A 56,097-nucleotide genomic window follows, 5' to 3' on the forward strand; every position below is an offset into this window, starting at 1 on the left:
CCGAGATCGACTGGGTCATCAAGTACAAGCTGATCGAGCGGTACCGGGCCAAGCACAACATGACCATGTCTCATCCGCGGGTCGCGCAGATAGACCTCGCCTACCACGACATCCACCGCCGTCGTGGCCTGTACTACCTGCTCGAGAAGAAGGGTCAGGCGGCCCGTGTCTGCAATGACCTGAAGATCTTCGAGGGCAAGTCCGTTCCGCCGCAGACCACTCGGGCCCGGCTGCGCGGCGACTTCATCCGCAGGGCCCAGGAACAGCGCCGGGACTTCACCGTCGACTGGGTCCACCTCAAGCTCAACGACCAGGCGCAGCGCACGGTGCTGTGCAAGGACCCGTTCCGTTCCGTGGACGACCGGGTGGAGAAACTGATCGCCGGAATGTGAGCAGTGCGTCGCGGACGAAGACCGCGACGCCACACGGGCGCCGTACGTTTTCCGTGCGGCGCCCTTGTCACGCCGTAGAGTTGCGCGCACGCCATCAACAAGATCGACCGATACGAGGCCTTCATCGTGCGCCGACGCTCCCTACTGATCGCCGTACCCGCAGGACTGGTCACGCTCGCCGGGTGCGGCGACGACTCGTCCAACTCGAGCAAGGCCGGCGCGTCGCCCTCCGCCTCGGCCGCCTCCGCCGCGCCGCCGCCGAAGATCGTCGACGGTCCGCTGCCGGCGATCACGGCGGGCACGAAGTTCGGCACCAAGCCGACCGTCGCGAAGGGCAGCGGCGACCCGTCGAAGAACCTCGCGGTCCGCGCGGTCATCACCGGCAGCGGCCAGACGGTGGCGGAGAACGACTTCATCCAGGCGGACTACCTCGGTCAGATCTGGGACACGGCGAAGGTCTTCGACAACTCCTACGACCGGGGCACCCCGCTGCTGCTGCAGCTCGCCCAGGGCAGCATCATCGACGGCTGGCGCTACGGCCTGGCCGGCAAGAAGGTCGGCAGCCGGGTCCTCATGGCCGTCCCGCCGACCTGGGGCTACGGCACGCAGGGCAACGCGCAGGCGGGCATCAAGGGCACCGACACGCTGGTCTTCGTCGTCGACCTGCTGGCCACCTTCAACGCCAAGAGCTCCGCCAAGGGCAAGCCGGTCGCGCAGAACGACGCGGCCCTGCCCAAGGTCGGCACCAACACCGACGGCAAGGCCCCCGCCATCGACGTCCCCAAGACGGCCGCGCCGAAGAAGCTGGTGTCCGCCTATGTCCTGGAGGGCGACGGCGAGGCGGTCAAGGAGAGCGAGGCCGTCCTGTGCCAGTTCCGGGGGATGGTCTGGGAGACCGGCAAGGAGTTCGAGTCGACGTACGCGCAGGGGCGGCTCAGCCAGTTCTCGATCCAGCAGATGCAGCAGGTCGTCAAGGGGCTCGCGCAGGGTGTGACGGGCAAGAAGGTGGGCAGCCGGGTCCTCGTCGTCGTGCCTCCTTCGCTGGGGTACGGGGACAAGCCGCCGAGCGGCGGAGCCATCAAGAAGGGCTCCACGCTGGTCTTCTCCGTCGACATCCTGGCGAAGATGTGACCCTCCGGGGATGTAAGACTGTGCGTGTTGCCTTTCCGCAGACCAGCAGGAGCTAAGACGTGAGCATCGAGAAGCCCGAGATCGACTTCCCGGGCGGCGAGCCCCCGGCGGACCTCGAGATCAAGGACATCTGGGAGGGCGACGGCGCGGTCGCGCAGGCGGGCCAGACCGTCACCGTCCACTACGTGGGCGTGGCGTTCAGCACCGGTGAGGAGTTCGACGCCAGCTGGAACCGCGGTACCCCGTTCCGCTTCCCGCTGGGCGGCGGCCGCGTCATCAAGGGCTGGGACCTGGGCGTGCAGGGCATGAAGGTCGGCGGCCGGCGCCAGCTGACCATCCCGGCCCACCTGGCCTACGGCAACCAGAGCCCGACCCCGGCGATCAAGCCCGGTGAGACGCTGATCTTCGTGGTGGACCTGATCGCGGTCTGACCGGCGCCGGACCGGACACGACGGGCCGAGGGTCCCTGCCCGCGCGGGCGGGGACCCTCGGCTTTTGCCACGCCACTTCGGGGCGGTACGGTCGTCGTCGTCAAGCACCATAGGGAGGCGAAGGGCGTCGATGGCCATTGCCAAGGCCGAGCGGCTGATGAACCTGGCGCTGTGTCTGCTCGGGACGCGGCGGCCGCTCAGCAAGCGCGAGCTGCGTGAGTCCATCGAGGCCTATCTGGAAGCCGGTTCGGAGGACGCCTTCAGCCGGATGTTCGAGCGGGACAAGGACGACCTGCGCGAACTCGGACTCGTCATCGAGACGGTGGAGAACCTCGACGGCGAGACCGGCTACGTCGCGCGCCGTGACAGCAACCGCCTGCCCCCCATCACCCTCGACGCCGAGGAGGCCGCGGCCCTGGGGCTCGCCGCGAAGGTGTGGCAGCAGGCCCGGCTCGCCGGCGCGGCCAGCGGCGCGCTGCAGAAGCTGCGCGCGGCGGGACTGCCCGAGGAGGTGGACCCGTACGAGGCACACGGGGCGCTGGAGCCGCGCATCCCGGTGCACGAAGCCGCGTTCGAGCCGCTGATGCTGGCCTGCCGCGACCGTCGCCCGGTCGTCTTCGACTACCGCAAGGCCACCGCCGCCCGCCCCGAGCCGCGGCAGGTGGAGCCGTGGGCGCTGGAGTGCTGGCGCGGTCACTGGTACCTGGCGGGCTGGGACCGGGACCGGGGCGCCGAGCGGGTCTTCCGGCTGTCCCGGATCACCGGGAAGGTGCGCAGCCGCAGCGGCCGGTTCACCGCGCCGGTGCCCGATGTCGTCACCGTCCGGGAGACCGTCGCGAGCTGGGCGGGGGAGACCGCCGACCGCAGCGCGCGGATCCGGCTGCGCTCGGGCGCGGGGTACCCCCTTCGGGCGAAAGCCACGTCCGTCCGGGAACTCGGCGACGGGTGGGACGAGTTGGAGATTCCGTACGGGCACGGGCTGGATGCCTGGCTGGTGGAGTTCGGTCCGGACGTGGTGGTTGTGGAGCCCGCCGAGCTGCGGGCGGACGTGGTGGACCGGCTGCGTGCCGTGGCCAAGGGCTGAGGGGGAGCGGACGAGGACAGTGGCAGGCAAACCGGTCAGGCCCGTCAACGCCATCGACCAGACCAGGCGGATGCTGTCCCTGGTGACGTATCTCAAGGAGCGTCCCGGGGCCCGGATCGAGGACGTCGCGCGCGCCTTCGGCATCACCGAGGACGAGCTGGTCTCGGACCTGGACGTGCTGCCCATGTGCGGCACCAGCTTCCGCGGCGGCGATCTGCTCGACATCGACACCGACGGCGAGCGCATCTGGTGGCACAACCCGGCCGCCCTGGCGGCGGAGGCGGCCGAGCCGCTGCGGCTGGCCGCCGACGAGGCCACCGCCCTGCTGGTGGCGGCGCGGGCCGTGGCCACGCTGCCCGGCCTGCGGGAGAGCGACCGGCAGGCGCTGCTGCGGGCGACGGCGAAGGTGGAGGCCGCGGCCGGTGAGGCGGCCGGCGCCAGCTCCCGGCTGTCGGTGACGTTCGAGTCGGAGGGCGGCGTCTTCGCGGACGTCGACCGGGCGATCTCCGAGCGCCGCCGGCTGTGGATCCGCTACTACTCGCCGGCCCGTGACGAGGTCACCGAGCGCGAGATCGACCCGATCCGCCTGGTCAGCGTGGGGCACACGTACGTGGAGGCCTGGTGCCGGCGCTCCGAGGCGCGCCGTACCTTCCGGCTCGACCGGGTCGCCGAGATCACGATCCTGGACGAGCCGTCCGCGCCGCCGGAGGTGGAGCTGCGGGACCTGTCGGAGGGGCTCGTGCAGCCGGCCGCCGAGGATCCGGAGGTCGTCGTCGAGGTCGGCCCGGGCGGCCGGTGGGTCGCCGAGTACTACCCGCACGACAGTGCGGATGAGCTTCCGGGCGGCGGGCTGCGTATCACCCTGCGGACCCCTGATCCCGCGTCGCTGCGGCGTCTGGCGCTGCGGCTCGGGCGGGACGGCCGGATCGTGTCGCCGCGCGACCTCGCCGACAGCGCCCGGCGGGCGGCGCGCGAGGCGCTGGCGGCGTACGACGGGGCGGAGGACCGGGTTCCGGCCGGCCGGGCGGCTCCCTGGCCGGGCGGCGCCGGGGACCTGGCGGGTCGCGTGGTTCACGACGGTCGGTACGACAGGCAGGAGCAGGGGCTGTGAGCGAGTCGTCGACGTCCGAGGTGCGCAGCGTGTCGGTGGCGTCCGCCTTCGCCGGGATGCGCAGCGTGTCCCCGGTGGTGTTCAGAGCCTGCTGCCCGGACTGCCGGGGCAGCTTCGAACTCACCGCGGGAGCCCTGCGCCTGGCCATCGGCGCCACCAGCCGCACCACCTTCTACTCCTTCACCTGCCCGGACTGCGGCGCAGCGGTCCGCAAGCCGGCCGGGGAGCGGATCGTCGAGCTGCTGACCGGCGGCGGCGTGAAGACCCTGCGCCTCCACTCCGCCCTGTAGAGCTTTGGGATCGACGTCATGTTCTGGCCGATGTTCGCGGTAGCCGTGGGTTTTGCGGGTCTCGCCGTGCTGGGTGTACTCGCCGTGCGGGTGTTCATGGAGGCGCAGCGGCTGGGGCGGCAGGTGGCGGACTCCGCGCACCGCATCAACCGGGCCGCCGAGGATCTGGAGCGTGCCTCGCTGAGTGCGGCGCGGGCCGCGGACTCGCTGTGAGTGCCACCGTAAGAACTCTGTGAGTCCTGCGCCGGAAGGCGATTTGGGCCGCTTCAGCCTGTCATCGCGGCGGCCGTGCCGGGTACGCTGCTGACCGCGGCCCGGAGAACGAGGCCCGGACCGCGGACGGGAGTACGCACGGGGATTGCCTCACGTTCACCCCCGAGCGTTACGATCGCTGGCAACACGACTGCTCGGACACCTGTCCGACCGGTCGGACAGCACCCCACCCCCAGCCGCCTCGGTGAGAAGGTAAAGACTTATGTTCGGAAGGCTCGGCGCCCCCGAGATCATTCTCATCCTCGTCGTCATCATCCTGCTGTTCGGCGCGAAGAAGCTTCCCGACATGGCGCGCTCGCTCGGCAAGTCCGCCCGCATCCTCAAGAGCGAGGCGAAGGCGATGAAGGAAGAGGGCAGCTCCACGGCCACCCCGGCCGGCCCGCCGAACACCGGCGAGCAGCCCCCCGCGCAGCGCACCATCCAGGCCGCCCCCGGCGACGTGACCAGCGCCCGCCCGGTCACCGAGCCGACGGACTCCACCAAGGCCTGATGATGCAGGGCCGGAGACCCCCGGCCCGCCGCACGAGATGAGGACGTGGGTTGCTCAAGTCTGCCCGCAAGAAGGAGAAGGACCCCGAGGGGCGGATGCCCCTCGCGGATCACCTGCGTGAGCTCCGCAACCGGCTCGCGAAGGCCATGCTGGCCATCGTCGTCGTCACCGCCGTGGCCGCCTTCTTCTACAACGACATAGTCAACGTCATCACCAAGCCGGTGCTGGACTCGGTCGGCTGCGGCAAGACCTTCGAGCAGCTGGCCAACTCCTCGGACAAGTCCCAGCAGTGCGCGCAGATCACCATCAACGGTCTGCTCACGCCGTTCACGCTGGCGCTGAAGGTGTCCCTGATGGCCGGCGTGGTGCTGGCCTCCCCGGTGTGGCTGTACCAGCTGTGGGCCTTCGTCGCCCCCGGCCTGCACCGGCACGAGCGCAAGTACGCCTACGCGTTCGTCGGCACGGGCGTGCCGCTCTTCCTCGGCGGCGCCTACTTCGCCTACAAGGTGCTGCCGACCACGGCGAAGGTCCTGATCGGCTTCACGCCCAACGGCGTCAACAACCTGCTGCCGCTCGACGACCTGCTCGACCTCGTCACGCGCATGGTGCTCGTGTTCGGCCTCTCCTTCGAGCTGCCGCTGCTGCTGATCATGCTCAACCTCACCGGGGTGCTGACGGGCAGGCGCATGCTCGGCTGGTGGCGCGGCATGATCATGGGCATCACCGTGTTCGCCGCGATCGCGACGCCGAGCACGGACCCGCTCACGATGCTGGCCCTGGCCGGGCCGATCTGGGTGCTGTACTTCGGCGCGGTCGTCTTCTCGCTGCTGAACGACGGACGCAGGCGCCGGCGCGAGGCCGAGGGCCCCGCCGACGACGAGGCGTCGGAGCTGGACCTCACCCCGGAGGACATCGGCGAGATCGAACCCGTCTCCGCCGGCCGCACCCTGCCCGAGCAGGCGAGCACCGAGCGCGTGAACGGTTATGACGACGTGACCTGACGAACCCCGGGACACCTCGTAGGGTCAGTCCGTGACCAGCGAGATCACCCTCTTCGTCAACCCCACCGCGGGCCGCGGCCGGGGCGCCCGCGCGGCGCAGCCGGCCGCTTCCGCGTTGCGGGCGGCCGGCTTCTCGGTGCGTACCGTCGTCGGTGAGAGCGCCGCGGACGCCCTCACGCGCGCACGTGCCGCCGTCGCGGACGGCACCGGCGCGCTCGTCGCCGTCGGCGGTGACGGCATGGCGAACCTGGCCCTCCAGGCCGTCGCCGGCACCCGCACCCCGCTCGGCCTCGTCGCCGTCGGCACCGGCAACGACCTGGCCCGCGCCCTCGGCCTGCCGGTCCGGGACCCGGCCGCCGCGGGCCGTCTGATCGCCGGCGCCCTCAAGGGCGCCGAGCTGCGCGACATCGACCTCGGGCAGGTGGGCGGCCACTGGTTCGGCACCGTCCTCGCCTCCGGCTTCGACTCCCGCGTCAACGACCGCGGAAACCGCATGAACTGGCCGGCCGGCCGCCTCAAGTACGACCTCGCCATGCTCGCCGAGCTGGCCGCCTTCCGCCCCTTCCCGTACCGGATCACCCTGGACGACGGCGCGGTCCGGGAGGTCGAGGCGACGCTGGTGGCGGTCGGCAACGGATCGTCGTACGGCGGCGGCATGAGGATCTGCCCCGGCGCCGACCTCACCGACGGCCTGTTCGACGTCACGGTGGTCGGGGACTGCGGCCGGGCGACCCTGCTGAAGGTGTTCCCGACGGTGTACCGGGGCACCCACGTCGACCATCCCAAGGTCACCGTGCACCGCGCGGCGAAGATCGAGCTGGCCGCGGAGGGGATCACCGGGTACGCGGACGGGGAACCCCTCGGGCCGCTGCCGCTGACCGCCCGCTGCGTGCCCGGCGCCGTGCGGGTCGCAGCGCCGTGAGCTGCGCGGATCACAGGTTTACCGGCGCTCGATCCGGATATTGATCGTCCTGTTGTCGGTGGGGCCCGGTACGCTCGAAAGCACGATGACAGAGGACCTCTCCCCGGCCGAGCGGTACGCGGCTGCCCGCAGGCGCGCTGCCGAACAGGCCACCGCGCTCGCCTCCTTCCGCGAGATGTACGACTTCGGCCTCGACCCCTTCCAGATCGAGGCCTGCCAGGCACTCGAGGCGGGCAAGGGCGTGCTGGTGGCCGCGCCCACCGGCTCCGGCAAGACCATCGTGGGCGAGTTCGCCGTCCACCTCGCCCTGGGGCAGGGCAAGAAGTGCTTCTACACCACGCCCATCAAGGCACTGTCGAACCAGAAGTACGCCGACCTGTGCCGCCGCTACGGCGCGGACAAGGTCGGCCTGCTCACCGGCGACAACAGCGTCAACTCCGACGCCCCGGTGGTCGTGATGACCACCGAGGTGCTCAGGAACATGCTGTACGCCGGCTCCCATACCCTCCTCGGCCTGGGTTACGTGGTCATGGACGAGGTGCACTACCTGTCCGACCGCTTCCGCGGCGCGGTGTGGGAAGAGGTGATCATCCATCTCCCCGAGTCGGTGACGCTGGTGTCGCTGTCGGCGACCGTGTCGAACGCCGAGGAGTTCGGCGACTGGCTCGACACCGTCCGCGGCGACACGGAGGTGATCGTCTCCGAGCACCGGCCCGTGCCGCTGTTCCAGCACGTGCTCGCCGGCCGCCGGATGTACGACCTGTTCGAGGAGGGCGAGGGCCACAAGAAGGCCGTCAACCCCGACCTGACGCGGCTGGCGCGCATGGAGGCGACCCGGCCGTCGTACCAGGACCGCCGGCGCGGCCGGGCGATGCGGGAGGCCGACCGGGAGCGGGAGCGCCGGCAGCGCTCGCGCGTGTGGACGCCGGGCCGGCCGGAGGTCATCGAGCGGCTCGACGCCGAGGGCCTGCTGCCTGCGATCACCTTCATCTTCAGCCGCGCCGCCTGCGAGGCCGCCGTGCAGCAGTGCCTGTACGCGGGCCTCAGGCTGAACGACGAGGAGGCGCGCGAGCAGGTGCGCGCCCTGGTCGAGGAGCGCACCGCGTCGATCCCGGCGGAGGACCTGCACGTCCTCGGCTACTACGAGTGGCTGGAGGGTCTGGAGCGCGGTATCGCGGCCCACCACGCGGGCATGCTGCCGACGTTCAAGGAGGTCGTCGAGGAGTTGTTCGTCCGCGGTCTGGTGAAGGCCGTGTTCGCGACGGAGACGCTCGCGCTCGGCATCAACATGCCCGCCCGCTCGGTGGTGCTGGAGAAGCTCGTCAAGTGGAACGGCGAGCAGCACGCCGACATCACCCCGGGCGAGTACACCCAGCTGACCGGGCGCGCGGGCCGCCGCGGCATCGATGTCGAGGGCCATGCCGTGGTGCTGTGGCAGCGCGGGATGAGCCCGGAGCACCTGGCCGGGCTCGCCGGCACGCGCACGTACCCGCTGCGCTCCAGCTTCAAGCCGTCGTACAACATGGCGGTCAACCTGGTCGAGCAGTTCGGCCGGCACCGCTCGCGCGAGCTGCTGGAGACGTCGTTCGCGCAGTTCCAGGCCGACAAGTCGGTCGTCGGGATCTCCCGGCAGGTGCAGCGCAACGAGGAGGGCCTGGAGGGCTACAAGGCCTCCATGACCTGCCACCTCGGCGACTTCGAGGAGTACGCGCGGCTGCGGCGCGAGCTGAAGGACCGCGAGACCGAACTCGTCCGGCAGGGCGCGGCGCAGCGGCGCGCGGAGGCCGCCGTCGCGCTGGAGAAGCTCAAGCCGGGCGACGTCATCCACGTGCCGACGGGCAAGTACGCGGGGCTCGCGCTGGTGCTGGATCCGGGGCTGCCCGCCGGCCGGTCCAACGGCCATCGTGGCTTCGACCATCACGACGGCCCGCGCCCGCTGGTGCTGACCGCCGAACGGCAGGTCAAGCGGCTGGCGTCGATCGACTTCCCGGTGCCGGTCGAGGCGCTGGAGCGGATGCGCATCCCGAAGTCCTTCAACCCGCGCTCGCCGCAGTCCCGCCGCGACCTCGCCTCCGCGCTGCGCACCAAGGCCGGGCACATCCCGCCGGAGCGGGCGCGCAAGAAGCGGTCCCAGGCCGCCGACGACCGCGAGATCGCCCGGCTGCGCACGGCGATCCGGGCGCATCCGTGCCACGGCTGCAACGACCGTGAGGACCATGCGCGCTGGGCCGAGCGGTACCACCGGCTGCTGCGGGACACCTCGCAGCTGGAGCGCCGCATACAGGGGCGCACGAACACGATCGCGCGGACCTTCGACCGGATCGTGGCGCTGCTGACCGAGCTGGACTACCTGCGCGCCGACGAGGTCACCGAGCACGGCAAGCGGCTCGCCCGCCTCTACGGCGAGCTGGACCTGCTGGCGAGCGAGTGCCTGCGTGAGGGCGTCTGGGAGGGGCTCGCGCCCGCCGAACTGGCCGCTTGCGTCTCGGCGCTGGTGTACGAGTCCCGGGTGGGCGACGACGCCATGGCGCCCAAGATGCCGTCGGGCAAGGCGAAGGCCGCGCTCGGCGAGATGGTCCGGATCTGGGGCCGGCTCGACGCCCTGGAGGAGGAGTTCCGGATCACGCAGACCGAGGGCGTCGGACAGCGTGAGCCGGATCTCGGGTTCGCCTGGGCCGCCTACATGTGGGCTTCGGGCAAGGGCCTGGACGAGGTGCTGCGCGAGGCGGAGATGCCGGCGGGCGACTTCGTGCGGTGGTGCAAGCAGGTGATCGACGTGCTGGGGCAGATCTCCGCGGCGGCGCCCGCGAGGGAGGGCTCGACCGTGGCGAAGGCCGCGCGCAAGGCGGTGGATCAGCTGCTGCGGGGTGTGGTGGCCTACTCGTCGGTGGGGTAGCCGCAGCCGCAGCCGCAGCCGCCGGCGGGACGGGGTGGGCGCGGGTCGTGCGGGTCGGCGTTCTCCGGCCGGCGTACGCGCGCACTCCTCGCCGCCGACGCCGTCCCGGCCGGGCTGTTGCCGGGCTGTTGCCGGGCTGTTGCCGGGTGGTTGGCGGGTGGTTGGCGGGGGAGCTGCGCCGGGCGGGCGTCCGCGGTGCGCGCCTGACTCAACGGTGCCTGCTCGGGGTTGCTCGCCGTGACGGCTGCGGGTGGCGTGGTCGCCGGGGGGCCGACCACGCTGCCCCTGCCGTGCTGCCCCGGTCGACCGGGCCCCGGTCGTCCGGCGCGGGGCCTGTGGTGGCTCCTGTGCCGACGGCGCGGTCACCCGCCGGCCCACTCGCTCGGGCGGGACCAGGCGGTGAGCGTCCGCGCGCTGCGGAAGCGGTGTTCCGCCCCCGTGACCGGATCGGTGAACTCCAGCGTCCGGGCCAGCAGTTGCAGCGGTCGCCGGAAGTCACCGGCCGGCACCGGGCCGGTCACCTCGGGATACAGCGGATCGCCGAGGAGGGGCACGCCGAGCGCGTTCATGTGGACGCGCAGCTGGTGGGTCTGCCCGGTGGCCGGCACCAGGCGGTAGCGGGCGAGCCCGTCGGCCGCGCGGTGCTCGATCAGCTCGACGCGGCTGACGGCGTTCGGCTCGCCCGGCACCTCGCGGGCGGCGAGCACCCCCCGCTCCTTCACGATCCGGCTGCGCACGGTCCTGGGCAGGGCCAGGCCGGGATCGTACGGGGCTACCGCCTCGTACTCCTTGCCCACCCGGCGGTCGCGGAACAGCGACTGGTACGCGCCGCGTTCCGCGGGCCGTACCGTGAACAGCACCAGCCCGGCGGTGAGCCGGTCCAGGCGGTGCGCGGCGCCCAGCGTGGGCAGCCCCAGCTCCCGGCGCAGCCGCGCGAGCGCCGTCTCGGTGACGTGGCTGCCGCGCGGGGTGGTGGCGAGGAAGTGCGGTTTGTCGACGACGACGATGTGCTCGTCGCGGTGCACGACCTCCAGCGGGAACGGCACCGGCACCTCGGCGGGCAGCTCCCGGTGGAACCACACGAACATCCCCGGCACGTACGCAGCGTCCGGCGGCACCGCCCGCCCGTCCGCCCCGACGACCAGCCCCGCGTCGAACATCCCGTCCACGACCCCGGCGTCCGCCGCGAGCCGTTCCGCCAGGTGCTCGCGCACCGTGGCCCACGGGCCCCCGGCGGGCAGCCGCACCCGCACGGCGTCCACGCCCTCGCGCTGCGGGAGGGGGGAGGGCGGGGGCGGCGTACGACGTCTCATCGCGGCCAAGCGTACGGCGGGGGAAAACCGGTTGGAGTCGCGCGTCCCGGTTGGCACGATGCGGGCCATGCCCTTCCTGACCAGCCCCGTCCTCCCGGCCGGAAGCCTCTCCGGAGCCCCGCAACCCGTCCTCGCCACCGGCGACGGTCTGCTGCTGCGCCCCTGGAGGGCCGCCGACGCGCCCGCCGTCCACACGGTCATCCAGGCTCCCCTGATGCACCGGTGGCATGTCCGGGCCGCCGACTCCGAGGAGGAGACGGGCGGTTGGATCGAGGAGTGGCTGACGGGCTGGCGCGAGGAGCGGGACGCCCAGTGGGCCGTCGTCGACGCGGACACCGACCGGCTGCTCGGGCGGGTGGCGCTGCGCGAGCTGCGGCTGGCGGACGGAACCGCCGAGGTGGCGTACTGGACGGCGGCCCCGGCCCGGGGACGGGGCGTCGCCGCGCGGGCCACCACGGCCCTCGCCCGCTGGGCGCTCGACGAGATCGGCTTCCACCGCCTGGAACTGCTGCACGCGGTCCGCAACGAGGCGTCCTGCCGGGTGGCCACGAAGGCCGGCTTCGCCGCGGAGGGCACCAAGCGCAGTGCCGCCCTGCACGCGGACGGCTGGCACGACATGCACCTGCACGCCCGCGTGCGGGGCGACTGAACCGGGCGGCGACTACCCCGGGGGCGGCACCGACAGCCCGCCCCCCGGTATCGGCGGCTCTCGACGCCGGCGAGGTCGCCGACAGCCTGGCGGCGCGCGGGCGGGCGCGGACAGCCGGGCGCGGGCAGCCGGGCCGGGCGACTGGCGTGATGTGCGGAGGCGCCCCACACCCCGGCTGGTCGCCGGCGGCGGGGACTGGCGTGAGGGGCGGGCAGAGCCCCGCCGCCCGGCTGGTCGCCGGCGGCGGGGAGCGCGGCCGGTCGCCGGTCGGGGCGCCGGGCAGGAGGAGCGGCCGCGGTGGCCGACGCCGACCGCGCGCCGCTGGCCCGGCGAACGGCACCGCTGGCCCGGCGAACGGCACCGCGGGCCCGGTGCCGTTCGCGCGGGGCGCTCCCGGCGTCGACCCGCACGTGGAACGAAGCGGCGCCGGCGGCGGGGGGCCGCACGTGGCCCGTAGCGTGCTGCGCCGACAGGGCCCGCAAGCGGCACGAAGTGGGCCGCCCCGGCGGCAGGGGCCACACCCGGCATGCAGTGGCCCCGTCGGCGGCGGGGCCCGCATACGGCACATAGCGTCCCACGTCGGCAGGGCCCGCACGTGGCATGGAGCGTGCCGCGTCGGCAGCGGTGGCCGCATGCGGCCCGTAGCGTCCCGCGAGGTGGGGCCCGCACGCGCTGCACGAAGTTGCCTGCGTCGGCGGCGGGGCCCGTATGCGGCACGGGGCGTCCCGCGCCGGGGGCACGGGCCGCTCCGGGGGCACGGGCCGCTCCGGGTACGGATCACGCGGCGGGCGCGCCCTCCTGCTCCGCCTCGATGCGCGCGTTCCAGTCCCGCTTGGAGGCCTGCCAGCCGTCCTCGTTGTGGCCGAGGCGCCAGTAGCCGGAGATCGACAGGTCCTCCCGGGCGATCTCCCGCTCGACGCGCAGCAGACGCCGCAGCTCCTTCACGAAGTGCGCCTCGCCGTGCACGAAGGCGTGCACCCGGCCCTCCGGGAACCGGAGCGCCCGTACGGCCTCCACCAGCGCCTCGCCGACCGGCCGGTCCCCGCGGTGCAGCCAGACGACGTCCACGCCGGAGTCGATCTTCTGCTCCTCCTCGGGGCCGGAGACCTCGATGAAGGCGTGCGCCGTCGCGCCGGCGGGCAGCGCCTCCAGCGACCGGGCGATCGCGGGCAGCGCGCTCTCGTCCCCGGCGAACAGATGCCAGTCGGCGTCCGGGTCGGGGGTGTAGGCGCCGCCGGGGCCGAGGAAGCGCACGGTCTCGCCCGGGCGCACGTTCGCCGCCCACGGGCCGGCCAGGCCCTCGTCGCCGTGGATCACGAAGTCCAGCGTCAGCTCGCGGTGGACCGGGTCCCAGGCCCGCACGGTGTAGGTGCGGGTGACCGGCCACTGCTCCCGCGGGAACTCCGCCCGGATCCGCTCCACGTCGAAGGGCTCCGGATAGCTCACGCCCTCCGGCGCGAACAGCAGTTTCACGTAGTGGTCGGTGCAGGTGTCGGCCGAGAAACCGTCCAGACCCTCGCCGCCGAGCACCACCCGCTGCATGTGCGGGGTCAGCCGCTGGGTGCGGACGACCTGAGCGGTGCGGGGCTTCCGCGGCCTGCGGTCCGGTCGATCTGCCATGGAGGCCTCCCTGTTCCGAGCTTAGGTTTGCCTAAGTTAGCACTTTCGTCCAGTGAACACCCCTTCCGTGAGAACCCGATGAACGGCCGCCGCCACCGCCCGCGTCACGTCCCGAGCGTCGTCAGCAGCCGCCGCAGCGATCCGCCCAGTCCCCAGCGCGCGTCCAGCGCCTCCAGCGCGGCCGGGTCCCGCGGTGCGCGCGGCAGCGCCGTGTCGACGTCGGGCAGCGGTACGTCGGCGGCGACCCGGACGACCTTCGGCGCCACCGCGAGGTACGGCCGGGCCTCGTCGAGCCGCCCCCGCTGCGACGGCGTGAGCTTCGCCTCCGGGTCGTCCACCGCGGCCATGATCCCGGCCAGGTCGCCGAACTGGGCGAGCAGCTTCGCGGCCGTCTTCTCGCCGATGCCGGGCACGCCCGGCAGGCCGTCGCTCGGGTCGCCGCGCAGCAGCGCCAGGTCCGCGTACCCGCTGCCGCTCACCCCGTACTTCTCGCGCAGCAGCGCCTCGTCGGTCAGCTGCAGCGAGCCGACGCCCTTGAGCGGATACAGCACCCGCACCCCGCGTGCGTCGTCGACCAGCTGGTAGAGGTCGCGGTCGCCGGTGACGATGTCGACCGGGCCCTCGGCCCGGGCGGTGAACGTGCCGATCACGTCGTCCGCCTCGTACCCGGCGACCCCCACGCGCGCGACGCCCAGCGCGTCCAGGACCGCCTCGATGACCGGCACCTGCGGCGAGAGCGTGTCCGGCACCTCCTCCTCGTCCGGCCCCGTCTCGTGCTCCTCGGCGACGCGGTGCGCCTTGTAGGAGGGGATGAGGTCGACCCGCCACCGCGGGCGCCAGTCGGCGTCCATGCACGCCACCAGGTGCTCGGGGCGGTGGTCCTGCACCAGGCGGTCGATGAATTCGAGCAGCCCGCGCACGGCGTTCACCGGCGTGCCGTCCGGGGCCTTCACCGACTCCGGGACGCCGAAGAAGGCACGGAAATAGAGGGAGGCGGTGTCGAGAAGCATCAGTCGTCCGGTCACGCCTCGCATCATGCCGTACGGCACCGACAGTCACCCGACGGCGAAGGGCCACCGCCTTTGGCCACCGTCCGCGGCCACCGTCCGCGGCTACGACCCGCGGCCACCGACTGCGGGCGCCGTCACAAGGGAGGACCCTGTAAGAAGGAGTCGTGATGAGATGAGTCGTATCCCGGTGCCCCGGCCACCGTCCGCGCGTACGGATGAGATCCGGCCAACCACGGAGCGCCACGCGGCCGCCCCGGTCCGGAGAACCGCGCGGAGGGCGGACGACCGCACGTGGCGCGGCCCGCGGGCCGTCCGGCCCCGCTGGTCAGCCTCTTCGGCCCCGGTGGGTCCGGCGGTGGAGCGGTCCGCCAGGAGCGTGCGCGGAACTCACCCGCCGGGGAGCGGTGGCGCGTTGCACGCCCGCCGTCCTCACCGGTGTGTGACGAGCACGTGAAACAGTTTGCCGAACCTGCGTAAGGTGCAGAGAACTCATCAGGACCATGGCCGTCACGGACCGACGAGGCGAAGGAGGGAGCTGCGATGGGCGACCACAAGGACGACCACAAGGACCAGCCCCTGCGAGTGGGCGCGGCCGTGCGGCGCCGGCGCCGGGCGCTCGAGCTCACCCTCGCCGTCGTGGCCGAGCGCAGCGGCCTGTCCGTGCCGTTCCTGAGCCAGATCGAGAACGACCGGGCGCGGCCGAGTCCGACCTCCCTGGAGAAGGTCGCCGACGCCCTGCGCACCACCGCCGTCGAGCTCCTCGCCGCCGCGGACCCCGCCTGCAGCGTCGACGTCGTGCGCGCCGAGGGCGCCGAGACCGGGCCCGAACCGCGCATGCGCTCCCTGGTGCGCGGCCACCACCAGATGCACGCGCAGGAGTTCACCGGGGACCATGACGCGGGCCGCGAGTTCCAGTACCGCAACGACCAGTTGATGTACGTCGCCGACGGCGCCGTGGAGATCGAGGCGGAGGGCCGCGCCTACCGGCTCGGCAGGGGCGACACGCTCTACCTGACGGGCGGGGTGCGCCACCGGTGGCGGGCCACGGTGGCGGACACCCGCCTGATCGTCGTCGCGGTGGCCGAGCACATCGAGGCGGTCCGGGGCCGGTCGCGTCGGTGATCCGGGTCGTCTCCCTCGTCCCGTCGCTCACGGAGGCCGTGGCGGTCTCGGCGCCGGTGGCCCTGGCCGGCGTCACGGACTGGTGCACGCACCCGCCGGACCTGGCCGTCGCCCGCGTCGGCGGCACCAAGAACCCCGACGTCGAGCGGATCGTCGCCCTCGCCCCCGACCTGGTGATCGCCAACGAGGAGGAGAACCGCGCGTCCGACCTGGCCGAGCTGCGCGCGGCGGGCGTCGAGGTCCTGGTCACCGAGGTGCGCGACGTCCCGCAGGCCTTCGCAGAGCTGGCCCGGGTGCTGGCGGCGTGCGGTGTCCGGGCCCGGCCGCGCTGGCTGGACGAGGCCGAGCGGACGTGGGCGGCGCTGCCGCCGCCGGAGCGCCGCACGACCGCGGTCGTCCCCGTCTGGCGCCGGCCCTGGATGGTGCTGGGCCGCGACACCTTCGCCGGTGACGTCCTCTCCCGCCTCGGCGCGGACCACCTGTACGCGGCCCACCCCGACCGCTACCCCCGCGTCCCCGTCGAGGAACTGCGGGCGGCCGCCCCGGACGTCGTCGTCCTGCCGGACGAGCCGTACCGCTTCACGGCCGACGACGGACCCGAGGCCTTCCCGGGGCTTGCCTGCGCCCTGGTCAGCGGACGGCACCTGACGTGGTACGGGCCGTCGCTGGCCGAGGCGCCGACGGTGCTGGGCGGGGCCCTGCGAGCAGCTCACCGCTGACCACGCCGCGCGCCGTGAGCACGGCGGCGGTGGTCCAGGCGGCGACGAGGAGGCCGTACAGGGCCACCGCGAGCCCGTCGTACACGGCCAGTCCGGTGTGCCGGCCCAGCGCCTCGGCCCCGGTGACGCAGGTGCCGACGGGGAAGGTGAACGACCACCACGTCATCGTGAACCCCATCCCGAGCCGCCGCGCCCGCATCACGTGGGCGGCGGCGAACGCGCACCACAGCAGCGCGAAGCCCATCACGGGCACCCCGTACAGGACGGCGAGGACGGTGAACCCCGCGCGGTACGGGTCCGCGACGGTGCCGGGCGCCACGTCCGCGAACGCGCCGACGGCGGTGGTCGACTGCCCGAGCGGTCCGAGCACCAGGAACAGAGTGGGCGTGAGGGCGAGGGGCAGCGGCCCGCCGGTGATCAGTCGGGCGAAGAGTGCGGGCAGCACGGCCAGGGTGGCCAGCAGGCTCAGCCCGAACATCGCGAAGCAGGCCAGGAGCAGGGTCTCGCGGGGCTGGCCGGCGGGCAGGTACGGCACGAGGCGCGGCCCGAGTGCGGCGGACACCATGGGCGCGACGAGGGGCAGCAGCCACACGGGCGAGGCCTGTCCCGGCCCGGTCTCGTGGCGTACGGCCATCAGATAGGGGACGGCGACGGCGGCCGTGAGCCCCACGGCCGTCCCGGCGGTGAACAGCGCCGCGTCCAGGGCGACCGCGTTCCGCTCGCCGATCCAGTCCCGGCCGACGGCGACCGCGCCGCCGCCGACCGCCAGCAGGGCCATGGCCAGGCATCCGTAGAAGGGCACCGTCGCCGGGTCGAGGAGGTGGGCGCGGGCCTGGTCACGGTGGTGGGCCCAGTGCAGGGCGCGGGCGGCGAGCAGCGTCACCAGGAGCACGAGGGACAGCGCCCAGACGGCGGCGCAGGCGGTGCGCAGGCCGGGGACGCGGCCGGGCAGCCCGGCTCCCGCCGTGGCGACCACGGCGGTGCCCATGACGGCGGCGTACCAGTTGGGCCCGAGGTGGCGGACGGCACGGGCGCGCGGGGGGAGCGGAACTGCGGTGACCATGCCCTCATCGTCCCGTGGCCGGACGCCCGCCACCAGGGACCACCTCTCTATCGGGACATAAGCTGGGGTTATGAGCGATATGGCGGAGCCGTCCGGCACCCGTTCCGTGCCGGGCGGGTCACTCGCGCACCGGGTGCCGGACCTGGGGGCGCTGGAACTGCTGCTGGCGGTGGCACGGCTCGGCAGCCTCGGCGGGGCGGCCCGCGAGGTCGGCATCACCCAGCCGGCGGCCAGCAGCCGGATCCGGTCGATGGAGCGCCAGTTGGGCGTGGCCCTCGTCGACCGCTCGCCGCGCGGCTCCCGGCTCACGGACGCCGGGGCGCTGGTGACGGACTGGGCGCGGCGGATCGTCGAGGCGGCCGCGGCCTTCGACGCGGGGGCGCAGGCGCTGCGCGACCGGCGCGACTCGCGCCTGACGGTGGCGGCCAGCATGACGATCGCCGAGTACCTGCTGCCGGGCTGGCTGCTCGCGCTGCGGGCCCAGTGGCCGGACACGGCGGTGTCCCTGCTCGCGGGCAACTCGGCGACGGTCGCCGAGCGGCTGCTGTCCGGCGAGGCGGACCTGGGGTTCGTGGAGGGCGTGAGCGTGCCGTCCGGCCTGGACTCCGTGGTCATCGCCCGCGACCGGCTCATCGTGGTGACGGCGCCCGGCCACCCGTGGGCCCGCCGCCGACGGCCGCTGGAGGCCCCGGAGCTGGCGGCCACCGCCCTGATCATGCGGGAGAAGGGCTCGGGGACGCGGCAGGTGCTGGACGCCGCGCTGGGCGGACCGGCCCGGCCGCTGATCGAGCTGTCGTCCACGACGGCGGTGAAGGCGGCCGTGGTGAGCGGCGCCGGACCGGCGGTCCTCAGCGAACTCGCCGTGGGCGAGGAACTGGCGATGCGGCGACTGGTGCGCGTCCCGGTCCAGGGCGTCGCCCTGGCCCGGGACCTGCGCGCGGTATGGCCGACGGGCCACCGCCCGACGGGCCCGGCGAGAGAACTGCTGTCCCTGACACGTGGCTGAACGGCCGCTCCGGGGCCGACGGCGGGTTCACAGGGACGGCGGCGAGTGCGGGAGTCGGCGGCAGGTGCCGGCGGCCTCGGCAGGTGCGCCAGGAGCGACCCGGCCCACGGGCCCAACCGCTGGCAACGGCTGGGTCCGGCCTGCGGCCTGGCGGCCTGCGGCCTGGCGGCCTGCGGCCTGGCGGCCTTGCGGCCTGGCGGCCTGCGGCCTGCGGCCTGGCGGCCGGTGGGCTGGTGTGGCCACGGCTGGCCGTCGGTGGGCATGGGTGGGCGGGAGCACGGTCCGTCGGTACGACCCGGGCCGTGGGTTCGGCGGTCGGCGTGGGTGGCTGGGTGCCCGGGGTTCGGCGGGTCCTCCTCCGGTGAACGTCGGGCGTCCTGCCCGGGGTTCGTCAGGCGCGGCCGGGGAAAATGCTTGGCGTGTGCGGTGGGCCGGACCGCACCATGAACCGCATGACAGCGACCGCACCGGCCGCCACCGGCGTCCGCACGCCCTGGGAGCACCTGCCCGCCGGGGTGCGGGATGCCGTCGCGGGTGTGCTCGGGGGACCCGTGGTCCGGGCCGTCACCCAGTCCGGCGGATTCTCTCCCGGCGTGGCCGCCCGGGTCCGCACCGCCGGGGGCCGGCGGGCGTTCGTCAAGGCGGTCAGCGCGCGGAGCAACCCCCACAGTCCCGCCCTGCACCGCACCGAGGCCCGCAACGCGGCCGCGCTCCCGCCCGCCGTCCCCGCGCCCCGCCTCCTCGGCACGTACGACGACGGCACCTGGGTCGCCCTCGTCTTCGAGGAGATCCCCGGCCGCCAGCCGCACGTCCCCTGGCGGCAGCCCGAGTTGCGGCGGGTCCTCGACGCGGTGGCGGAACTCGGCCGCACCCTCACCCCGTCGCCCCTCGAAGCACCGCCCGCGGCCCGCCACCTCGCCGACGACTTCGCCGGCTGGCAGCGCCTGTGCGCCTCCGGCGCGCGCCCGGCGCTCGACGCCTGGACCCTGGACCACCTGCCCGGCCTCGCCGCACTGGCCGTCGACTGGACCGAGGCCGCCGTGGGCGACACCCTCGCCCACGCGGACCTGCGGGCCGACAACATCCTGCTGACCGCCGACGACCGCGTCGTCTTCGTCGACTGGCCGCACGCCGTGCGCGCGGCCCCCTGGTTCGACCTGCTGATCATGCTGCCCTGCGTCCGGGCCCAGGGCGGCCCGGACCCGGAGGACGTCTTCACCGAGCATCCGCTCGGCCGGGACGCGGAGCCGGACGCGGTCACCGCGACCCTGGCCGCACTCGCCGGGTACTTCGTCGACAGCTCCCTGCGCCCCGCCCCGCCCGGCCTGCCCACCCTGCGCCCCTTCCAGCGGGCCCAGGGCGAGGCGGCGCTCGGCTGGCTCAGGAAGCGGCTTCGACCAAGGCCCGCATGACGCGCAGGTCCTCGCCCATCTCGGGGTGCCACTGCACGCCCAGCACCCAGCCGTCCGCGGTCGGCAGTTCCAGCGCCTCCACCGTGCCGTCCGCCGCGTACGCCGACGGGACCAGGCCCGCGCCGAGCCGGTCCACGCACTGGTGGTGGTACGACGGCACGGACGCCTCCCCCGGCACGGCGGCGGCGTACAGCGTGCCGGGCACCGGCTTGACCGGGTGGGTGCCGAAGACGCCGACGACCTCCGCGTGGCCGTCGAGATGCTGGACGAGGGTGCCGCCCAGGGCGACGTTCAGCAGCTGCATGCCGCGGCAGATGCCGAGCAGCGGCAGCCGTGCGGCCAACGCGGCCTCGATCAGGGCGAGTTCCCAGGCGTCCCGGGCCCGGGCCGGCGGACCCGTCCGGGGGTCGGGCTCGGCGCCGTAGCGGGCCGGTTCGACGTCCGGGCCGCCCGCGATCACCAGGCCGTCGAGACGGGCGACGGCCGCCGCCGCGTGTTCCGGCGCGTCGGGCGGCAGCATCGTGGCCAGCCCGCCCGCCCGCTGCACCAGCCGCGGATAGCCGACCGGCAGCAGCGCGGCCTCCAGCTCCCACACGCCCCACCGCGCCCCGGTCTCCAGATACGTGCTGACGCCGATCAACGGTCTGCCCGCCATCCACCCGCCCCTTCCGGCAAAAGGATCCGGCAAAGGATCCAATTCATACCTTTGCCGAGGAACGCCGCTCCGGGCAAGAGCCGGACGGCGTTCCGCGCCGCCCGCGCCGCCCGCGCCGCCCGCGCCGCCCGCGCCGCGCGGTGTGGCGCGGTGTCGCGCGGGCTCGTGGGCCAGCGGTCTCGTGGGGCGCGCCTCACGCGAGGAAGCCCCGCAGCAGCGCGGCCGTCCCCGCGCAGTGCTCCCGCATGATCTCCCGGGCCCCGTCCGCGTTCCCGTCGAGCACCGCCTCGACCAGCGCGACGTGCTGCCGCTGGGAGTGCTCCAGGTTGCGCACCAGCAGCGGGATGCAGTCGAGCAGGTCGTTCACCGTCGCCCGTACGGCCGCGTACTGCGCGGTCAGCGTCGGCGAGCCGCACAGTTCGGCCAGCGTGAGGTGCAGCAGCGTGTCCAGGCGGCGGTAGTCGCCTAGCGGCGCGTCGTGCGTGCGGGCCAGCGCCTCGCGCAGCCGCGCCGCCCGCTCGCCGGTCAGCCCGTACGTCGCGCACAGGCCGGCCGCGCCCACCTCCAGCACCTCCCGGAAGCGCAGCACGTCCTCGATGTCGACCTCGGCGATCCGCCGCCGCAGCTCGTCCTCGCCGCCCGCGTCCGTGCGGGGCAGCACGAACGTGCCGCCGTAGCGGCCGCGCCGCGACTCCACCAGCCCCTGGTCCTGGAGCACCTTGAGGACCTCGCGCAGCGTCACCCGGCTGATCCCGAGCCGCTCCGCCAGCTCCCGCTCGGCGGGCAGCCGTCCGCCGGCCGGCACCAGGCCCAGCCGGACGACCTGCAGGATCTGCTCCAGCGCCTCCTCGAAGCCGTTCCCGGCCCGCACCGGCCGCAGCACCGGCGTCAGCCGGTCCGTGAGGTCCGCCTCCGGATCCGGTGACATGCCGCCGCACCCCCTTCCCAAGCAATGGTTCTCGGCAATACCTTATGGCTCCCGGCCCGACCGCAGAACGCGAAGAAGCAGAACGCGAAGAAGCCGAAGGAGCTCTCCCGTGCCAGACCGCACGCCCCCGCTCAGCGTCGAGGAGCTGCACGCCCTCGTCGCGGGCGGAGAGATCGACACTGTCGTCCTGGCCTTCCCCGACATGCAAGGGCGCCTCCAGGGCAAGCGGTTCGCCGCCCGGTTCTTCCTCGACGAGGTCCTCCACCACGGCACCGAGGGCTGCAACTACCTCCTCGCCGTCGACACCGAGATGAACACCGTCGACGGCTACGCCATGTCCTCCTGGGACCGCGGCTACGGCGACTTCGCCATGCACCCCGACCTGTCCACCCTGCGCCGCGTGCCGTGGAACGCCGGCACCGCCATGGTCGTCGCCGACCTCGCCTGGCACGACGGCTCCCCGGTCGTCGCCGCCCCCCGCCAGATCCTGCGCCGCCAGCTCGGCCGCCTCGCCGGGCACGGCCTGACCGCGATGGTCGGCACGGAGCTGGAGTTCATCGTCTTCAAGGACACCTACGAACAGGCGTGGGACGCGGGTTACCGGGGGCTGACCCCGGCCAACCAGTACAACATCGACTACTCGATCCTCGGCACCGGCCGCGTCGAGCCCCTGCTGCGCCGCATCCGCAACGAGATGGCCGGCGCGGGCCTCACGGTCGAGTCCGCCAAGGGCGAGTGCAACCCGGGCCAGCACGAGATCGCCTTCCGCTACGACGACGCCCTGGTCACCTGCGACCAGCACGCCGTCTACAAGACCGGCGCCAAGGAGATCGCCGCCCAGGAGGGCATGTCCCTCACCTTCATGGCCAAGTACAACGAGCGCGAGGGCAACTCCTGCCACATCCACCTCTCGCTCGCCGACGCGGACGGCCGCAACGTCATGCCGGGCGACGGGCCGGACGGCATGTCCGAGGTCATGCGCCACTTCCTCGCCGGGCAGCTGGCCGCACTGCGCGACTTCTCGCTGCTCTACGCCCCCCACATCAACTCCTACAAGCGCTTCCAGCCGGGCTCCTTCGCCCCGACCGCCGTCGCCTGGGGCCACGACAACCGCACCTGCGCCCTGCGCGTCGTCGGCCACGGCCGCTCCCTGCGCTTCGAGAACCGGCTGCCCGGCGGCGACGTCAACCCGTACCTGGCGGTCGCCGGACTGGTGGCGGCCGGCCTGCACGGCGTCGAGCAGCGGCTGGAGCTGCCCGAGCCCTGCCCCGGCAACGCCTACACCGGCGAGTTCGCGCACGTCCCGACCACCCTGCGCGAGGCCGCCGAGCTGTGGGCCCACAGCCCCGTCGCCGAGGCCGCCTTCGGCCCCGAGGTCGTCGCGCACTACGCCAACATGGCCCGCGTCGAACTGGACGCCTTCGACGCCGCGGTCACCGACTGGGAGCTGCGCCGCTCCTTCGAACGCCTGTGAGGCCCCCCGTGTCCCACCCGTACGAACTGGACGTGCTCAACCCGGCGACGGAGGAGGTGATCGCCACCGTCCCGGGCGCCGTGGAGCAGGACGTGGACGCCGCCGTGCGGCGCGCGGAGCGGGCCCAGCGCGCCTGGGCGGCCGTCGCGCCCGCCGACCGGGCCCGGCTGCTGCGCCGCTTCGCCGCCGTCGTCGACGGACACCGCGAGGAACTGGCCCGGCTGGAGGTGCGCGAGGCCGGCCACACCATCGGCAACGCCCGCTGGGAGGCGGGCAACGTCCGCGACCTCCTCGACTACGCGGCCGGCGGCGTGGAGCGGCTCACCGGCCGGCAGATCCCGGTGCCCGGCGGCCTGGACGTGACGATCCTCGAACCGCTCGGCGTCGTCGGCGTGATCGCCCCCTGGAACTTCCCCATGCCGATCGCCGCCTGGGGGACGGCCCCCGCCCTCGCGGCCGGGAACGCCGTCGTCCTCAAACCCGCCGAGACCACCCCGCTCACCGCCCTCCGGCTCGCCGAACTCGCCCTGGAGGCAGGGCTGCCGGAACACCTCTTCCAGGTCCTGCCCGGGCGCGGCGACATCGCGGGCGAGGTCCTCGTACGCCACCCCGGCGTCGCCAAGATCGTCTTCACCGGTTCCACGCGGGTCGGCAAGCACGTGATGGCGCTGTGCGCCGACCAGGTCAAGCAGGTCACCCTCGAACTCGGCGGCAAGAGCCCCAACATCGTCTTCGCCGACGCCGACCTGCGCGCCGCCGTCGACCCCTTCTCCTTCCTCGACAACTCCGGCCAGGACTGCTGCGCACGCACCCGCATCCTGGTGCAGGAGTCCGTGTACGACGAGGTGGCGGAACTGCTCGCCGAGGCGCTGGCCGCCGTCGTGGTGGGCGACCCGGCCGACGAGAAGACCCAGATGGGTCCCCTGATCTCCGCTCAGCAGCTGGAGCGGGTCAGGCGGTTCGTGCCCGAGGACGCGCCCGCGCTGCGCGGCGCCGCGCCGGACGGGCCCGGCTTCTGGTTCCCGCCGACCGTCCTCACCGGACAGGCGCCGGACTCCGCCGCGGCCCGCGAGGAGATCTTCGGACCGGTCGCCGTCCTGCTGCCCTTCACCGACGAGGAGGACGCGATCCGCCTCGCCAACGACACCCCCTACGGCCTCTCCGGCTCGATCTGGACCCGGGACGTCGGCCGCGCGCTGCGCGTCTCCGGCGCGGTCCGGGCCGGCAACCTGTCCGTCAACTCCCACTCCAGCGTCCGCTACTGGACCCCCTTCGGCGGCTACCAGCAGTCCGGCGTCGGCCGCGAGCTGGGCCCGGACGCGCTGACCGCCTTCACCGAAACCAAGAACGTCTTCATCAGCACGGAGGCCTGAGCCGCTCATGACCGACAACACCGAGGGAACCATCTGCCGTCGCCTGGCCGGCCGCACCGCCGTCGTCACCGGCGCCGGCAGCGGCATCGGCCTCGCCACCGCGCGCCGGCTCGCCTCCGAGGGCGCCCACGTCGTCTGCGGCGACGTCGACGAGGTCCGCGGCAAGGCGGCCGCCGACGAGGTCGGCGGGCTGTTCGTGAAGGTCGACGTCACCGACCCGGAGCAGGTCGAGGCGCTGTTCAAGGCGGCCTACGACACCTACGGCAGCGTCGACGTCGCCTTCAACAACGCCGGCATCTCCCCGCCCGACGACGACTCCATCCTGGAGACCGGCCTGGAGGCCTGGAAGCGCGTCCAGGAGGTCAACCTCACCTCCGTCTACCTGTGCTGCAAGGCCGCCATCCCCTACATGCGCCGCCAGGGCAAGGGCTCCATCATCAACACCGCGTCCTTCGTGGCGCGGATGGGCGCGGCCACCAGCCAGATCTCCTACACCGCCTCCAAGGGCGGCGTGCTCGCCATGTCCCGTGAACTGGGCGTGCAGTTCGCCCGGGAGGGCATCCGCGTCAACGCCCTGTGCCCGGGCCCGGTCAACACCCCGCTGCTGCAGGAACTGTTCGCCAAGGACCCCGAGCGGGCCGCGCGCCGCCTCGTCCACATCCCGGTCGGCCGCTTCGCCGAGGCCGAGGAGATCGCCGCCGCCGCCGCCTTCCTCGCCAGCGACGACTCCTCCTTCGTCAACGCCACCGACTTCCTGGTGGACGGCGGCATCTCGGGCGCGTACGTCACGCCCCTGTAGGCACGGACCGGTCGTCCGGCCGGGGCGGCGTCCGCGTCGGCCCGGCCGGACGACCGGAGGGGCAGGCGGTCACGGGGCGGCTACAGGAACGTGTGGCCTTCCCCGCGGTACGTCGGCACGGTCGCCGTCACCGTGTCGCCCTCGACGAGGTGCAGCGCGTCGAACCGCTCGCACAGCTCACCGGCCTTGGCGTGCCGGAACCACACCTTGTCGCCGATCAGCAGGTCGTCGGCCGGGGACCCCAGCAGCGGCGTCTGCACCTCGCCGGGCCCCTCCTGGGGGTCGTAGCGCAGCCCCTCGGGCAGGTACGGCACCGGGAGCCGGTCGCGCCCCGGCGCGCCGGAGGCCGGATACCCGCCGCCGAGCACCGTCACCACACCCACGCCCGGGCGCCGCACCACCGGCTGGGCGAAGAGCGCGGCCGGACGCCCGCTGAACGACGTGTAGTTGTCGAACAGGCGCGGCACGTACAGCCCCGACCCGGCCGCGATCTCGGTGACCGCGTCCTCGGCCGCCGTGTGCTGCACGCTGCCGGTGCCGCCGCCGTTGACGAACTCCAGGTCCGGCACCACGGCCCGCACCGCGCGCACCACCTCCGCACGCCGCTCGGCGAGCTCCCTGCGCGCGGCCGCCTGCATCAGCCGGACGGCGCCGGCGCGCAGCGGCCGCCCGGCCACCGCGTCACCGACACCGGCGATGTGCCCCTCGTACGCCATGATCCCCACGACCCGGAACCCGGGCCGCCGGGCCACCGCGCGGGCCAGGTCGGCCACCTGGGCGGGGGAGTGCAGCGGCGAGCGGAGCGCCCCGATGCGCACCCGGCCCCCGAGCAGCTTGAAGGCGGTGTCCAGCTCCAGGCACACGCGCACGACCTCACGGCCGCCGTCGCGCGCCTCGTCGATCAGCCTGAGCTGCGCCGGGTCGTCGATCATCACGGTCACGGCGGCGGCGAGCTTCGGGTCGGAGGCCAGCTCGGCGAAGCCGGCGCGGTCGGCGGACGGGTAGGCGAGCAGGACGTCGTCGAAGCCGGAGCGCGCGAGCCACAGGGACTCGGCGAGGGTGAAGGACATGATGCCCGCGAAGCCGTCCTTGGCGAGGACCCGCTCCAGCAGGGTCCGGCAGCGTACGGACTTGCTGGCGACGCGGACCGGTTTGCCGCCCGCCCGGCGCAGCAGGTCGTCGGCGTTGGCGTCGAAGGCGTCCAGGTCCACGATCGCGAGAGGGGCCTCGAGGTGGGCGGTGGCCCGGTCGTAACGGGCCCGGTCGGCGGCGCGCGCAGTCATGAACGAAGCCTGCCAGACAGGATTACCGCAGGGTAGGGGGATGTTTGGGGCAGATGCCCCGGGGGCCGCGAAGTGGTTCCCGTTCCGACAGGGCCAAGCCGTAGAGTGACGCGCACGCACGGCAGAACGCGCCGGCCGCGGGCCGCGCCCGGATGCCGGTCCGTCCGTGCGGGTATGCGTGTTCGGGACGGACCGGCCCGCGCGTTGAGCGCAAGCACGACGGCGCGCGTACGAGAAGACGGCCAGGGTTCGCGGAAACGGGGGGTGCATGAGTACGGAAGCGCGGCACACTCCCGTCCCCCCGCGACCGACTGCCGTCCCTCCGCGGCCCGCCTCTCCGCCCCGCCCGGCCCAGCCGCCCGCGACGGGCCGGCCCCGGCCCGAGGAACCGGACGATCCCGTCGCGGACAGGGCGCGGACGCGGCCGGACACGACGGGGGAGGCCACGGGAGCGGCCCGCGGCGTCTGGTCGCCGTGGCGCGGCACCCAGGAGTTCGAGGCGCGCGACGGCTTCGACGCCTACGACGACTTCGACGCCTTCGGCCGGCGCTCGCAGAGCGGCGGCTCCCGTGCCGCCGCCGGGACCGCGACCGGGAGGACCGACGCGGACACGGACGCGGACGCGGGCGCCGAGGTTCCACCCGCCCGGCGCGGCGGCACCGGCCCGGGGGCGGCTGCCTCCGGCTCCGGCTCCGCCTCCGCGTCCGTGAGCACCCCGCCCCGCTTCCCCGGCCTGCGTGCCCGGCCCGCCGGGGAGAACGCCGCGAAGAGCCCGCCCCCGCCGCCGGCCTCCGCCCGCTTCCCGGACACCGCCCCCTCGGCCGGCCGCGAGGCCCCGTCCCGCGCCGAGGACACCGTCGTACCGCCGCGCCCGCCCCGCAGCCCCGCCCCGCCGTCCCGTGCCGAGGGCACCGTCGTACCGCCGCGCCCGCCCCGCAGCCCCGCCCCGCCGTCCCGTGCCGAGGGCACTGCTGTGCCGTCGCGTCCGAGTCGCGGTTCTGCTTCGTCGCCTCGTGTCGAGGACGAGGTCGTGCCGCCGCGTCCGGCCGGCCGCCCCGCTCCGTCGTCCCGTGTCGAGGGCGCCGTCGTACCGCCGCCGCCCCGCCGGCCGGCTTCGTCGTCCCGTGTCGCGGACACGCGGGCCGGGGTGGCACGGGAGGCTCCTGCGGTGGGCGTGGCCGGACGGGGGGACGACGTCCGGCCGGCTCCCGATCCGGCCCTGTCCTGGAGCGCGCCCGTGGCCGGCGCCGGGGGCACCGTCGTGTCGTTCGCGGTGCCCGAGGGGTACGACGCGCAAGGGCGGCCCCGGCCCCTGGCCGGCCACGTCCGCTCGCGGACCGTCGCCGTCGCCGCCTGCGTCGTACTCGGGCTCGGGCTCATCGGCGGTGCGCTGACCGGCAGTTGGCTGGTCGGTGACCCGGGGGACAGCGGCGCGCGGGACACCTTCGCCGCGGCCGGCGGCCTGTGGCACAGCATCTCCGTCGACCGGCTCTTCCCGCCCGTGGTGGCGGGCCGCGGCGCCGGTCCCGGCGGCGCCGACCGCAGCTGGACGCGGATCGCGGTCGCCCCGGACAGCGGGTGCGCGCAGGCCTTCGACCCGTTGCTGAAGAAGGCGCTCGCGCCCGTGGGCTGCCGGCGCCTGCTGCGGGCCACCTACACCGACGCCACGCAGAGCCACGTCACCACCGTCGGCCTGCTGTTCACCAAGGCCGACGCCGCCGGCATGGCCTCCCTCGCCGCCCGCTTCCAGAACGAGGGCCTGGACCGCCGCACCGACCTGATGCCCCGCCCGTACACCGCTCCGGACACCGCCGCCGCCCGCTTCGGCCTCCGGCAGCGCGCCTCGTGGACCGTGTCCGTCCTCACCGACGCGCCCGTCGTCGTCTACGCCGTCTCCGGCTGGGCCGACGGCCGCACCGTCGACAGCCCGCTGCCCGCCGGGGAGGCCATGCAGTCCGGCAACACCGCGGCCGTCGCCCAGTCGGGCCTCGGCCACGAGGCGCGGGGCCTCGCCGACCGGATCGAGCGGGCCCTGCGCAAGGACGTCAGGGGCTCGGCCACGGAGACGCCGTCATGAGGCGCCGCGGCCGTGTCGGGGCCCTGAGCGTCCTCCTCGCCGCATCCGTCGCGCTGGTCCCGCCCACCGCGGCGCACGCCGACGGCATCCGCGCCCAGCAGTGGGCCCTGGAAGCCATGCACACCCAGGAGGCCTGGCGCACCACCAAGGGCAAGGGCGTCACCGTCGCCGTCCTGGACACCGGTGTCGAGGCCGACCACCCCGACCTGGCCGGCAACGTCCTGCCCACCAAGGACATGATCGGCTTCGGCGCCCGCAAGGGCGACCGGGCGTGGGCCCGGCACGGCACCGCGATGGCCGGGATCATCGCCGGGCACGGACACGGCCCCGGCGACGCCGAAGGCGTCATGGGCATCGCGCCCGAGGCCAGGATCCTGCCCGTCCGCGTGATCCTCGAGGACGGCGACTCGGCCCGCGGCAAGGCCCGCAGCACCCGCGGCAACGCCCTCGCCGAAGGCATCCGCTGGGCCGCCGACCACGGCGCCGACGTCATCAACCTCTCCCTCGGCGACGACTCCGCCTCCGCCCATCCCGAACCCGCCGAGGACGAGGCCGTCCAGTACGCCCTGAAGAAGGGCGTCGCCGTCGTCGCCTCGGCCGGCAACGGCGGCGAGAAGGGCGACCACGTCTCCTACCCGGCCGCCTACCCGGGCGTCATCGCCGCGACCGCCGTCGACCGCTACGGAACCCGCGCCTCCTTCTCCACCCGCCGCTGGTACGCCACCGTCAGCGCGCCCGGCGTCGACATCGTCATCGCCGACCCCGATCACCGGTACTACGAGGGCTGGGGGACGAGCGCGGCGTCGGCGTTCGTCTCGGGCGCGGTGGCCCTCGTCAAGGCCGCGCACCCGGGACTGGCCCCCGCGCAGATCAAGCAGCTCCTGGAGGACACCGCCCGGGACGCCCCGGCCGGCCGCCACGACGACTCCCGCGGCTTCGGCTTCATCGACCCGGCCGCGGCCATCGAGGCGGCCGGACGCCTGAAGCCGGAGGGCCTGCGGGCGGCGTCGTACGGCGAGAAGTACTTCGGCCCCGGGCCCGACGCCGCCAAGTCCGACGGCGGCACCAGCGACTGGGCCGCCCCGCTCGCGGGCGGTCTCGGCGGCGTCCTGCTGGTCGTCGCGGTCGTGCTGTGGCGCGGTCGGCGCGAGGAGCACGCCGACCGCTGACCCGCGCCGGACACACCCGGCCCGGGGGCGCTAACCCAAGGCGGACACGGCCGGGACGTCGTCGTCGGCGAACACCGACACGGCGGCCCGTGCCGCCGCCTCGACCAGCGAAATGCCCTTCGCCTTCGTCGAGTTGCCGTCCGACAGCGCGGCCACCAGGTACGCGTGGCCGTCCACCGTCACCCTGCCGATGCTGTTGATGACCCACAGGCCGGTGGTGCTGCGGGGCAGCCAGCCGTTCTTCAGCGCCCACCGCCCCTCGTCGGCCGCCGCCGACACACCCCAGTGCTGGTCGGCGGCGATCCGCCCCATCAGCTCGCGCAGGTACGCCCGTGAGGCCTCGCTCAGCTCCGAGTCGTCCCCGAAGACCTGCTCCAGCAGCGTCAGCTGGTCGGCGGCGGTGGTCCGGGTCAGCCCCCACAGCGCGCCGTCGCCGCCCTCGGTGCCGGTCAGCCCGAACCGCTCGTTCGCGGCGTCGAGCCCGCCGGCCTCGCCGATGGCCTCCCACAGGGCGGACGCCGAGGCGTTGTCGCTGTTCTCGATCATGGCGGTGGCGTACGACTTCTCCGCCGCCGTCAGCTGCCGCCCCGCGTCCTGCGCCTGGAGCAGCAGCGTCGCGAGGATGTCGACCTTCACGATGCTGGCGGTGTCGAAGGTGCCGTCGTCGTAGGAGGCGCTCTCGCCCGACCCCAGGTCCAGCACCGCCACCGACACCCGGGCCCCGTCCTCGGCGTCGACCGACTTCATCGCGGCCGAGAGCAGGGCGCCGTGATCCACCGCGGGCTGCGCCACCGTAGCCACCGACCCCTTCCCGCCGGCCGTGGCCGAGCCGGAGGCCGACGGCGGCGACGACGACGATGCGACGCCGGAGCCGGAGTGCGCCTGAGCTCTGACGTACACGGTCCCGGCCGCCGTACCGCCCACGATGGTGACCGCGGCGAGGGCGGTGTACAGAAAGGGGCGCGCCCGGGACGGACGAGCACGGCGGCGACGGCGGGCTCTGGAGGACTCCATGCCCGCGATGCTGGGCGCGGCGGCTGTGCGGGCCGTTAGCCGGACGTTAGATGTGTGTCAGGGAAACCTGAGAAACCCGTGAAAGCCGTGAACGGCCGGTTTCGGGGGCCGCACGAGCCCGGCACCATCCCCCCGATAGGGTCGGTGACCGTGGCGAACAAGAACATTCCCGACTCCCTCTTCTCCGACGACGACGGCTCCGCCGACCCCCGGCTGAGCGCGGCGCTCGCCGCCTGGGCCGGGGACCGCACCGCCGTGGGCCCCGTCCTCCAGGCGCTCAAGGGCGCCCGGCTGCTCGTCCCCGTGGTCGCCGTGCTCGGCGAGGTGGAGGAGGACGAGAACGGGCTGCGCCGCGAGAAGACGAGCGAGATGGCCGTGCCGACGCTGAAGGCGGGCTCCCGCACCGCCCTGCCCGCGTTCACCTCCACCGACGCGCTGGCCCGCTGGGACCCGGCGGCGCGCCCCGTCGCCGTACCGCTGCACCAGGCGCTGCAGGCCGCGGCGCACGAGAAGGCGGACACGATCGTGCTGGACATGTCCGGTCCGGTGCCGTTCGAGCTGACCGGGCAGGCGCTGCTCGCGCTCGCCGAGGGACGCACGACCGACGATCCGCTCGCCGACCCCGCCGTGCGCGAGGCGGTGCGCGCCGCGGTCGCCGCCGAACCCGGCGTCGTCCGCGCCCATCTCGGCCCCGGGCAGGCCGACGGCACCCTCGCCCTGGTGCTGGACCCGGCCGCCGCGCCCGCCGGGACCGCCCGCGCCGTCGCCGAGCGCCTGGCCGCCGACGAGACGCTGCGGGCCCGCCTGGTGCGCGGCCTCGACCTGGCACTGCTGCCGGCCGGGGCCACACCGCCGGGCGAGCCGCTGTACGTACGCTGACCGACGGACGCCGACCGAAGATCCAGCCGTGGACCGGGAGGTCCAGCCGTGGACCGGGAGGTCCAGCCGCGGGCCGGGAGATCTAGCCGTAGACCGGGCCGGTGTACTTCTCGCCAGGACCCTGGCCCGGCTCGTCCTTGACCAGGGACGCCTCGCGGAAGGCCAGCTGCAGCGACTTCAGGCCGTCGCGCAGGGGCGCCGCGTGGAAGGAGCTGATCTCGGTCGCGCTGGCGTCCAGCAGACCGGCCAGCGCGGTCACCAGCTTGCGGGCCTCGTCCAGGTCCTTGTACTTGTCCCCCTCCTCGGTGAGGCCGAGCTTCACCGCGGCGGCGCTCATCAGGTTGACGGCGACCGTCACGATCACCTCGACGGCGGGGACCTCGGCGATGTCGCGCGTCATGGCGTCGAAGTCGGGATTCTCAGGAGGGGTCTCACTCATGGGCCACACCCTAGGCGGTCCGGCGGGCGGTCCTTGAATTAGCCCTTGTCAAGTGATCCTGCTAGTCTGGAGGGCGACCGGCCGGACACGTGTGTGCGGCCCACAAGTGGAGGCTCCGATCTCCCACCTGACCGCCCCCGGGGCGGCGGGTCACCCCGGTCAGGCGGCCACCATCGTTCCGTACGGACGATGGAGTCGCCCGAAAGTGCGCCCCGCGATCACCGCGGCGGTGTTCCGGTAGTGCTCGGAGCCCCGTCTGTGATCGTCCGGGGCATTTTTTCTGCTTCGGCGCGGTTAGGTCTAACGAATACAGACGTATGCGCGGCTGTCCGCCAGACCGCCGCGTTGGTGCTACCGAGGAGGATCCATCAGCGCCGAGCCCCGCATCAACGACCGGATTCGCGTTCCCGAGGTGCGACTTGTCGGTCCCAGTGGCGAGCAGGTCGGCATCGTGCCGCTCGCGAAGGCACTGGAGCTTGCCCAGGAGTACGACCTCGACCTGGTCGAGGTCGCGGCGAACGCCCGTCCGCCCGTGTGCAAGCTCATGGACTACGGGAAGTTCAAGTACGAGTCGGCCATGAAGGCCCGTGAGGCGCGCAAGAACCAGGCGCACACGGTCATCAAGGAGATGAAGCTCCGGCCGAAGATCGACCCGCACGACTATGACACCAAGAAGGGTCACGTCGTCCGGTTCCTCAAGCAGGGCGACAAGGTCAAGATCACGATCATGTTCCGTGGTCGCGAGCAGTCCCGGCCCGAACTGGGCTACCGGCTGCTGCAGCGTCTCGCGGAGGACGTCCAGGACCTCGGTTTCGTGGAGTCGAACCCGAAGCAGGACGGCCGGAACATGATCATGGTTCTCGGTCCGCACAAGAAGAAGACCGAGGCGATGGCCGAGGCCCGCCAGGCGCAGGAAGCCCGCAAGGCAGAAGCGAAGGCCAACCCCGGCAAGTCGCAGAACGCCGCGGACACCGCCAACGCCGTGGGCGCCGAGGCACCTGCCGAGGCTTCCGCCGAGGCGTGATCCCGGGGGACGACAGTCCCCGAGGACGTAACCGATACAAGAGCGACGCTCCAACCGTGGTGCCCGGTTTTCGTGACCGGGCACCGGAGCGCCACCGACGAGGAGAGAACGGCGCTATGCCGAAGAACAAGTCGCACAGCGGTGCCAGCAAGCGCTTCAAGGTCACCGGCTCCGGCAAGGTGCTCCGTGAGCGCGCCGGCAAGCGCCACCTGCTCGAGCACAAGTCGTCCCGCGTGACGCGTCGCCTCACCGGCAACGCCGAGATGGCCCCGGGCGACGCCGCGAAGATCAAGAAGCTTCTCGGCAAGTGACGCCGGGCGCGCATCCGCGCCCGACCTCTGACCGGGACCCCATCGATTCCGGGCCGTGTGACGACAACCACGGCCCCGCTACAAGGAGTTAACAAGTGGCACGCGTCAAGCGGGCAGTCAACGCCCACAAGAAGCGCCGGGCGATCCTCGAGCAGGCCTCCGGCTACCGCGGTCAGCGTTCGCGCCTGTACCGCAAGGCCAAGGAGCAGGTCACCCACTCGCTGGTCTACAACTACAACGACCGCAAGAAGCGCAAGGGCGACTTCCGTCAGCTGTGGATCCAGCGCATCAACGCCGCTGCCCGCGCCAACGGCATCACCTACAACCGCTTCATCCAGGGCCTGAAGGCCGCCAACGTCGAGGTCGACCGCAAGATCCTCGCCGAGCTGGCCGTCAACGACGCCGGCGCGTTCGCCGCGCTCGTCGAGGTCGCGCAGAAGGCCCTGCCCGCGGACGTGAACGCGCCCAAGGCGGCCTGACGCCGGATCGGCGCCGTTGTACCGGACGGACCCGCAGGCCCTCGGGGCCTGCGGGTCCGCTGGTCTTCCCGACTGCAGAGGTGAACCGCATGCCCCCCGTCACGCCCGAGCTGATCTCCCCGCGCTCCGCCCGCGTCCTGGCCGCCCGGCGGCTGGCCAGGCGGAACTTCCGGGGCAAGGAGCGGCTGTTCCTCGCGGAGGGGCCCCAGGCCGTGCGGGAGGCCGCCGCGCACGGCGACAGCCTCACCGAGCTGTTCGCCACCGTCGAGGCCGCGGAGCGGTACGCCGACATCGTGGGGGAGGCGCGGGACGCGGGAGCCCGGATCCACCTCGCCGACGAGCAGGTGATCGCCGACATCTCCACCACCGTCACCCCGCAGGGCCTGGTCGGCGTCTGCCGGTTCGTCGACACCCCCTTCGAGGACGTCCTCGCCGCCCGCCCCCGCCTCGTCGCCGTGCTCGCGCACGTACGCGACCCCGGCAACGCCGGCACCGTCCTGCGCTGCGCCGACGCCGCCGGCGCCGACGCCGTCGTCCTGACCGACGCCTCCGTCGACCTCTACAACCCCAAGGCCGTCCGCGCCTCCGTCGGCTCCCTCTTCCACCTCCCCGTCGCCGTCGGCGTACCCGTCGAGCGCGCGGTCGACGGGCTCAGGAGCGCCGGCGTGCGCGTCCTCGCCGCCGACGGCGCCGGCGTCCACGACCTGGACGAGGAACTCGACAAGGGCGCCATGGGCGGACCGACCGCCTGGGTGTTCGGCAACGAGGCATGGGGGCTGCCGGAGGAGACCCGCGCCCTCGCGGACGCCGTGGTGCGCGTGCCGATCCACGGGAAGGCCGAGAGCCTGAACCTGGCCACCGCCGCCGCCGTATGTCTCTACACGTCAGCCCGTGCACAGCGCGCCTGCGGAGGGTGCCGCTCCGTCACCGAGAGCTAGTAGGGTGACCAACTCGGGTGCCTGAGAGGTGGGGTACGGGGATATGAGCGTCGGCACGAGCAGGACGCGGAAAGCACACGACGTGCGCCGCCCGCCCGCGCCCCGGCACGGCGACCTCGCCGAGCTCGGCATCGACCCCGACGACCTGCCCGACGGCCTGGTCGTCGCCGACGAGCAGGGCCGCGTGATCTGCTTCAACGCCGCCGCCGAACGCATCACCGCCCGCTCCGCCCGTGAAGCCCTCGGACAGCGGCTGGAGAAGGCCCTGCCGTTAGAGGACCTCGAGGGCCGCCGCTGGTGGCAGCTGACCGACCCCTACGGCGGCCTCGCCATCCGGGTACGGCAGCCCGAGCGCAACCTGCTGCTCCCCGGCGGCCGCGAGGTCCTCGTCTCCGCGCGCTACATCCGCGCCGAACCCACCGGCCCCGTCCGCCGCGTCGTCGTCTCCCTGCGCGACACCGAGGCCCGCCGCCGCACCGAGCGCAGCCACGCCGAACTGATAGCGACCGTCGCCCACGAGCTGCGCTCGCCCCTCACCTCCGTCAAGGGCTTCACCGCCACCCTGCTGGCCAAGTGGGCCCGCTTCACCGACGACCAGAAGCGGCTGATGCTGGAGACCGTCGACGCCGACGCCGACCGGGTCACCCGGCTCATAGCCGAACTGCTGGACATCTCCCGGATCGACTCCGGACGGCTGGAGGTGCGCCGCCAGCCCGTCGACATCGGCGCCGCCGTCGGCCGGCACATCCAGGCGTACGTCGCCGCCGGACAGCCCGCCGACCGGTTCCTGCTGCGCATCGAGCAGCCGCTGCCCGCGCTGTGGGCCGACCCGGACAAGATCGACCAGGTGCTGTCCAACCTGCTGGAAAATGCCGTGCGCCACGGCGAGGGAACCGTCAGCATCGACATCACGCCCACGGCGTCCCCGCGTGAAGGGGAGGACGCCGGCACGTCGGTCACGGTGAGCGACGAGGGCACCGGCATCCCGGAGGAGTCCATGGACCGCGTCTTCACCCGCTTCTGGCGGGGCAGCAAGCGCGGTGGCACCGGCCTCGGGCTCTACATCGTCAAGGGCATCGTCGAGGCCCACGGCGGCACCATCACGGTCGGCCGCGCCCACGGCGGCGGCGCCGAGTTCCGATTTACGTTGCCCGTGGCGGCGCCGGCGTATCTCGCCTAGCGGCCCACGGGCGCCTTCGCACACGTCCACCCCGTTAGACTCGGCCTTTGGCACCTTGGTGTCCCATGGACGGCCCTCAGAGTCGGTGACGGGGACCTTCAGCCAGCCAATCGGAAGCACGGGAAGAGATGTCGGCACCCAATAAGTCGTACGACCCTGTCGAGGTCGAGGCGTTGAAACCGGAACAGATCGAGCGCATGCGGGACGAGGCGCTCGCCGCCTTCGCCGCCGCGGACTCCCTCGACGCCCTCCAGGAGGCCAAGGTCGCGCACACCGGCGGCACCTCCCCGCTGGCCCTCGCCAACCGCGAGATCGGCGCCCTGCCCCCGCACGCCAAGGCCGACGCCGGCAAGCGTGTGGGCCAGGCCCGCGGCGCCGTGAACAAGGCGCTCGCCGCCCGCCAGGCGGAGCTGGAGGCCGAGCGCGACGCGCGCGTGCTGGTCGAGGAGTCGGTGGACGTCACGCTGCCGTTCGACCGCGTGCCGGCCGGCGCCCGCCACCCGCTCACCACGCTCTCGGAGCGCATCGAGGACATCTTCGTGGCCATGGGCTACGCCGTCGCCGAGGGCCCGCAGGTCGAGGCCGAGTGGTTCAACTTCGACGCCCTCAACATCGGCCCCGACCACCCGGCCCGCGGCGAGGCCGACACCTTCTTCGTGGAGGGCCCGCAGGGCGGCACCGAGTCCGGCGTCGTGCTGCGCACCCACACCTCGCCCGTGCAGATCCGCTCGCTGCTCGACCGCGAGCTGCCGGTCTACGTGATCTGCCCCGGCCGCGTGTACCGCACCGACGAGCTGGACGCCACCCACACCCCGGTCTTCCACCAGGTCGAGCTGCTCGCCGTCGACGAGGGCCTGACCATGGCCGACCTCAAGGGCACTCTGGACCACATGGTCCAGTCGCTGTTCGGCGAGGGCGTGAAGACGCGGCTGCGGCCGAACTTCTTCCCGTTCACCGAGCCGTCCGCCGAGATGGACATGGAGTGCTACGTCTGCCGCGGCGAGTCCGTCGGCAACCCCGACCGGCCCTGCCGCACCTGCTCCTCCGAGGGCTGGATCGAGCTCGGCGGCTGCGGCATGGTCAACCCGCGGGTGCTCGTCGCCTGCGGCGTCGACCCGGAGAAGTACAGCGGCTTCGCCTTCGGGTTCGGCATCGAGCGGATGCTGATGTTCCGCCACAACGTCGATGACATGCGAGACATGGTCGAGGGTGACGTCCGGTTCACCCGGCCGTTCGGGATGGAGATCTGATGCGGGTCCCGCTTTCTTGGCTGCGGGAGTACGTCGACCTGCCGGCGACCGAAACCGGCCGCGACGTCCAGGCCAAGCTCATTTCGGCCGGTCTGGAGGTCGAGACCGTCGAACACCTCGGCGCCGACCTCAAGGGCCCCCTCGTCGTCGGCCAGGTGCTGACCATCGAGGAGCTGGAGGGCTTCAAGAAGCCGATCCGCTTCTGCACCGTCGACGTCGGCACCGCCAACGGCACTGGCGAGCCGCAGGAGATCGTCTGCGGCGCCCGCAACTTCGCCGTCGGCGACAAGGTCGTCGTGGTCCTGCCGGGCGCGGTCCTCCCCGGCGGCTTCGCCATCGCCGCGCGCAAGACGTACGGCAAGACGTCCCACGGCATGATCTGCTCCAGCGACGAGCTGGGCATGGGCGACGACGGCAGCCACGGCATCATCGTGCTGCCGCCGGAGACCGAGGTCGGCAAGGACGCCATCGAGCTGCTCGAACTCGTCGACGAGGTCCTGGACATCGCCGTCACCGCCAACCGCGGCGACTGCCTGTCCATCCGCGGCGTCGCCCGCGAGACCGCCATCGCCTACGGCCTGCCGCTGCGCGACCCGGCGCTGCTCGACGTGCCCGCCCCGAACGCGTTCGGCTACCCGGTGACGGTCTCCGACCCGGCCGGCTGCGACCGTTTCACCGCGCGCACCGTCACCGGCCTGAGCCCGGAGGCCCGCTCCCCGATCTGGCTGCAGCGCCGCCTGCAGAAGGTCGGCATGCGGCCGATCTCGCTCGCCGTCGACGTCACCAACTACGTGATGATGGAGCTCGGCCAGCCCCTGCACGCCTACGACCGCGGCCTGGTCCAGGGCACGATCGGCGTCCGCCGGGCCGAGGAGGGCGAGAAGCTCGTCACCCTCGACGGCGTCGAGCGCTCCCTGCACGCCGAGGACCTGGTCATCACCGACGAGCGCGGCCCGATCGGGCTCGCCGGCGTCATGGGCGGCGCCAACACCGAGATCGCCGACCACGACGACCTCGAGAACGCCACCAGCGACGTCGTGATCGAGGCCGCGCACTTCGACGCGGTCTCCATCGCGCGCACCGCCCGCCGCCACAAGCTGTCCTCCGAGGCGTCCCGCCGCTTCGAGCGCGGCGTCGACCCGCAGGCCGCGGCCGCCGCCGCGCAGCGCACCGTCGACCTGCTGGTCCTGCTCGCGGGCGGCACCGCCGAGGCCGGCGTCACCGAGGTCGTCGCGTCGGCCGGGCCGCACACCATCACCGTCCCGGCCGACCACCCGGACAAGGTCGCGGGCGTCGCCTACGGCCGCGAGACCGTCGTACGGCGGCTGCAGGAGGTCGGCTGCGACGTCTACGGGCAGGACGAGCTGACCGTCACCGTGCCGTCCTGGCGGCCCGACCTGCTCGAGGCGAACGACCTCGCCGAAGAGGTCATCCGCCTGGAGGGCTACGAGAACCTGCCCTCCACCCTGCCCAAGCCGCCCTCGGGCCGGGGCCTGACCCACCGGCAGCGGCTGCACCGCCGCGTCGGCCGCGCGCTGGCCGCGGCGGGCTACGTCGAGGCGCCCAGCTACCCCTTCATCGGCGAGCAGGTCTTCGACCAGCTGCTGCTGGAGGCGGACGACCCCAAGCGCCGCGTCGTGAAGCTGACCAACCCGCTCAACGACGAGGAGCCCGCGCTGCGCACGTCGCTGCTGCCGGGCCTGCTCGGCGCGCTGCGGCGCAACGACGGCCGGGGCTCGCACGACCTGGCGCTGTTCGAGACGGGTCTGGTCTTCCACCCGCGCGAGGAGCAGCGCGCCGCCGTGGCCCTGCCCGTCGACCGGCGTCCCACCGACGAGGAGATCGCGGAGCTGAACGCCGCGCTGCCCGAGCAGCCGCGCCACGTCGCCGTCGTCCTGGCCGGCGCCCGCGAGCAGGCCGGCTGGTGGGGCGCCGGCCGTCCCGCCGGGTGGGCCGACGCCGTCGAGGCGGCGCGCGCCGTCGCCCGCGAGACCGGTGCCGACCTGATCGTCCGCAAGGGCCAGTACGGGCCGTGGCACCCGGGCCGCTGCGCCGAGCTGGCGGTCGTCGTCGACGGCGCCGAGCGGGTCGTGGGCCACGCGGGCGAGCTGCACCCCCGCGTGCTGAAGGCCCTGGGCCTGCCCGCGCGGGTCTCGGCGATGGAGCTGAACCTGGACGTCCTGGAGCGGGCCGGCGACGACACGCCCCAGGCGCCGAGCATCTCCACCTTCCCGGTCGCCACACAGGACGTCGCCCTGGTGGTCGACGCGTACGTCCCCGCGGCGGACGTCGAGGGCGCGCTGCGTGAGGGAGCGGGCGAACTGCTGGAGCACATCCGGCTGTTCGACGTCTACCAGAACGACGACCAGCTCGGCGAGGGCAAGAAGTCCCTCGCGTACGCGCTGCGGTTCCGTGCCGCGGACCGGACGCTGACGGTCGACGAGGCCTCGGCCGCCCGGGACGCGGCCGTCGCCCTGGCGGGCGAGCGCACGGGAGCGGTACTGCGCGGCTGACCGCCGCCGACGGGGCCGCACGTCCGCCGACCGGGTACGGGCGACCGGTACGGGCGGTGGACGCGTGGCCCCGCGGTCAGTCCGGGCGACCCGGTTCGCCCGGACCGGCTGCCGACAGCAGCGGACCGGCCTTTCGAGGCCGGTCCGGCCGCTTTTGACGGGCCCGCACAAAAGCCGCCCGTCAGGGGCCCGGGGAACCGCGCGACCGGCCACGACGGACCCGCAGCCGACGACGCACCGTTGGGACCACACGGTCGAGAAGCGGGAGTGATCGCACCGCTCAGCCGCCGCCGGCGAGCCGTCCGCCCCGCCACGGAGTGTCGGGCAGGCAGCTGGGCGGACGGCGTGGAGACGGGCCGCCGCACTGGTACGAGGGGGAGCCGACGGCCCGGCCGGCCTCTTGCGAGGCAGTTCAGTCAGCCGGCCGGAAACTCTCCGCGACAGCGCGCACACACTGCGGATCCGGGCACTCCGTTCACACCCCGTGTGAAGGGGTTGGCACTACTCTGACGGCACCGAGGCACCCGGGGGGCATCCATGCAGCCCAACACTCTGCTCGACGCGATCCTGGACGAGGCCGGGATCTCGCACGCGGGGCTGGCCGCACACGTCAATCACGCGGGCCTGGCGCGCGGACTCGCGCTCCGCTACGAGCACACCGCCGTGGCGCGCTGGCTCAAGGGACAGCGGCCCCGCGGCCAGGTGCCCGACCTCATCTGCGAGGTGCTGGCCGCCCGGCTGCACCGGCCCGTCACCCTCGACGACATCGGCCTCGGCGTCCCCGGCGAGCCGTCCGCACCGCACGGCACCTCCCTGTCCGGTTTCGTCGAGCGCGCCACCGCCCTGTGGCGCTCCGACGAACAGCAGCGCCCGCACATCCTGGGCGCGCCCGCGGTCACCGGCACGCCCGCCGTCATGCCGGTGTGGGAGTGGGAGAACCCGCCCGAGGACGTCGACGTCTCGCGCGGCGGCCGGCACCGCGTCACGTCCTCCGACATCGAGATGCTGCGGGCCGCCCGCACCCACTACGAGCAGATGTACCGCAAGGCCGGCGGCATGGCGACCCGCACCCGCATCGTCGGCTTCCTCAACGCCGAGGCCGCGCCGCTGCTGCGCGGCAGCTACACCGACGCCACCGGCCGCCAGCTGCACCGCGCCACCGGCGGCCTGGTGGCGATCGCCGGCATCTGCGCCTACGACTCCGACGCCCACGGCCTGGCCCAGCGCTACTTCCACCAGGCGCTCCGGCTCGCCAAGGCCAGCGGCGACCGCGGCCTGGGCGCCTATGTGATCGCGCTGCTGGTCAACCAGTCGCTGTTCATGCGGGAGTACCGCCAGGCCGTCGCCTTCGCGGAGGCCGCGCTGCGCGCCGCCGGCAAGCACATCACCCCGGCGCTCGCCTCCGACCTCTACGCGATGCAGGCCAAGGCGTACGCGCACCTCGGCGACGGCACGAGCGCGCTGTCCTGCATCCGGCGTGCCGAGCAGGCCGCCGAACGGATCCGGCGCGGGCACGAACCCGACGAGACCGGCTATGTCCAGCCGGGCCTGGTCAACGTGCAGGTGGCGGAGGCGTTGCTCAGCCTCGGGGAACTCACGGCCGCGGGGGAGCACGCCGCGGCGGCCGTGGACAACCCCGCGCACGACCGGGGGCGGGTGCACCGGCTCGCCATGCTCAGCACGATCGAGCTGCGGCGGGGGAACGCCGACAAAGCGGTGGCCACGGCCGTGCAGATGGCCGAACAGGCCCGGGGAATGGAGTCCCAGCGGCTGCGCGACAGACTCCGCGCGGTGCGCGACCACCTGGTGCGCAACGGCTGCACGGGCACCTCCGAGGCCGCCGAGCTGATCGACGGCGCGCTGCGGGTGCCGCTGTAGGCCGAGGTCCGCGGACGGGCTCGGGCTCCGGAGCACCGACAGTCTTCGCCCCTGCTGCGATATTGCCCCTTACCCAAAGGAAGGTGGCAGAACCGTGCAGTGGACGAAACAGAACGAACAGACTGTGTACTCAAACCGCTGGTTCAGCGTCAATCTCGCGGATGTCGAGCTGCCGGACGGCCGGCATCTCGATCACTTCCTGATCCGGCTGCGGCCGGTCGCCGTCGCCACGGTGGTCAACGGGGCCAACGAGGTCCTGCTGCTGTGGCGCCACCGCTTCATCACCGACAGTTGGGGGTGGGAACTGGCGGCGGGCGTCGTCGAGGACGGCGAGGACGTCTCCCGCGCGGCCGCCAGGGAACTCGAGGAGGAGACCGGCTGGCGACCGGGGCCCCTGTACCACCTGATGAGCGTGGAACCGTCCAACGGCCTCACCGACGCCCGGCACCACATCTACTGGGCCGACGAGGGAGAGTACGTCGGGCACCCCGTGGACGACTTCGAGTCGGACCGCCGGGAATGGGTTCCCCTCAAGCTCGTCCCGGACATGGTCGCCCGCGGTGAGGTCCCGGCCGCCAACATGGCAGCCGCGTTACTGCTCCTGCACCATCTCAGGCTCGGGCAGGACGCCCAGCCCTGATCTCCCCCGACCGGGTCCTGGTCCCTCAGCGGCCCAGGGCCTGCCAGATCGCCACCACCAGCGCGCCCACCGCGGTCAGCGCCGCGACCGCGGGCAACGGCCAGCGGCTGTGCTCCAGGGCGACGATGCGGGCGCTCAGCTCGTCGATCTCCTTGTCCGTCTCCTCCGTTCGGTGACTGAGCAGAGCCAGCCCACCCTCGACGCGCGCGTACGCCACGTCGAGGCGCCGGCGTAACTCTGCGAGTTCTCCATTGACCACGGGATGCTCCGGGTCGGCGGTCACGAGTCCGCTCCTTTCCGTAGTCGGCACATCCCTTGCATGCGCATGATGAGTGAACTCGCCTGGTGGGCGCGTGGGGAGAGTGTGCGTGGGGCATATGCGTGCCCGGTGCGCACACGGTGTGTGAAACGCGTGGGCCCGGCACTCGGAAGAGCGCCGGGCCCATGGTCGTCGCACTGTGTGACCGCCACCCTGCAACGGGCACTGTGCGAACGCCGTGCGCGGTGTCAGCCGTAGACGTAGAAGCCCGATCCGGACTTCCGGCCCAGCCGGCCCGCGTCGACCATGCGCTGGAGCAGCGGGGGAGCGGCGTACAGCGGCTCCTTGTACTCCTCGTACATGCTCTGCGCCACCGAGGCGACCGTGTCCAGGCCGATCAGGTCGGACAGCTTCAGCGGGCCCATCGGGTGGGCGCAGCCGAGCTCCATGCCGTTGTCGATGTCCTCGCGGCTGGCGATGCCCGACTCGAACATCCGGATCGCCGAGAGCAGGTAGGGGATCAGCAGCGCGTTCACCACGAACCCGGAGCGGTCCTGGGCGCGGATGGCGTGCTTGCCGAGCAGCTTCTCCGCGAAGAGCTGCGCCCGGCCGAGCGTGCCCTCGGAGGTGGTCAGCGCCGGGATCAGCTCGACGAGCTTCTGCACCGGGGCCGGGTTGAAGAAGTGGATGCCGATGACGTGGTCGGGGCGCGAGGTGGCCACGGCCAGCTTCACCAGCGGGATCGAGGAGGTGTTGGAGGCCAGGATGGCGTCGGGCCGGGTCACGACCTGATCGAGCACCTGGAAGATCTCCGTCTTGACCTGCTCGTTCTCCACGACGGCCTCGATCACCAGGTCGCGGTCGGCGAACTCGCCCAGGTCGGTGGTGAAGCTCAGCCGGGCCTGCGTCGCCGCCAGCTCCGCTTCGGTGATCTTGCCGCGCTCGGCGGCCTTGGCCAGGGAGCCGAACAGCCGGGTGCGGCCGATCTCCAGGGCCTCGCCGGTGGTCTCGGCGACCTTCACGTCCAGTCCGGCGCGGGCGCACACCTCGGCGATGCCCGCTCCCATCTGGCCGCAGCCCACCACACCGACGCGCGCGATGTCTCCAGCCGGGATGTCCGTCACATCGTCCCCTTCACTGATCCATCCGTGGCAGGTCTGCCGTGTTTCGGTCCCTGCTCCGACCCTGCACGTTACCTTCGGCGATCGTTGATCGATCACCGGGGTGCCGCCAGGCGGCCCGGCGCCGGAGACAGACGCACGGGAGGCAGCAGTGAGGACACGGAGGACAGCACCCTGGTCGCGCCGGGCGTTCGCGGTGACCGCCCTGTCGGCGCTCATGGCGGGCGGCGCGACGGCGGGCGGCGTGGCGGCGGCCGGCGCGGTCACGGGCGGCGCAGTCACGGGCGGCGTGGCGGCGGGCGGCCCGGGCGGTGGCCGGCGGCGCGCGGCCGGGGAGATGCGGGGGGTGTGGGTGGCGACCGTGGCCAACCGCGACTGGCCCTCGCGGCCGGGGCTGACCGCCGCGCGGCAGCGCGCCGAGCTGATCGCCCACCTCGACCGCGCGGTCCGCGACCGGCTCAACACCGTGATCCTCCAGGTGCGCCCGACCGCCGACGCGCTGTGGCCGTCGCCGTACGAGCCCTGGTCGCAGTACCTCACCGGCACCCAGGGCAGGAACCCCGGCTGGGATCCGCTGGGGACGGCGGTCGAGGAGGCCCACGCCCGCGGTCTGGCCCTGCACGCCTGGTTCAACCCCTACCGCGTCGCCAACCACACCGACCCGGCACGGCTGGCCGCCTCGCACCCCGCGCGCAGGCACCCGGACTGGGTGGTGCCGTACGGCGGGAAGCTGTACTACAACCCGGGACTGCCGGAGGTCCGCGCCTTCGTCCGGGAGGCCATGCTGGACGCGGTGCGCAAGTACCCCGTCGACGCGGTGCACTTCGACGACTACTTCTACCCCTACCCGGTGGCCGGCCGGACCTTCGACGACACCGCCGCCTACGACCGCCACGGCGCCGGCCACGCGACCCGGGCCGCCTGGCGGCGCGCCAACATCGACAAGCTGATCGAGGAGACCGCGGCCGGCATCGAGCTGGTCCGGCCCGCCACGCAGTTCGGGATCAGCCCCTTCGGAGTGTGGCGCAACGCGGCGACCGACCCCCGCGGTTCCGACACGCGCGCGGGCGTGGAGACGTACGACGACCTGTACGCGGACACGCGGAAGTGGGTGCGGGAGAACTGGATCGACTACATCTGCCCGCAGCTGTACTGGAACATCGGGTTCGCCGCCGCCGACTACGCCACGCTGGTGTCCTGGTGGGCGGACGTGGCGCGGAACACCGCGACGAGGCTGTACCTGGGCGAGGCGCTGTACAAGACCGGGGACCCCGCGCAGCCCGCCGCCTGGCAGGACCCGGCGGAACTGTCCCGGCACCTGGCGCTGGCCAAGAAGCATCCGCAGGCGCGCGGGCACGTCTTCTTCGCCGCCAAGGACGTGGCGGCCGATCCGATCGGGGCGATGGCGCGGGTCGTCGCCGACCACTACACACAGCCGGCGATGCCCCCGCGCTGATCCACCGGACGAGCCACCGGTTCTCCCGGTTCTACCGGTTCTCCCGGTTCTCCCGGTGGCGGATCTCGGTGTCGGGGCCGGGTGAGCACACGCCCTCGTGCCCGTCCTCGAAACGGACGCGGTAGGGAGGATTGCCCTCCTGGCCCATCACTTCGACGATCTCGCCGACCTTGTCCTGCTGGCCGACCACCCTGCCGTGCTGGACAAGCTGGTCGCCCTTGGTTGCACGCATCTGCGCGGCCTCCTCACATGGTGCCGAGCGGCGGTTCCGTGGCCATGGGTCCAGGGCGCGGGAGCAGGCGGGAAGCGGTCCGAACGGCCCTCAGCCCCGGGCCCGCTGGGTCACGGCGATGCACACGAGCACCGCCGCGGCGGTCAACGGAGCGGCCACCGTCAGGTGCTCCCCCAGCAGCAGCACCGACCACACCAGTGTGAGCAGGGGCTGCGCCAACTGCAACTGACTCGCCTTGGGGATCCCGACCGCGGCCATGCCCCGGTACCACACGACCAGCCCCAGGAACTGCGAGCCCGCCGCCACCCACAGCAGTCCGGCCACGCTGTGCGCGGTCAGGTGCGCGGGCTCCAGCGCCAGGGCGGCCACGGCGGCGGGCACGCTCAGCGGCAGGCACAGCACCAGGGCCCAGCCGATGACCTGCCAGCCGGGCATGATCCGGGCCAGCCGGCCGCCCTCGGTGTAGCCCGCGGCGCACACCAGCAGCGCCGCGAACAGGAACAGGTCGGCGGCGGTCAGCGCGCCGCCGCTCTGCTGGGCGGTGAACACGGCCACCGCGGCCGCCCCCGCGACCGCCGCCGCCCAGAACGTCCGGGAGGGGCGGACGCCGACGCGCAGCGCGGACAGCAGGGCGGTGGTGAGGGGGAGCAGGCCGATCACGACGGCCGCGTGCGCGGTGCTGGACGTCCGCAGGGCGAGCGTCGTCAGCAGCGGGAAGCCGACGACGACGCCGCCGGCGACGACCGCGAGGCCCGGCCAGTGCGCCCGCCCCGGCACCGGCACGCGCAGCGCCAACAGGCAGCCGCCCGCGATCAGCGCGGCGAGGACGCTGCGCACGGCGACCAGCGCCCAGGGCCCGAAGCCCTCCAGACCCCAGGCGGTCGCGGGGAAGGTGAGGGAGAAGGCGACGACGCCGAGGGCGGCCTGCAAGGTGCCGACGCGACGGTCCGCCGCGGCCGGTGCCGCCGCCCCGGCCGTTTTCCCGGAGGTGCCGACCGCTATCGATGCTGCCGCAGTAGCGCTACTCTGTGCTCTCATGCAAGAGCGTAGCAGTGTGGGTGAACTGGCGGAACAGCTGCGACAGGAGCTGGACCGCTACTCTCCCGGAGGGAAGCTCCCCTCCAGCCGGGCGCTCGTCGAGCGTTTCCGGGTCAGCCCGGTGACCGTCTCGCGGGCCCTCGCCCAGCTCGCCGCCGAGGGGCTGGTGGTCACCCGGCCCGGCGCCGGAGCCTTCCGGGCGCAGCCGCGCGCGAGCGCCGTCGCCGCGGGGGACACCTCGTGGCAGGAGGTGGCGCTGAGCGCGGACGGCGCCACCGACCTCGTCCCGCGCACGGTGGACGCCTCGGGCGTGCTGGTCTCGCTGACCGGCCCGCCGCCCGGCGTCGTCGAGTTCAACGGCGGCTATCTGCATCCCTCGCTCCAGCCGGAACGGGCGATGGCGGCGGCGCTGTCCCGCGCCGGACGCCGGCCCGGCGCCTGGGGGCGGCCGCCGGTGGAGGGACTGCCGGAGCTGCGCGAGTGGTTCGCGCGGAGCATCGGCGCGGCGGTCACCGCCGCGGATGTGCTGGTCACCGCGGGCGGCCAGTCGGCGCTGACCACCGCCCTGCGCGCGCTCGCCCCGCCCGGGGCGCCGGTGCTGGTCGAATCGCCCACCTACCCCGGCATGCTGGCGATCGCCCGCGCGGCGGGGCTGCGGCCCGTCCCCGTCCCCGTGGACCCGGACGGGGTGAAGCCGGCCCTGCTCGCCGACGCCTTCCGGGCGACCGGGGCCCGCGTCTTCGTCTGCCAGCCACTGTTCCAGAACCCGACCGGCGCCGTGCTGGCGCCCGGGCGCCGCGCCGCGGTGCTGCGGACCGCCCGGGAGGCCGGCGCGTTCGTCGTCGAGGACGACTTCGTACGGCGGCTCGCGCACGAGGACGCGGGAGAGCTGCCGCGGCCGCTCGCCGCCGACGACCCCGACGGCGTCGTCGTCCACGTCTGCTCGCTGACCAAGGCCACCTCGCCCAGCTTCCGGGTCGGCGCCCTGGCCGCCCGCGGCCCGGTCCTGGAACGTCTGCGCGCCATCCAGATCGTCGACACCTTCTTCGTGCCGCGGCCGCTGCAGGAGGCCGCGCTCGAACTCGTCGGCTCGCCCGCCTGGCCGCGTCATCTGCGGTCCCTGTCGGCACAGTTGAAGGCCCGCCGCGACGTGATGACGGCGGCCCTGCGCCGGGAGCTGCCCCGGCTCGCCCTGCCGCACATCCCGTCGGGCGGCTACCACCTGTGGCTGCGCCTCCCCCACGGCACGGACGAGGCGGCCCTGACGGCCGCCGCCCTCCGCGCCGGCGTCGCCGTCACGCCCGGCCGCCCGTACTTCGGCGCCGAGCCCCCGGCCGGCCACCTGCGCCTGAGCTTCGCGGCGGTGGCGGGCACCGGCGAGATCACCGAAGGAGTGCGGCGGCTGCGGACCGCCGCGGACGAGGTGCTGCAGCGCATCGGGGCCGTGCGGTGGGGGTGACGGGAAAACGGTTCGACAAACCGCAGGCCGGCCTGTGACCCTCCCGCCATGAACGACATCCCGAGCCTTCCCGACGATTACGAGTTCTCCGCCGATCCCGGACGGGTCGACGTCGATCGCGTGCACCACTGGCTGTCCACCGACGCGTACTGGGCGCTCGGGCGGCCGCGGGAGAAGCTGGACCGGGCGATCGAGGGCTCGCTGAACTTCGGTGTGTACGACAGGGTGTCGGGGGAGCAGGTCGCGTACGCGCGGGTCGTCACCGACCGGGCGACCTTCGCCTGGCTGTGCGATGTCTACGTCGACCCGTCCGTGCGGGGCAAGGGGATCGGCACCGTCATGGTCGCGGCCGTGCGCGAGCACCTGCTCCCGTACGGGCTGCGGCGCCTGCTGCTCGCCACGCACGACGCCCACGGGGTGTACGAGAAGGTCGGCTTCACCGCGCTGGATCGGCCCGAGCAGTGGATGGTGCTCGCCTTCGAGTGAGCCGTCGGAGGGCGAACCGTCCGACCGGAGGGCGACTTGTCCGGCAGATCCCGACCCGGAGGTAAGGGCTCACGCACCCTGGGTGACTCGTAGGTAACACCCCTTGACCTGCTTACTCCCGCGGCTCACCATCGCCGCATGCAGCTGAGGGTCACATTCGTCGCGGCCGCGCGCAGTTCCCCGCCGCTCGCCGAGCGCTTCGAGGACGACCGCCCGCTGGACCAGGCCGGCTGGGACGAGGTGCAGCGCGCCGCCCCCGCCCTGGTCCCGCTGGCGGCGTCCGAACTGCGCTACTGCTCGCCCACGCCCCGCAGCCGCGCCACCGGCGACGCCCTCGGCTACGCGCCGCTCGTCCAACTCGCCCTGCGGGACTGCGACATGGGGCGCTGGCGGGGGCTGACGCTCGGCGAGGCGATGGCCCGCGAGCCGGAACTGGTGGACGCCTGGCTGGCCGACCCGCACGCCACCCCGCACGGCGGCGAGTCGCTGCTGGCCTTCGTCTCCCGCGTCGGCGGCTGGCTCGACACCCGGCCCTACGAGGACGGCTGCCGCATCGTCGCCGTGGCCGAACCGTCCGTCATCCGCGCCGCCCTGCTGTACGCCCTGAAGGCGCCGCCGTCGGCCTACTGGAGCATCGACGTGCGCCCCCTGTCGGCCGTCACCGTCACCGGTCACGCCCGCCGCTGGAACCTCCGCCTCGACGGGGTGCCGGGCTAGCTGTCGCTCCTGGACGGTGGCGCCGAGGTCAGTGGCGCACTCGTCGGCCGGCGGGACGTCCGGCTCGTCGGCCGTAAGCGCCCGAAGCGCGACCGTAAGGAGACCCGAAGCGTTTCCGAAGGCATATGCCGCACAGTGGTCGAGGTGCTTGAGAACGGAACGATCGGGGCTGGAGGAGCGGGGATGGACGACGGCGACGCCCGGCTGCGGCTGGTGATCCTCGTCGGCGCGGCCAGGGAGGGACGCTTCGGGCTGGCGGCCGCCGAGTGGCTCGCGACCCGCGCCCGGTTGCGCAGCGATTTCGAGGTCGATGTCATCGACCTGGCCACGGCCTGGCTGCCGGACCTGATGACCGCCGATCCCGCGCTGCCGCGGCCCTCCGCCGTCCGGGACCTGTCCCCGTGGCTCGCCGCCGCCGACGCGTTCGCCGTGGTGACGCAGGAGCACCGCTCCGGCTACCCGGCGGCCCTGAAGAACGCGATCGACTGGTACGACAGCGAATGGCATGCCAAGCCCGTCGGCTTCGTCTGCTACGGCGGGCCGTCCGGCGGGCTGTGGGCCGTCGCCCAGTTGCGGCAGGTGTTCGCCGAGTCCCACGCGGTCACCGTCCCGGAGACCGTCAGTTTCGACAACTACCAGGAGCGATGGGGCTCAGAGGGGCAGTTCCACGACACCGAGGACTGCCGCCGCGCCGCCCTCGCCATGCTCGACCGGCTCGACTGGTGGGCGCGCGCCCTGCGCCGGGCCCGTGCCCGTGAGCCGTACACGTACTCGTACCCCGCCCGCGCGGAGGAGTGACACATCCATGGACACCAGGTGGTTCCGGCGGTTCGGCGAGCCGCTGCCCGCGGCCTGTCGGCTGATCTGTTTCCCGCACGCGGGCGGCTCGGCCACCGCCTACGCACCGCTGTCGCGGAAACTGTCCGGGACGCTCGACGTCCTCGCCGTCCAGTACCCGGCCCGCCAGGACCGGCGCGCCGAGCCGCCCGCGAACGGCATCCTCGGGCTCGCCGCCCGCATAGCCGAGGCCCTCACGCCCCACACGCGGCAGCCGTACGCGTTCTTCGGCCACAGCATGGGGGCGCTCGTCGCGTATGAGACCGCGCGGATCCTGGACCACGGATCCGTGCCGCCACCCGTGCGCCTGTTCCTGTCCGGGCGCGGCGCGCCCGGCCCGACGCCGGACCCGCACGACCGGCTCACCGACGACGCGGCCATCCTCGCCGCGGTCCGGAAGCTGGGAGGCACCGACGCCTCCGTGCTGGACGACCCGGAACTGCTCGACATGGTGCTGCCCGCGCTGCGCGCCGACTACGGGGCCCTCGCCTCGTACCGCTGGCAGCCCGGTCCCGCGCTGAACACCCCCGTCACTGTGCTCGTCGGCGACGCGGACCCGGTCGTACCGGTCGCGTCGGTGGCCGGCTGGGCACGGCAGACGCGACAGGACGACGAGGTTCTGGTCTTCGCAGGGGGCCACTTCTATCTGAGCGAGCGGTTGGACCAGGTGACCGCTGTCCTGACGACCCGCTTGAGACCATCGACAGGGGGAAGCAGTGGAATTCAGGGTTCTGGGCCCGTTGGAGGCGTCAGCGGGAGAGCGCAAGCTGGCCCTCGGGGGCCACAAACAGCGTGCGGTGCTGGGGCTGCTCCTGCTGCGGGCGAACCGGGTGGTGGCGACCAGCGAACTGCTGGGCGCGCTGTGGCCTGACGAGAACCGTCCCACCACCGCCCGGAAGATCGTGCAGAACGCGGTGTGGGGCCTGCGCGCCCTGTTCGCCGAGCAGAGCGCCGTGCACCGCGGCCCCGAACTGGTCACCCAGGCACCGGGATACGTGCTGCGGCTCGACCCGGAGCGGCTGGACCTGCACCGCTTCAACCGCCGGGTCGCCGAAGGACGCTCCCGTCTGTCCGCCGGCGCCCCCGCCGAGGCCGCCCGGCTGCTCGGCGCCGCGCTGGAGGAGTGGCACGGGCCGGCGCTCGCGGACCTCGCCGAGGCGGGCACCGACTGGCCGGAGCTGACGGCACTGAGCCAGCTCCGGCTGGACGTGATGGAGGACCGCTTCGAGGCCGAACTGCGCAGCGGCCACCACTACTCCGTCCTCGGCGAGCTGGTCTCCCTGGCCGAGGAGGAGCCGCTGCGGGAGCGGCTGTGCGGCCAGCTGATGCTGGCCCTGTACCGCTGCGGCCGACAGGCCGAGGCGCTCGACGTCTTCAGCCGGGTACGACGGGCGCTGGTCGAAGAGCACGGCCTGGAGCCCTCCCGCGAACTCCAGCTGCTCCAGCAGAACATCCTCACCCACGACCCCGCGCTGGCCCCGCCGGCCACGGTCGCGCCCGCGCCGCCCGCCGTGCACACCAGGCCCGCCCAGCCCGCGCCGCCCGCCGTGCACACCCGGCCCGAGCAGCCCGAGCAACCCGCACCGCCAGAGCAGCCCGCGCCGCCCCGGGCGCTCCCGGAACGGGTCTCGCACCGGGCCCCGTCCCCGCACACCGAGCGCAGGTCGGTCGCCGTCCTGCTGGTCGGCGCCCGCACCGCCGAGACATCCGCCGCCGGTCAGGATGCGGCGGAGTCCCACACGCTGTACGACGCCGTGGCCGCGGTCGCCGACTGCGTCGAGGAGTTCGGCGGCACCGTGGCCGGGTCGCTCGGCCGGGTCTGGGTCGCGGTGTTCGGGCTGGACACCGGCCGGGCCGAGGCCGCGCAGGGCGCGGTGCGCGCCGCGGTGGCCCTGCGCGTCAGGCTCAGCCAGGTCCCCGGGCCCCGCTGGCACGCCGTGGTCTCGGCGGGCGAGGCCCTCGTGCGCTGGAACCCCCATGACGCCTCCGCGCCCGTCCGGGTGGTGGGCCGCCTCGTCGACGAGGCCCGGACCCTGCTCGCCACGGTGCCGTCCGGCGCGATCCACCTCGACGGCGAAGCCGTGCAGGACACCGTGGGCCTGGTCCGGCAAGTACCGACCGAACAGCCCCGGGTGCGGGCCGTCGCCGGGCTGCGCACGACCGCGGAGACCGCCGCCCTGCCCGACCCGTCCGGCGGCTTCGAGGCCGAACTGGGCATGGTGAAAAGCCTGTTGACCCGCTCCCGGCGCCATGACGCCCCGCATCTGGTCACCATCCTCGGCCAACCGCGCGTCGGCAGGACCCGCTTCCTCGCCGACTTCGTCCGCAGCATCCAGGGCGAGGCGGTCCGGGTGGTGCGGGTGCGCGGCAGGGACCCCCGGGCCTCGTGGACGCTCTGCGACGTGCTGCGGGCCTGCTGCGGGCTGCCCCTGTCCGACACCGACGACCGCGGGCTCACCGACGTCGTGCGCCGGGTCGCCGGGCGCAGCGAGACCGCGGAACGGCTGCTGCGGCGGCTCAGCCCCGGCCGGCCGTACGACCCGTCCGACCAGGATGCCGAGGCGTACGAGGCCTGGTGCGAGCTGCTGGTGCTGCTGGCCCGGGAACAGCCGCTGGTGCTGTGCGTGGACGACGCGCACGCCGCCGACGACGCCGTACTCGGCCTCGTGGAGAAGCTCGCGTCGCTGCCTCAGGACGTGCCCCTGCTCATCCTGGTGTGTGCCCGGCCCGGCGGCCTGCTGACCCGCAGGCCCCTGTGGGGCAGCGGTCTGCGGCACAGCGTGACCCTCACCCTGCAGCGGCTGCCCGGTGCCGCTGCCGAGCAGTCCGTGGGCAGCGGATGGCTGCGTGATCCCGCTCCGCGCGAGGCGGTCCCGCGTGAGGCCGTTCCGCGCGAGGCTGTTCCGCGTGAGGTGGTGGCCGAGGTCTCGGGCGAGCTTTCCGGGGAGCGCTGAAGCGGCCCCGCGACGCCGAGGGGATGCCGCGGGGGTGACGCGCCCGTGGCAGCGGGACCCGGCCCCCGCTGCGGTGACCCGTCCTCAGGCCGGGTCGCCGTCCGCCCCGGACAGGAACACCGACCGCAGCAGCCGGTCCAGCGCGTCCTCGGCGAGCGGCGCGAGGTGCAGGGTCATCGTCTGCCGCGCGACACCGGACCAGGCCGGGCGGGCGCCGAGCGGTCCGTCGTGCGCGCCGACCACGACCAGCAGCGGCGCGTCCGGGCAGTCGGCGCAGAGCTGCTCCACGACGGCCGGCAGGGCGTCGTCCGCCTGGTGCACGCCGTCCCAGATCAGCACCAGCGGCCCGCCGCGCGCGGCCAGCGCCATGAACCGGCGCCAGGCGGCCAGCAGCCGGTCCCGCTCGTCCGCGCCGCGGTACCGCCCGGCGAGCAGCGACCGCAGCGCGGGCAGCAGTTCGGCTGCGGTGCCGGCGTCGGCGAACCCGCGCAGCGCGGAGGCGAGTTTGCCGTCGGCGGTCGCGGGATCGTCCTGGCGGGTGATGCCGCAGCAGGCGGCCAGCGTCTCGGCCGGTACGGCAAGCGCGTCGCCGCCCGCGGTGACCGTGCCGTCCAGGACCCGTACCGGGTCGGGGGCGGTCTCCGCGATCCTGCGGCGGAACTCCATCAGAAGCCGGGTGCGGCCGAGGTCAGAGTGGCCGAGAACGGAGATCAGGTGCGGGGTGGAGCGCTGGCGGGCCCGGCTCAGGAAGCCGGTCATCAGGTCCAGTTCGGACTCCCGCTCGAAGCAGGGGACGTCCCCCTCGGCGCCCGGCCGGAGCGCGTGCACCTGCCAGGTCGCCGTCGCGTCGGGCAGCCGGTGGTAGCTGACGGCGTCCTGGGTGCGTCTTCGGGTCTCGTCGCAGACGTGGATCTCGGCCGGCGGGGTCAGGCACAGCATCGTCTCGCAGGCGTCGACGAGTTCACCGCTGATCCAGGGATCGTCGCCGGCCGCGCCGGAGGACGGCCACCGGCACACGTACGCCGCCCCCGTCGCCAGCGCCGCGTGCACCGACAGCCCCTTCACCACAAAGGTGGGCGGGGCGAGCGGCGAGGCGGGGATGCTCAGGCAGTCCCGGACCGCGAGCCCCGCCCGCACGGCCCGCTCCGCGCAGTCGTCCCGGCCGGGCTCCTCCTCGAACAGGCTGAGCAGCACGGACCCTATCGACCAGGCCGCGCACCCGCCCGACTTCTCTATCTCCTCCCGCGCCAGTTCGCACACGGTGTCCAGGACGCGGTCGATGTCGCCGGCCGACAGATCGTCGAACTCCGTGCCCAGACTGAAGCGGATCATCAGCACCGAGCCGGACCGGTAGGCACCGCCTCGGCCGTCGGGCGAGGGCGAGGGCGACGGCGAGGCGGTGAGGGGGCGGGCGGGGGTGTCGGGTCCGGTGCCGGTCCCGGCACGGGAAGGGGCTCCCGCCGGGGATACGGCGGTGCCGGCGGCCGGCAGGGGAGCAGCGCCCGGCGCGGGGGCCGGTCCGCTCCCCGGCACGGCGTCGTGGAGGGGGCCGGGGCGAGGAGCGGCAGACGGGCCGAGGATCAGTCCGGTGAGCGGCCCGGGAACCGGTCCGGCGCCGGGTTCGGGCGCTGGTGTCGTGCCTGGCCCGGCCGGTGCTCCGGTGCCCGGCGCAGCGGGTGTTCCGGTGTCCGGCCAGGGGGGTGCTCCGGCGCCGTGGTCGACGGCTGCTCCGGTGCCCGGGGTGCGGGCTGCTTCGGTGTGCAGGGCGGCGTCCGCTCCACGGCCGGGCAGGAAGGCGGGGCCTGGTCCGATCGCCGGGCCTGCGTCCGCTTCGACGACGGGCCCGGGGCTTTGGGCGGAGGCCGGTCCGGCGCTTCGGGTGGGATCCGGTCGGGTGCCGCGCCCCCGAGCTGTTCCGGTGTCCCGGGCCCGATCCGGTCCGGTGTCCAGGGCCCGATCCGGTCCGGTGTCCAGGGCCCGGCCCGGTCCGGTGTCCAGGGCCCGGCCCGGTCCGGTGCTCCGGGCCCGATCCGTACCAAGGCTCCGGGCCCGGCCCGGTCCGGCGTCCGGGCCGGAAGCCCATCCCGTTCCTGGTGCCGGAGCCGCACCGCCACCAGCGGAAGGCGTGGGGGCCGTCCCCGGACCGGCGCCGTACGGTAAGGAAGCCGGTCCGGTGCCGAAGGCGGGGGCCGACGGGGAACCCGGTCCGGTGCTGTACGACGGGCCGGGCAGGTTCAGCCGGGGGTCCTGGGCGAGGATGGCCGACTGGAGGCGCTGCATCTCGCGGCCCGGCTCCAGGCCGAGGCCCTCGACGAGGGCGGTGCGGATGCGGGCGTAGACGTGCAACGCGTCGGCCTGTCGTCCGCTGCGGTACAGGGCGAGCATCAACTGGCCCGAGGCACGCTCACGCAGCGGCTCCGCCCGGACGAAGGCGTCGAGGTCACGCAGGACCGACTGGTGCTGGCCGCACAGGAGTTCGACCTCGAAGCAGTCCTCCATGACGTCGAGCCGCTTCTGCTCCAGCCCGGCCAGCTCCGGCCACACCGTACCGGCCTCGGCGAGATCCGCCAGGGCGGGCCCGCGCCACAGCGCGAGCGCCTCGCGCAGCGCCCTGCGGGCGCGGGCGGGCTCACCGGTCAGCAGGGCCGCTCGGCCCTGTGCCGCCAGCCGCTCGAACCGCAGCAGATCGACCCGTTCCGGCGGCACCCGCACCACATATCCGGGGGCCTGCGTCACCAGCTGTGCCACCTGGGCCTCGCCCGGCACGGCGAGCGTCCGTCGCAGCCGCCAGATCGCGTTCTGCAGGATCTTGCGTGCCGTGCCCGGCACCCGGTCCGCCGGCCACACCGCCGACAGCAGGCGCCGGGTCGGCACCACCTCGCCCGCGTGCAGCAGCAGATAGGCCAGTGCCGCGCGCTGCCGGGTGCCGCCGAGAGCCACCAGCCCCGACGGCACCTCCACCTCGAGTGGTCCCAGTAGACGGAACTCCACGACGTCTTCCCCCGTTTCCTCGCTCGGCCGGGTCGTCACCCGACCCGGACCGATCGTGTCAATCCCTGTCTTCCCAAAGGACGGCAACGTCAATGTGATGAGATCGGCCGGGCGGTGACCCGCGCCGAGGCAAGGGCACGGGCCGGGGCCGCTGCCGTGTGTCCGCGTGTCAGCCGGCCGCCGTTCCCGCCAGCCGGGCGCCGTCTCCGTCGCGCAGCAGCCCGCACACGTCCCGCAGGCCCGCCTCCAGCTGCGCGATCTCCTCGTCCGAGACCTGTACGGACGGCTCGAAGCGCAGCGTCTCGACCG

At 73.8% G+C, this 56,097-nt stretch carries 53 protein-coding genes (2 of these 53 running past the window's edge); 38 read left to right on the forward strand and 15 right to left on the reverse strand.

Annotated features, from left to right (window positions below; all coding sequences use genetic code 11):
- The 11 genes from pafA to ACH4ZX_RS10610 all read left to right on the forward strand — a co-directional run.
- Positions 1-392, forward strand: partial view of a Pup--protein ligase gene (gene pafA / locus ACH4ZX_RS10560; protein ID WP_398270594.1) — the 3' portion only. It extends 970 nt beyond the left edge of the window; only the last 392 of its 1,362 coding nucleotides appear in the window; the start codon falls outside the window, past its left edge; the stop codon is at positions 390-392.
- 126 nt (positions 393-518) lie between these two features.
- Complete coding sequence (locus ACH4ZX_RS10565) at positions 519-1,523, forward strand: FKBP-type peptidyl-prolyl cis-trans isomerase (RefSeq protein WP_398270597.1); 1,005 nt, start codon at positions 519-521, stop codon at positions 1,521-1,523.
- A gap of 59 nt (positions 1,524-1,582) precedes the next feature.
- Complete coding sequence (locus ACH4ZX_RS10570) at positions 1,583-1,954, forward strand: FKBP-type peptidyl-prolyl cis-trans isomerase (protein WP_324788739.1); 372 nt, start codon at positions 1,583-1,585, stop codon at positions 1,952-1,954.
- Positions 1,955-2,084: 130 nt separating this feature from the next.
- Positions 2,085-3,038: a helix-turn-helix transcriptional regulator gene (locus ACH4ZX_RS10575; protein WP_398270601.1), complete on the forward strand. Its 954-nt coding sequence runs from the start codon at positions 2,085-2,087 to the stop codon at positions 3,036-3,038.
- 19 nt (positions 3,039-3,057) lie between these two features.
- Complete coding sequence (locus tag ACH4ZX_RS10580) at positions 3,058-4,149, forward strand: helix-turn-helix transcriptional regulator (protein WP_398270603.1); 1,092 nt, start codon at positions 3,058-3,060, stop codon at positions 4,147-4,149.
- Positions 4,146-4,439 (forward strand): hypothetical protein, encoded by a 294-nt coding sequence (locus tag ACH4ZX_RS10585; RefSeq protein ID WP_324788736.1) that lies wholly within the window; start codon positions 4,146-4,148, stop codon positions 4,437-4,439. The genes ACH4ZX_RS10580 and ACH4ZX_RS10585 overlap by 4 nt, the downstream gene beginning before the upstream one ends.
- Positions 4,440-4,457: 18 nt before the next feature.
- Positions 4,458-4,652, forward strand: coding sequence for a hypothetical protein (locus ACH4ZX_RS10590; protein WP_398270607.1), 195 nt, complete (start codon positions 4,458-4,460; stop codon positions 4,650-4,652).
- 262 nt (positions 4,653-4,914) lie between these two features.
- Positions 4,915-5,202: a Sec-independent protein translocase subunit TatA gene (gene tatA / locus ACH4ZX_RS10595; RefSeq protein WP_360752079.1), complete on the forward strand. Its 288-nt coding sequence runs from the start codon at positions 4,915-4,917 to the stop codon at positions 5,200-5,202.
- A 50-nt stretch (positions 5,203-5,252) separates the two neighbouring features.
- Positions 5,253-6,203, forward strand: coding sequence for a twin-arginine translocase subunit TatC (gene tatC / locus ACH4ZX_RS10600; RefSeq protein ID WP_398270610.1), 951 nt, complete (start codon positions 5,253-5,255; stop codon positions 6,201-6,203).
- A gap of 31 nt (positions 6,204-6,234) precedes the next feature.
- Entirely contained in the window at positions 6,235-7,125 is an 891-nt protein-coding gene (locus ACH4ZX_RS10605) for a diacylglycerol kinase (protein ID WP_398270613.1), read from the forward strand.
- Between the two features lie 85 nt (positions 7,126-7,210).
- Positions 7,211-10,021, forward strand: coding sequence for a DEAD/DEAH box helicase (locus tag ACH4ZX_RS10610; RefSeq protein ID WP_398270616.1), 2,811 nt, complete (start codon positions 7,211-7,213; stop codon positions 10,019-10,021).
- 362 nt (positions 10,022-10,383) lie between these two features.
- On the opposite strand, the gene ACH4ZX_RS10615 is transcribed toward ACH4ZX_RS10610, so the two are convergent.
- Positions 10,384-11,334: an RluA family pseudouridine synthase gene (locus ACH4ZX_RS10615; RefSeq protein WP_398270619.1), complete on the reverse strand. Its 951-nt coding sequence runs from the start codon at positions 11,332-11,334 to the stop codon at positions 10,384-10,386.
- A 67-nt stretch (positions 11,335-11,401) separates the two neighbouring features.
- On the opposite strand from ACH4ZX_RS10615, the gene ACH4ZX_RS10620 reads away from it, so the two are divergent.
- Positions 11,402-11,983: a GNAT family N-acetyltransferase gene (locus ACH4ZX_RS10620; protein ID WP_398270622.1), complete on the forward strand. Its 582-nt coding sequence runs from the start codon at positions 11,402-11,404 to the stop codon at positions 11,981-11,983.
- 777 nt (positions 11,984-12,760) lie between these two features.
- Here ACH4ZX_RS10620 and ACH4ZX_RS10625 read toward each other — a convergent pair.
- Together ACH4ZX_RS10625 and ACH4ZX_RS10630 are read right to left on the reverse strand one after the other, a co-directional pair.
- Positions 12,761-13,603, reverse strand: a complete 843-nt coding sequence (locus tag ACH4ZX_RS10625; RefSeq protein ID WP_398270625.1) for a siderophore-interacting protein — start codon at positions 13,601-13,603, stop codon at positions 12,761-12,763.
- A 104-nt stretch (positions 13,604-13,707) separates the two neighbouring features.
- Positions 13,708-14,637, reverse strand: a complete 930-nt coding sequence (locus ACH4ZX_RS10630) for a 5'-3' exonuclease H3TH domain-containing protein (RefSeq protein ID WP_398270736.1) — start codon at positions 14,635-14,637, stop codon at positions 13,708-13,710.
- 516 nt (positions 14,638-15,153) lie between these two features.
- Here ACH4ZX_RS10630 and ACH4ZX_RS10635 point away from each other — a divergent pair.
- Entirely contained in the window at positions 15,154-15,735 is a 582-nt protein-coding gene (locus tag ACH4ZX_RS10635; protein ID WP_398270628.1) for a helix-turn-helix domain-containing protein, read from the forward strand.
- The gene (locus ACH4ZX_RS10640) at positions 15,735-16,454 is read left to right on the forward strand and encodes a helical backbone metal receptor (protein ID WP_398270739.1); all 720 of its coding nucleotides are present in this window, start codon (positions 15,735-15,737) and stop codon (positions 16,452-16,454) included. The genes ACH4ZX_RS10635 and ACH4ZX_RS10640 overlap by 1 nt, the downstream gene beginning before the upstream one ends.
- Here the strand turns inward: ACH4ZX_RS10640 and ACH4ZX_RS10645 are convergent.
- A complete protein-coding gene (locus ACH4ZX_RS10645) occupies positions 16,366-17,517 on the reverse strand; it encodes a TDT family transporter (RefSeq protein WP_398270631.1) in 1,152 nt (383 codons plus the stop codon). The two genes, ACH4ZX_RS10640 and ACH4ZX_RS10645, sit on opposite strands and share 89 nt — an antisense overlap.
- Before the next feature lie 70 nt (positions 17,518-17,587).
- Here ACH4ZX_RS10645 and ACH4ZX_RS10650 point away from each other — a divergent pair, with 70 nt between their 5' ends.
- Complete coding sequence (locus tag ACH4ZX_RS10650) at positions 17,588-18,523, forward strand: LysR family transcriptional regulator (protein ID WP_398270634.1); 936 nt, start codon at positions 17,588-17,590, stop codon at positions 18,521-18,523.
- Between the two features lie 452 nt (positions 18,524-18,975).
- Positions 18,976-19,935 (forward strand): aminoglycoside phosphotransferase family protein, encoded by a 960-nt coding sequence (locus ACH4ZX_RS10655; RefSeq protein WP_398270637.1) that lies wholly within the window; start codon positions 18,976-18,978, stop codon positions 19,933-19,935.
- Here ACH4ZX_RS10655 and ACH4ZX_RS10660 read toward each other — a convergent pair.
- Positions 19,904-20,590 carry a gamma-glutamyl-gamma-aminobutyrate hydrolase family protein gene (locus ACH4ZX_RS10660; RefSeq protein ID WP_398270640.1) on the reverse strand — a complete coding sequence of 229 codons (687 nt, stop codon included), beginning with the start codon at positions 20,588-20,590 and terminating at the stop codon, positions 19,904-19,906. The genes ACH4ZX_RS10655 and ACH4ZX_RS10660 overlap by 32 nt on opposite strands.
- Positions 20,591-20,783: 193 nt before the next feature.
- Positions 20,784-21,518, reverse strand: a complete 735-nt coding sequence (locus ACH4ZX_RS10665; protein WP_398270643.1) for a FadR/GntR family transcriptional regulator — start codon at positions 21,516-21,518, stop codon at positions 20,784-20,786.
- A 109-nt stretch (positions 21,519-21,627) separates the two neighbouring features.
- On the opposite strand from ACH4ZX_RS10665, the gene ACH4ZX_RS10670 reads away from it, so the two are divergent.
- Genes ACH4ZX_RS10670 through ACH4ZX_RS10680 form a run of 3 tightly spaced genes read left to right on the forward strand, consistent with a single transcriptional unit; the run spans position 21,628 to position 25,164 of the window.
- Positions 21,628-22,992, forward strand: a complete 1,365-nt coding sequence (locus ACH4ZX_RS10670; RefSeq protein ID WP_398270647.1) for a glutamine synthetase family protein — start codon at positions 21,628-21,630, stop codon at positions 22,990-22,992.
- An 8-nt stretch (positions 22,993-23,000) separates the two neighbouring features.
- Positions 23,001-24,365 carry an aldehyde dehydrogenase family protein gene (locus ACH4ZX_RS10675; protein WP_398270650.1) on the forward strand — a complete coding sequence of 455 codons (1,365 nt, stop codon included), beginning with the start codon at positions 23,001-23,003 and terminating at the stop codon, positions 24,363-24,365.
- A 7-nt stretch (positions 24,366-24,372) separates the two neighbouring features.
- Entirely contained in the window at positions 24,373-25,164 is a 792-nt protein-coding gene (locus ACH4ZX_RS10680; protein WP_398270653.1) for a 3-oxoacyl-ACP reductase, read from the forward strand.
- A gap of 80 nt (positions 25,165-25,244) precedes the next feature.
- Here the strand turns inward: ACH4ZX_RS10680 and ACH4ZX_RS10685 are convergent, their stop codons facing one another.
- Entirely contained in the window at positions 25,245-26,447 is a 1,203-nt protein-coding gene (locus ACH4ZX_RS10685; RefSeq protein WP_398270656.1) for an amino acid deaminase/aldolase, read from the reverse strand.
- Positions 26,448-26,715: 268 nt separating this feature from the next.
- Here ACH4ZX_RS10685 and ACH4ZX_RS10690 point away from each other — a divergent pair, with 268 nt between their 5' ends.
- Both ACH4ZX_RS10690 and mycP read left to right on the forward strand, forming a co-directional pair.
- Complete coding sequence (locus ACH4ZX_RS10690; RefSeq protein WP_398270659.1) at positions 26,716-28,524, forward strand: hypothetical protein; 1,809 nt, start codon at positions 26,716-26,718, stop codon at positions 28,522-28,524.
- The gene (gene mycP / locus ACH4ZX_RS10695) at positions 28,521-29,693 is read left to right on the forward strand and encodes a type VII secretion-associated serine protease mycosin (protein WP_398270662.1); all 1,173 of its coding nucleotides are present in this window, start codon (positions 28,521-28,523) and stop codon (positions 29,691-29,693) included. Before ACH4ZX_RS10690 ends, mycP begins: the two co-directional genes overlap by 4 nt.
- A gap of 30 nt (positions 29,694-29,723) precedes the next feature.
- On the opposite strand, the gene ACH4ZX_RS10700 is transcribed toward mycP, so the two are convergent.
- Positions 29,724-30,707 carry a serine hydrolase gene (locus ACH4ZX_RS10700; protein WP_398270665.1) on the reverse strand — a complete coding sequence of 328 codons (984 nt, stop codon included), beginning with the start codon at positions 30,705-30,707 and terminating at the stop codon, positions 29,724-29,726.
- A 150-nt stretch (positions 30,708-30,857) separates the two neighbouring features.
- Here ACH4ZX_RS10700 and ACH4ZX_RS10705 point away from each other — a divergent pair, with 150 nt between their 5' ends.
- A complete protein-coding gene (locus ACH4ZX_RS10705) occupies positions 30,858-31,586 on the forward strand; it encodes an SseB family protein (protein ID WP_398270668.1) in 729 nt (242 codons plus the stop codon).
- A gap of 82 nt (positions 31,587-31,668) precedes the next feature.
- Here ACH4ZX_RS10705 and ACH4ZX_RS10710 read toward each other — a convergent pair whose 3' ends face one another.
- Positions 31,669-32,025, reverse strand: a complete 357-nt coding sequence (locus tag ACH4ZX_RS10710; RefSeq protein WP_398270671.1) for a DUF1844 domain-containing protein — start codon at positions 32,023-32,025, stop codon at positions 31,669-31,671.
- A gap of 367 nt (positions 32,026-32,392) precedes the next feature.
- Here ACH4ZX_RS10710 and infC point away from each other — a divergent pair, with 367 nt between their 5' ends.
- The 9 genes from infC to ACH4ZX_RS10755 all read left to right on the forward strand — a co-directional run bounded on the left by infC (position 32,393) and on the right by ACH4ZX_RS10755 (position 42,238).
- A complete protein-coding gene (gene infC, locus ACH4ZX_RS10715; RefSeq protein WP_398270742.1) occupies positions 32,393-33,049 on the forward strand; it encodes a translation initiation factor IF-3 in 657 nt (218 codons plus the stop codon).
- Positions 33,050-33,165: 116 nt separating this feature from the next.
- Positions 33,166-33,360, forward strand: a complete 195-nt coding sequence (gene rpmI, locus ACH4ZX_RS10720) for a 50S ribosomal protein L35 (protein WP_004933563.1) — start codon at positions 33,166-33,168, stop codon at positions 33,358-33,360.
- A gap of 95 nt (positions 33,361-33,455) precedes the next feature.
- Complete coding sequence (gene rplT, locus ACH4ZX_RS10725) at positions 33,456-33,839, forward strand: 50S ribosomal protein L20 (RefSeq protein ID WP_055492778.1); 384 nt, start codon at positions 33,456-33,458, stop codon at positions 33,837-33,839.
- 89 nt (positions 33,840-33,928) lie between these two features.
- Positions 33,929-34,777 (forward strand): TrmH family RNA methyltransferase, encoded by an 849-nt coding sequence (locus tag ACH4ZX_RS10730; protein WP_398270673.1) that lies wholly within the window; start codon positions 33,929-33,931, stop codon positions 34,775-34,777.
- Positions 34,778-34,820: 43 nt separating this feature from the next.
- Positions 34,821-35,957, forward strand: coding sequence for an ATP-binding protein (locus ACH4ZX_RS10735; protein ID WP_398270676.1), 1,137 nt, complete (start codon positions 34,821-34,823; stop codon positions 35,955-35,957).
- 128 nt (positions 35,958-36,085) lie between these two features.
- Entirely contained in the window at positions 36,086-37,207 is a 1,122-nt protein-coding gene (gene pheS, locus ACH4ZX_RS10740; RefSeq protein ID WP_360752018.1) for a phenylalanine--tRNA ligase subunit alpha, read from the forward strand.
- Positions 37,207-39,720, forward strand: a complete 2,514-nt coding sequence (gene pheT / locus ACH4ZX_RS10745; RefSeq protein WP_398270679.1) for a phenylalanine--tRNA ligase subunit beta — start codon at positions 37,207-37,209, stop codon at positions 39,718-39,720. The genes pheS and pheT overlap by 1 nt, the downstream gene beginning before the upstream one ends.
- A gap of 537 nt (positions 39,721-40,257) precedes the next feature.
- On the forward strand, positions 40,258-41,598 hold the full coding sequence (locus tag ACH4ZX_RS10750) for a transcriptional regulator (protein ID WP_398270682.1): 1,341 nt from the start codon (positions 40,258-40,260) through the stop codon (positions 41,596-41,598).
- 94 nt (positions 41,599-41,692) lie between these two features.
- On the forward strand, positions 41,693-42,238 hold the full coding sequence (locus ACH4ZX_RS10755) for an NUDIX hydrolase (protein ID WP_398270685.1): 546 nt from the start codon (positions 41,693-41,695) through the stop codon (positions 42,236-42,238).
- Positions 42,239-42,263: 25 nt separating this feature from the next.
- Here the strand turns inward: ACH4ZX_RS10755 and ACH4ZX_RS10760 are convergent, their stop codons facing one another.
- Entirely contained in the window at positions 42,264-42,521 is a 258-nt protein-coding gene (locus tag ACH4ZX_RS10760; protein WP_398270745.1) for a hypothetical protein, read from the reverse strand.
- A 224-nt stretch (positions 42,522-42,745) separates the two neighbouring features.
- Positions 42,746-43,621, reverse strand: coding sequence for a 3-hydroxybutyryl-CoA dehydrogenase (locus ACH4ZX_RS10765; protein WP_398270688.1), 876 nt, complete (start codon positions 43,619-43,621; stop codon positions 42,746-42,748).
- 214 nt (positions 43,622-43,835) lie between these two features.
- Between ACH4ZX_RS10765 and ACH4ZX_RS10770 the strand changes: the two genes are divergently transcribed.
- Positions 43,836-45,074, forward strand: a complete 1,239-nt coding sequence (locus tag ACH4ZX_RS10770; RefSeq protein WP_398270748.1) for a glycoside hydrolase family 10 protein — start codon at positions 43,836-43,838, stop codon at positions 45,072-45,074.
- Positions 45,075-45,105: 31 nt separating this feature from the next.
- On the opposite strand, the gene ACH4ZX_RS10775 is transcribed toward ACH4ZX_RS10770, so the two are convergent.
- Together ACH4ZX_RS10775 and ACH4ZX_RS10780 are read right to left on the reverse strand one after the other, a co-directional pair.
- A complete protein-coding gene (locus tag ACH4ZX_RS10775) occupies positions 45,106-45,306 on the reverse strand; it encodes a DUF1918 domain-containing protein (protein WP_398270691.1) in 201 nt (66 codons plus the stop codon).
- 90 nt (positions 45,307-45,396) lie between these two features.
- On the reverse strand, positions 45,397-46,344 hold the full coding sequence (locus tag ACH4ZX_RS10780) for a DMT family transporter (RefSeq protein ID WP_398270694.1): 948 nt from the start codon (positions 46,342-46,344) through the stop codon (positions 45,397-45,399).
- Here ACH4ZX_RS10780 and ACH4ZX_RS10785 point away from each other — a divergent pair.
- The 6 genes from ACH4ZX_RS10785 to ACH4ZX_RS10810 all read left to right on the forward strand — a co-directional run bounded on the left by ACH4ZX_RS10785 (position 46,343) and on the right by ACH4ZX_RS10810 (position 52,797).
- Positions 46,343-47,803, forward strand: a complete 1,461-nt coding sequence (locus ACH4ZX_RS10785) for a PLP-dependent aminotransferase family protein (protein ID WP_398270697.1) — start codon at positions 46,343-46,345, stop codon at positions 47,801-47,803. The two genes, ACH4ZX_RS10780 and ACH4ZX_RS10785, sit on opposite strands and share 2 nt — an antisense overlap.
- Positions 47,804-47,851: 48 nt before the next feature.
- Entirely contained in the window at positions 47,852-48,289 is a 438-nt protein-coding gene (locus ACH4ZX_RS10790) for a GNAT family N-acetyltransferase (RefSeq protein WP_398270700.1), read from the forward strand.
- Positions 48,290-48,427: 138 nt separating this feature from the next.
- A complete protein-coding gene (locus ACH4ZX_RS10795; RefSeq protein WP_398270703.1) occupies positions 48,428-49,006 on the forward strand; it encodes a histidine phosphatase family protein in 579 nt (192 codons plus the stop codon).
- Between the two features lie 183 nt (positions 49,007-49,189).
- On the forward strand, positions 49,190-49,804 hold the full coding sequence (locus tag ACH4ZX_RS10800; RefSeq protein WP_398270706.1) for an NADPH-dependent FMN reductase: 615 nt from the start codon (positions 49,190-49,192) through the stop codon (positions 49,802-49,804).
- A gap of 7 nt (positions 49,805-49,811) precedes the next feature.
- Positions 49,812-50,714 (forward strand): thioesterase II family protein, encoded by a 903-nt coding sequence (locus ACH4ZX_RS10805; RefSeq protein WP_398270709.1) that lies wholly within the window; start codon positions 49,812-49,814, stop codon positions 50,712-50,714.
- Positions 50,641-52,797: a BTAD domain-containing putative transcriptional regulator gene (locus ACH4ZX_RS10810; RefSeq protein ID WP_398270712.1), complete on the forward strand. Its 2,157-nt coding sequence runs from the start codon at positions 50,641-50,643 to the stop codon at positions 52,795-52,797. Before ACH4ZX_RS10805 ends, ACH4ZX_RS10810 begins: the two co-directional genes overlap by 74 nt.
- 84 nt (positions 52,798-52,881) lie before the next feature.
- On the opposite strand, the gene ACH4ZX_RS10815 is transcribed toward ACH4ZX_RS10810, so the two are convergent.
- Positions 52,882-55,788: a BTAD domain-containing putative transcriptional regulator gene (locus ACH4ZX_RS10815; protein WP_398270715.1), complete on the reverse strand. Its 2,907-nt coding sequence runs from the start codon at positions 55,786-55,788 to the stop codon at positions 52,882-52,884.
- A 169-nt stretch (positions 55,789-55,957) separates the two neighbouring features.
- On the reverse strand, positions 55,958-56,097 hold the end of the coding sequence (locus ACH4ZX_RS10820; RefSeq protein WP_398270718.1) for an aspartate aminotransferase family protein. 1,465 nt of this gene lie beyond the right edge of the window; only the last 140 of its 1,605 coding nucleotides appear in the window; its start codon lies off the right edge, out of view; its stop codon occupies positions 55,958-55,960.

The sequence above is a fragment of the Streptomyces sp. NPDC020490 genome (assembly GCF_044335305.1).
GTDB lineage: Bacteria > Actinomycetota > Actinomycetes > Streptomycetales > Streptomycetaceae > Streptomyces.

Coding starts and splice junctions, on each gene's coding strand:
- pheT (WP_398270679.1), top strand. CDS start 37,207: ATGCGGGTCCCGCTTTCTTGGCTGCGGGAGTACGTCGACCTGCCGGCG.
- ACH4ZX_RS10620 (WP_398270622.1), top strand. CDS start 11,402: ATGCCCTTCCTGACCAGCCCCGTCCTCCCGGCCGGAAGCCTCTCCGGA.
- ACH4ZX_RS10785 (WP_398270697.1), top strand. CDS start 46,343: ATGCAAGAGCGTAGCAGTGTGGGTGAACTGGCGGAACAGCTGCGACAG.
- ACH4ZX_RS10700 (WP_398270665.1), bottom strand. CDS start 30,707: ATGGAGTCCTCCAGAGCCCGCCGTCGCCGCCGTGCTCGTCCGTCCCGG.
- ACH4ZX_RS10650 (WP_398270634.1), top strand. CDS start 17,588: ATGAGCGATATGGCGGAGCCGTCCGGCACCCGTTCCGTGCCGGGCGGG.
- ACH4ZX_RS10645 (WP_398270631.1), bottom strand. CDS start 17,517: ATGGTCACCGCAGTTCCGCTCCCCCCGCGCGCCCGTGCCGTCCGCCAC.
- pheS (WP_360752018.1), top strand. CDS start 36,086: ATGTCGGCACCCAATAAGTCGTACGACCCTGTCGAGGTCGAGGCGTTG.
- ACH4ZX_RS10655 (WP_398270637.1), top strand. CDS start 18,976: ATGACAGCGACCGCACCGGCCGCCACCGGCGTCCGCACGCCCTGGGAG.
- ACH4ZX_RS10710 (WP_398270671.1), bottom strand. CDS start 32,025: ATGAGTGAGACCCCTCCTGAGAATCCCGACTTCGACGCCATGACGCGC.
- ACH4ZX_RS10685 (WP_398270656.1), bottom strand. CDS start 26,447: ATGACTGCGCGCGCCGCCGACCGGGCCCGTTACGACCGGGCCACCGCC.
- ACH4ZX_RS10630 (WP_398270736.1), bottom strand. CDS start 14,637: ATGCGAGGCGTGACCGGACGACTGATGCTTCTCGACACCGCCTCCCTC.
- ACH4ZX_RS10735 (WP_398270676.1), top strand. CDS start 34,821: ATGAGCGTCGGCACGAGCAGGACGCGGAAAGCACACGACGTGCGCCGC.
- ACH4ZX_RS10795 (WP_398270703.1), top strand. CDS start 48,428: ATGCAGCTGAGGGTCACATTCGTCGCGGCCGCGCGCAGTTCCCCGCCG.
- ACH4ZX_RS10635 (WP_398270628.1), top strand. CDS start 15,154: ATGGGCGACCACAAGGACGACCACAAGGACCAGCCCCTGCGAGTGGGC.
- ACH4ZX_RS10800 (WP_398270706.1), top strand. CDS start 49,190: ATGGACGACGGCGACGCCCGGCTGCGGCTGGTGATCCTCGTCGGCGCG.
- ACH4ZX_RS10775 (WP_398270691.1), bottom strand. CDS start 45,306: ATGCGTGCAACCAAGGGCGACCAGCTTGTCCAGCACGGCAGGGTGGTC.
- ACH4ZX_RS10805 (WP_398270709.1), top strand. CDS start 49,812: ATGGACACCAGGTGGTTCCGGCGGTTCGGCGAGCCGCTGCCCGCGGCC.
- ACH4ZX_RS10750 (WP_398270682.1), top strand. CDS start 40,258: ATGCAGCCCAACACTCTGCTCGACGCGATCCTGGACGAGGCCGGGATC.
- ACH4ZX_RS10590 (WP_398270607.1), top strand. CDS start 4,458: ATGTTCTGGCCGATGTTCGCGGTAGCCGTGGGTTTTGCGGGTCTCGCC.
- ACH4ZX_RS10660 (WP_398270640.1), bottom strand. CDS start 20,590: ATGGCGGGCAGACCGTTGATCGGCGTCAGCACGTATCTGGAGACCGGG.
- mycP (WP_398270662.1), top strand. CDS start 28,521: ATGAGGCGCCGCGGCCGTGTCGGGGCCCTGAGCGTCCTCCTCGCCGCA.
- ACH4ZX_RS10575 (WP_398270601.1), top strand. CDS start 2,085: ATGGCCATTGCCAAGGCCGAGCGGCTGATGAACCTGGCGCTGTGTCTG.
- ACH4ZX_RS10780 (WP_398270694.1), bottom strand. CDS start 46,344: ATGAGAGCACAGAGTAGCGCTACTGCGGCAGCATCGATAGCGGTCGGC.
- ACH4ZX_RS10790 (WP_398270700.1), top strand. CDS start 47,852: ATGAACGACATCCCGAGCCTTCCCGACGATTACGAGTTCTCCGCCGAT.
- ACH4ZX_RS10730 (WP_398270673.1), top strand. CDS start 33,929: ATGCCCCCCGTCACGCCCGAGCTGATCTCCCCGCGCTCCGCCCGCGTC.
- ACH4ZX_RS10625 (WP_398270625.1), bottom strand. CDS start 13,603: ATGGCAGATCGACCGGACCGCAGGCCGCGGAAGCCCCGCACCGCTCAG.
- ACH4ZX_RS10680 (WP_398270653.1), top strand. CDS start 24,373: ATGACCGACAACACCGAGGGAACCATCTGCCGTCGCCTGGCCGGCCGC.
- ACH4ZX_RS10690 (WP_398270659.1), top strand. CDS start 26,716: ATGAGTACGGAAGCGCGGCACACTCCCGTCCCCCCGCGACCGACTGCC.
- rpmI (WP_004933563.1), top strand. CDS start 33,166: ATGCCGAAGAACAAGTCGCACAGCGGTGCCAGCAAGCGCTTCAAGGTC.
- tatA (WP_360752079.1), top strand. CDS start 4,915: ATGTTCGGAAGGCTCGGCGCCCCCGAGATCATTCTCATCCTCGTCGTC.
- ACH4ZX_RS10615 (WP_398270619.1), bottom strand. CDS start 11,334: ATGAGACGTCGTACGCCGCCCCCGCCCTCCCCCCTCCCGCAGCGCGAG.
- ACH4ZX_RS10770 (WP_398270748.1), top strand. CDS start 43,836: ATGGCGGGCGGCGCGACGGCGGGCGGCGTGGCGGCGGCCGGCGCGGTC.
- ACH4ZX_RS10610 (WP_398270616.1), top strand. CDS start 7,211: ATGACAGAGGACCTCTCCCCGGCCGAGCGGTACGCGGCTGCCCGCAGG.
- ACH4ZX_RS10665 (WP_398270643.1), bottom strand. CDS start 21,518: ATGTCACCGGATCCGGAGGCGGACCTCACGGACCGGCTGACGCCGGTG.